Origin of the sequence: Gemmata algarum (assembly GCF_034097035.1) — a bacterium.
GTDB classification, from domain to species: domain Bacteria; phylum Planctomycetota; class Planctomycetia; order Gemmatales; family Gemmataceae; genus Gemmata; species Gemmata algarum.
On sequence record NZ_JAXBLV010000144.1, the window covers coordinates 1 to 57,101 of the forward strand.

Annotated in this window: 47 protein-coding genes and 2 tRNA genes (1 of these 49 running past the window's edge); 17 read left to right on the forward strand and 32 right to left on the reverse strand. The window is 68.0% G+C overall.

All coding sequences use genetic code 11. The features are described from left to right. Positions 1-233 precede the first annotated feature (233 nt). Positions 234-2,309, forward strand: a complete 2,076-nt coding sequence (locus R5W23_RS11795) for a WD40 repeat domain-containing protein (protein WP_320686492.1) — start codon at positions 234-236, stop codon at positions 2,307-2,309. 243 nt (positions 2,310-2,552) lie between these two features. Here the strand turns inward: R5W23_RS11795 and R5W23_RS11800 are convergent, their stop codons facing one another. The 3 genes from R5W23_RS11800 to R5W23_RS11810 are packed head-to-tail and all read right to left on the reverse strand — an operon-like array spanning position 2,553 to position 5,340. After that, on the reverse strand, positions 2,553-3,200 hold the full coding sequence (locus R5W23_RS11800; protein ID WP_320686493.1) for a hypothetical protein: 648 nt from the start codon (positions 3,198-3,200) through the stop codon (positions 2,553-2,555). A 15-nt stretch (positions 3,201-3,215) separates the two neighbouring features. Next, complete coding sequence (locus R5W23_RS11805; protein ID WP_320686494.1) at positions 3,216-3,959, reverse strand: DUF4058 family protein; 744 nt, start codon at positions 3,957-3,959, stop codon at positions 3,216-3,218. Positions 3,960-3,990: 31 nt separating this feature from the next. Further along, positions 3,991-5,340 carry a cystathionine beta-synthase gene (locus R5W23_RS11810; protein ID WP_010039770.1) on the reverse strand — a complete coding sequence of 450 codons (1,350 nt, stop codon included), beginning with the start codon at positions 5,338-5,340 and terminating at the stop codon, positions 3,991-3,993. 261 nt (positions 5,341-5,601) lie between these two features. On the opposite strand from R5W23_RS11810, the gene R5W23_RS11815 reads away from it, so the two are divergent. After that, positions 5,602-6,588, forward strand: coding sequence for a DNA integrity scanning protein DisA nucleotide-binding domain protein (locus R5W23_RS11815; protein WP_320686495.1), 987 nt, complete (start codon positions 5,602-5,604; stop codon positions 6,586-6,588). A 333-nt stretch (positions 6,589-6,921) separates the two neighbouring features. Here R5W23_RS11815 and R5W23_RS11820 read toward each other — a convergent pair whose 3' ends face one another. The 4 genes from R5W23_RS11820 to rpsU all read right to left on the reverse strand — a co-directional run bounded on the left by R5W23_RS11820 (position 6,922) and on the right by rpsU (position 9,459). Further along, positions 6,922-7,365, reverse strand: coding sequence for a universal stress protein (locus R5W23_RS11820; protein WP_261185858.1), 444 nt, complete (start codon positions 7,363-7,365; stop codon positions 6,922-6,924). Positions 7,366-7,415: 50 nt separating this feature from the next. Continuing rightward, positions 7,416-7,874, reverse strand: a complete 459-nt coding sequence (locus tag R5W23_RS11825) for a hypothetical protein (protein WP_320686496.1) — start codon at positions 7,872-7,874, stop codon at positions 7,416-7,418. Between the two features lie 229 nt (positions 7,875-8,103). Then, on the reverse strand, positions 8,104-8,589 hold the full coding sequence (locus R5W23_RS11830; RefSeq protein ID WP_320686497.1) for a hypothetical protein: 486 nt from the start codon (positions 8,587-8,589) through the stop codon (positions 8,104-8,106). 660 nt (positions 8,590-9,249) lie between these two features. Next, positions 9,250-9,459 carry a 30S ribosomal protein S21 gene (rpsU, locus tag R5W23_RS11835; RefSeq protein ID WP_320686498.1) on the reverse strand — a complete coding sequence of 70 codons (210 nt, stop codon included), beginning with the start codon at positions 9,457-9,459 and terminating at the stop codon, positions 9,250-9,252. A gap of 224 nt (positions 9,460-9,683) precedes the next feature. Between rpsU and R5W23_RS11840 the strand changes: the two genes are divergently transcribed. Then, positions 9,684-10,787, forward strand: a complete 1,104-nt coding sequence (locus tag R5W23_RS11840) for a peptidylprolyl isomerase (RefSeq protein ID WP_261185862.1) — start codon at positions 9,684-9,686, stop codon at positions 10,785-10,787. 308 nt (positions 10,788-11,095) lie between these two features. Here the strand turns inward: R5W23_RS11840 and R5W23_RS11845 are convergent, their stop codons facing one another. The 4 genes from R5W23_RS11845 to R5W23_RS11860 all read right to left on the reverse strand — a co-directional run bounded on the left by R5W23_RS11845 (position 11,096) and on the right by R5W23_RS11860 (position 14,544). Continuing rightward, positions 11,096-11,515, reverse strand: coding sequence for a hypothetical protein (locus R5W23_RS11845; RefSeq protein WP_320686499.1), 420 nt, complete (start codon positions 11,513-11,515; stop codon positions 11,096-11,098). Positions 11,516-11,518: 3 nt separating this feature from the next. Continuing rightward, positions 11,519-12,508, reverse strand: a complete 990-nt coding sequence (locus tag R5W23_RS11850) for an endonuclease/exonuclease/phosphatase family protein (RefSeq protein ID WP_320686500.1) — start codon at positions 12,506-12,508, stop codon at positions 11,519-11,521. Positions 12,509-12,547: 39 nt separating this feature from the next. Next, a complete protein-coding gene (locus R5W23_RS11855) occupies positions 12,548-13,612 on the reverse strand; it encodes an RluA family pseudouridine synthase (protein WP_320686501.1) in 1,065 nt (354 codons plus the stop codon). Positions 13,613-13,707: 95 nt separating this feature from the next. After that, positions 13,708-14,544 (reverse strand): hypothetical protein, encoded by an 837-nt coding sequence (locus tag R5W23_RS11860; protein ID WP_320686502.1) that lies wholly within the window; start codon positions 14,542-14,544, stop codon positions 13,708-13,710. A gap of 180 nt (positions 14,545-14,724) precedes the next feature. Between R5W23_RS11860 and ftsY the strand changes: the two genes are divergently transcribed. Further along, the gene (gene ftsY, locus R5W23_RS11865) at positions 14,725-15,639 is read left to right on the forward strand and encodes a signal recognition particle-docking protein FtsY (RefSeq protein ID WP_261185867.1); all 915 of its coding nucleotides are present in this window, start codon (positions 14,725-14,727) and stop codon (positions 15,637-15,639) included. A 140-nt stretch (positions 15,640-15,779) separates the two neighbouring features. Here ftsY and R5W23_RS11870 read toward each other — a convergent pair. The 4 genes from R5W23_RS11870 to R5W23_RS11885 form a co-directional block, all read right to left on the reverse strand. Continuing rightward, a tRNA-Glu gene (locus R5W23_RS11870) sits at positions 15,780-15,853 on the reverse strand. Positions 15,854-15,857: 4 nt separating this feature from the next. Continuing rightward, positions 15,858-15,929: transfer RNA gene (locus R5W23_RS11875), tRNA-Gln, on the reverse strand. A gap of 12 nt (positions 15,930-15,941) precedes the next feature. Further along, positions 15,942-17,276, reverse strand: a complete 1,335-nt coding sequence (locus tag R5W23_RS11880; protein ID WP_320686503.1) for a hypothetical protein — start codon at positions 17,274-17,276, stop codon at positions 15,942-15,944. Between the two features lie 1,134 nt (positions 17,277-18,410). After that, positions 18,411-19,697: a glycerate kinase type-2 family protein gene (locus R5W23_RS11885; RefSeq protein WP_320686504.1), complete on the reverse strand. Its 1,287-nt coding sequence runs from the start codon at positions 19,695-19,697 to the stop codon at positions 18,411-18,413. 67 nt (positions 19,698-19,764) lie between these two features. Here R5W23_RS11885 and R5W23_RS11890 point away from each other — a divergent pair, with 67 nt between their 5' ends. Together R5W23_RS11890 and R5W23_RS11895 are read left to right on the forward strand one after the other, a co-directional pair. Further along, a complete protein-coding gene (locus R5W23_RS11890) occupies positions 19,765-20,388 on the forward strand; it encodes a PHP domain-containing protein (protein ID WP_261185870.1) in 624 nt (207 codons plus the stop codon). After that, entirely contained in the window at positions 20,372-20,926 is a 555-nt protein-coding gene (locus R5W23_RS11895; protein ID WP_320686505.1) for a sugar O-acetyltransferase, read from the forward strand. Before R5W23_RS11890 ends, R5W23_RS11895 begins: the two co-directional genes overlap by 17 nt. Positions 20,927-20,978: 52 nt before the next feature. Here R5W23_RS11895 and R5W23_RS11900 read toward each other — a convergent pair whose 3' ends face one another. The 7 genes from R5W23_RS11900 to R5W23_RS11930 all read right to left on the reverse strand — a co-directional run bounded on the left by R5W23_RS11900 (position 20,979) and on the right by R5W23_RS11930 (position 32,151). Next, positions 20,979-21,296: a hypothetical protein gene (locus R5W23_RS11900; RefSeq protein ID WP_320686506.1), complete on the reverse strand. Its 318-nt coding sequence runs from the start codon at positions 21,294-21,296 to the stop codon at positions 20,979-20,981. Then, positions 21,293-21,484: a hypothetical protein gene (locus R5W23_RS11905; RefSeq protein WP_320686507.1), complete on the reverse strand. Its 192-nt coding sequence runs from the start codon at positions 21,482-21,484 to the stop codon at positions 21,293-21,295. The genes R5W23_RS11900 and R5W23_RS11905 overlap by 4 nt, the downstream gene beginning before the upstream one ends. 320 nt (positions 21,485-21,804) lie before the next feature. Continuing rightward, on the reverse strand, positions 21,805-23,193 hold the full coding sequence (locus R5W23_RS11910) for a DUF1501 domain-containing protein (RefSeq protein WP_010039840.1): 1,389 nt from the start codon (positions 23,191-23,193) through the stop codon (positions 21,805-21,807). Between the two features lie 139 nt (positions 23,194-23,332). Continuing rightward, positions 23,333-26,035, reverse strand: a complete 2,703-nt coding sequence (locus tag R5W23_RS11915; RefSeq protein ID WP_320686509.1) for a PSD1 and planctomycete cytochrome C domain-containing protein — start codon at positions 26,033-26,035, stop codon at positions 23,333-23,335. A gap of 457 nt (positions 26,036-26,492) precedes the next feature. Next, the gene (locus tag R5W23_RS11920) at positions 26,493-26,960 is read right to left on the reverse strand and encodes a RidA family protein (RefSeq protein ID WP_261185876.1); all 468 of its coding nucleotides are present in this window, start codon (positions 26,958-26,960) and stop codon (positions 26,493-26,495) included. Between the two features lie 86 nt (positions 26,961-27,046). Beyond that, the gene (gene glgX / locus R5W23_RS11925; protein WP_261185877.1) at positions 27,047-29,281 is read right to left on the reverse strand and encodes a glycogen debranching protein GlgX; all 2,235 of its coding nucleotides are present in this window, start codon (positions 29,279-29,281) and stop codon (positions 27,047-27,049) included. 227 nt (positions 29,282-29,508) lie between these two features. After that, a complete protein-coding gene (locus R5W23_RS11930; protein ID WP_320686510.1) occupies positions 29,509-32,151 on the reverse strand; it encodes a serine/threonine-protein kinase in 2,643 nt (880 codons plus the stop codon). A gap of 349 nt (positions 32,152-32,500) precedes the next feature. On the opposite strand from R5W23_RS11930, the gene R5W23_RS11935 reads away from it, so the two are divergent. From R5W23_RS11935 to glgA, 7 genes are all read left to right on the forward strand, one after another. Further along, a complete protein-coding gene (locus R5W23_RS11935) occupies positions 32,501-34,471 on the forward strand; it encodes a protein kinase domain-containing protein (protein WP_320686511.1) in 1,971 nt (656 codons plus the stop codon). A 156-nt stretch (positions 34,472-34,627) separates the two neighbouring features. Then, a complete protein-coding gene (locus tag R5W23_RS11940) occupies positions 34,628-35,056 on the forward strand; it encodes a response regulator (RefSeq protein ID WP_320686512.1) in 429 nt (142 codons plus the stop codon). A gap of 768 nt (positions 35,057-35,824) precedes the next feature. After that, on the forward strand, positions 35,825-37,990 hold the full coding sequence (locus tag R5W23_RS11945; RefSeq protein WP_320686513.1) for a prolyl oligopeptidase family serine peptidase: 2,166 nt from the start codon (positions 35,825-35,827) through the stop codon (positions 37,988-37,990). A gap of 82 nt (positions 37,991-38,072) precedes the next feature. After that, positions 38,073-38,777: a hypothetical protein gene (locus R5W23_RS11950; RefSeq protein ID WP_320686514.1), complete on the forward strand. Its 705-nt coding sequence runs from the start codon at positions 38,073-38,075 to the stop codon at positions 38,775-38,777. Between the two features lie 26 nt (positions 38,778-38,803). Further along, positions 38,804-39,394 (forward strand): Uma2 family endonuclease, encoded by a 591-nt coding sequence (locus R5W23_RS11955; RefSeq protein WP_320686515.1) that lies wholly within the window; start codon positions 38,804-38,806, stop codon positions 39,392-39,394. Positions 39,395-39,473: 79 nt separating this feature from the next. Further along, positions 39,474-40,166 (forward strand): ribose-5-phosphate isomerase RpiA, encoded by a 693-nt coding sequence (gene rpiA / locus R5W23_RS11960; RefSeq protein ID WP_320686516.1) that lies wholly within the window; start codon positions 39,474-39,476, stop codon positions 40,164-40,166. Positions 40,167-40,399: 233 nt separating this feature from the next. Further along, positions 40,400-41,905 carry a glycogen synthase GlgA gene (glgA, locus tag R5W23_RS11965; RefSeq protein ID WP_320686517.1) on the forward strand — a complete coding sequence of 502 codons (1,506 nt, stop codon included), beginning with the start codon at positions 40,400-40,402 and terminating at the stop codon, positions 41,903-41,905. Between the two features lie 134 nt (positions 41,906-42,039). On the opposite strand, the gene serA is transcribed toward glgA, so the two are convergent. From serA to R5W23_RS11985, 4 genes are all read right to left on the reverse strand, one after another. Continuing rightward, positions 42,040-43,659: a phosphoglycerate dehydrogenase gene (gene serA, locus R5W23_RS11970; RefSeq protein ID WP_320686518.1), complete on the reverse strand. Its 1,620-nt coding sequence runs from the start codon at positions 43,657-43,659 to the stop codon at positions 42,040-42,042. A gap of 282 nt (positions 43,660-43,941) precedes the next feature. After that, entirely contained in the window at positions 43,942-44,466 is a 525-nt protein-coding gene (locus tag R5W23_RS11975; protein ID WP_320686519.1) for a DUF4190 domain-containing protein, read from the reverse strand. Between the two features lie 132 nt (positions 44,467-44,598). Then, entirely contained in the window at positions 44,599-45,198 is a 600-nt protein-coding gene (locus R5W23_RS11980) for an MJ0042-type zinc finger domain-containing protein (RefSeq protein ID WP_320686520.1), read from the reverse strand. Positions 45,199-45,350: 152 nt separating this feature from the next. Continuing rightward, positions 45,351-46,331, reverse strand: a complete 981-nt coding sequence (locus R5W23_RS11985; protein ID WP_261190535.1) for a ribose-phosphate diphosphokinase — start codon at positions 46,329-46,331, stop codon at positions 45,351-45,353. Positions 46,332-46,505: 174 nt separating this feature from the next. Between R5W23_RS11985 and dprA the strand changes: the two genes are divergently transcribed. From dprA to R5W23_RS12000, 3 genes are read left to right on the forward strand one after another with little or no spacing between them, the layout of a single operon-like run. Then, positions 46,506-47,696, forward strand: coding sequence for a DNA-processing protein DprA (dprA, locus tag R5W23_RS11990; protein WP_320686521.1), 1,191 nt, complete (start codon positions 46,506-46,508; stop codon positions 47,694-47,696). A 22-nt stretch (positions 47,697-47,718) separates the two neighbouring features. Continuing rightward, on the forward strand, positions 47,719-47,943 hold the full coding sequence (locus R5W23_RS11995; protein ID WP_320686522.1) for a hypothetical protein: 225 nt from the start codon (positions 47,719-47,721) through the stop codon (positions 47,941-47,943). Continuing rightward, positions 47,910-49,493 (forward strand): DUF6798 domain-containing protein, encoded by a 1,584-nt coding sequence (locus tag R5W23_RS12000; RefSeq protein WP_320686523.1) that lies wholly within the window; start codon positions 47,910-47,912, stop codon positions 49,491-49,493. Before R5W23_RS11995 ends, R5W23_RS12000 begins: the two co-directional genes overlap by 34 nt. A gap of 21 nt (positions 49,494-49,514) precedes the next feature. On the opposite strand, the gene R5W23_RS12005 is transcribed toward R5W23_RS12000, so the two are convergent. From R5W23_RS12005 to R5W23_RS12015, 3 genes are all read right to left on the reverse strand, one after another. Continuing rightward, positions 49,515-49,646, reverse strand: a complete 132-nt coding sequence (locus R5W23_RS12005) for a hypothetical protein (protein ID WP_261184962.1) — start codon at positions 49,644-49,646, stop codon at positions 49,515-49,517. A gap of 108 nt (positions 49,647-49,754) precedes the next feature. Beyond that, positions 49,755-50,447 (reverse strand): Uma2 family endonuclease, encoded by a 693-nt coding sequence (locus R5W23_RS12010; RefSeq protein WP_320686524.1) that lies wholly within the window; start codon positions 50,445-50,447, stop codon positions 49,755-49,757. Positions 50,448-50,602: 155 nt separating this feature from the next. Then, the gene (locus R5W23_RS12015) at positions 50,603-53,131 is read right to left on the reverse strand and encodes an ATP-dependent Clp protease ATP-binding subunit (protein WP_261184965.1); all 2,529 of its coding nucleotides are present in this window, start codon (positions 53,129-53,131) and stop codon (positions 50,603-50,605) included. Positions 53,132-53,515: 384 nt separating this feature from the next. Here R5W23_RS12015 and R5W23_RS12020 point away from each other — a divergent pair, with 384 nt between their 5' ends. Beyond that, positions 53,516-55,330: an outer membrane protein assembly factor BamB family protein gene (locus tag R5W23_RS12020; protein WP_320686525.1), complete on the forward strand. Its 1,815-nt coding sequence runs from the start codon at positions 53,516-53,518 to the stop codon at positions 55,328-55,330. A gap of 139 nt (positions 55,331-55,469) precedes the next feature. On the opposite strand, the gene R5W23_RS12025 is transcribed toward R5W23_RS12020, so the two are convergent. The 3 genes from R5W23_RS12025 to R5W23_RS12035 all read right to left on the reverse strand — a co-directional run. Further along, positions 55,470-55,634, reverse strand: a complete 165-nt coding sequence (locus R5W23_RS12025; protein WP_320686526.1) for a hypothetical protein — start codon at positions 55,632-55,634, stop codon at positions 55,470-55,472. Between the two features lie 31 nt (positions 55,635-55,665). Then, positions 55,666-56,733 carry a hypothetical protein gene (locus tag R5W23_RS12030; RefSeq protein ID WP_320686527.1) on the reverse strand — a complete coding sequence of 356 codons (1,068 nt, stop codon included), beginning with the start codon at positions 56,731-56,733 and terminating at the stop codon, positions 55,666-55,668. Between the two features lie 154 nt (positions 56,734-56,887). After that, positions 56,888-57,101 carry the 3' portion of a hypothetical protein gene (locus R5W23_RS12035; protein WP_261184970.1) on the reverse strand. Its footprint extends 17 nt past the window's final position, so 214 of the gene's 231 nt are visible here — the last part of the coding sequence; the start codon falls outside the window, past its right edge — the gene reads right to left on this strand; the stop codon is at positions 56,888-56,890.

Consider the following 57,101-nt stretch of genomic DNA (forward strand, 5'->3'; position numbering starts at 1 on the left):
TCGGAGGCCCCCTCTGCGGCGGCAGTTGTCGAAGTGAGCCACGGTTCGAGTTTGGCGGGAGCAGGATCGGTAGAGAAGCAGACGCCGATCGAACACTTCGCCGGCCCCTGCGATCTCAAGACCGTCACCTGGGCTTCTCGACCGAGTTATGGGGATGTCGGACTCATTGGTAGGCGGTTACAATCCGGTCCGGGGCTCAGGTGAAAAGCGCAAACACGGCCGAGATATCGTTGATGCCCGATACACACTTTCCGCTCGGTGTCGTCGCTCGGCTGGGCACCTCGGATTTTCGGCTCCCCACGCGGTACGCCACCGTCTTCCTGATGCCACCGGACTGCCGCACGTACATTGCGTCCGACGCCGGCGCCCGGGTGTACCGCGAGTACGATCTCGGCAACGGTCGGGCCGGCCGAACGATCCTCGGACCCGAACTCTACGGCCCCGTCTCCCGGCCGTCCGCCGATGGGACCCGGATCGCCGTCGCCGCAACCGATGGCATTCGTGTCGTCGATCTGACCGACGGGCGGGTGGTGTTCGCCCTGCCGCCCGGCCCGGAAGTGGTCCGGTTCGCGCTCGCCCCGGCCGGCGACCGGCTCGCCGTCGTGGTCCGTAACCCGGACACCGAGCAGCGGGAAGCCGATGGCGATATGGAGGATGTGTACGTCCGCTCGGTCGTCGTCCACGACATCGGACCGGCGCCCGGGTGCCGGGAACTGTTTCCGCTCGTCAACTACGGCGTGACGGCCCTCTTCTCGCAGGACGGCTGCCGCGTCGCGGTGTCGGGCGAATGGCGGGAAGAGCATGACGACCAGCCGCCGCCGTTCGACGGGCCGCCCCCCGTCCAGGTGTGGGACTTGACGACCGGGGCCGAGGTGGCCCGTATTCGCCCGCCGGACGAACCCATTTCCGTATACCCGGCCGCCGCGGCGGGGGAGTGGCTCCTCCTCTGCTCGGCGAACACCGCCCTCCCGGTCGGGCTGTATGACTTCGCGACCGGCCAACTGATTCGGGCGTACCGGATCGACGACCCGCCCGGTTACCAGAAGGGCAAGTACGACTTATCCCCCGACGGCCGGGTGCTCGCCGGCCACGCCTGGCACGGCCCGGTCGTGCGGCGGGACGCACGGACCGGGGCGGTGATCGATATCACCCCGTGCCCGTTCCCGACGTCTGACCGGTCCTACACGGGCGACCTCGCGGTTCTGGCTGACGGGACGGTCACGGCCCTCCGGGTCGACAACCAAGCCGTACAGGCTTGGACGGCTCCGGAGGGCCGACCGCTCACGCGGGTCGTTGGCGGGATCGCACCGATCACCGCGATCGGGTTCGCGGACCACGGGCGGGAGGTCCGTACTGCCGGCCGTGGCGAGGCCGTCGTCCGCCGGTGGGACGCCCGGACGGGAGAACGGCTCGGCGAGACGGACCTGCCCGAGGCGGTCGCCCGTTGTTGCTTGGGGCGGATCTGGTTCGGTCTGGCGGACCGTCTGGTCGCCCAGTCCCGGTACGGGTCGGTTGCCTTCCACCTCGCCACCCGGGAGGCCCGGTTGACCCCGGCGGTTTACGAAGAGGCGACCCTCGGCGAGTCGCTGTCTGCGGACGGGTGGCGGGTCAGTCTCCCGACCCACTACCGGAACGAAACCGACGTGGGGGTCCGCGTCGAACACGTCATTGACGGGGGGGCATGGGAGATTTACCGCTTCGATAGTCATTCCGCGGCGGCGGCCTACGACCGGGGGCGCGTCCTGCTGGCGCATAACGATCGCCCGGGGGCGCGGCGGACAATGGTCTGTCTCCGCGTCGGTCCCGGGCGGGCGGAGGTAATTTGGTCACGAACCCTACCGGTCGGGCCGGAGCACCGGAAATCGTACCGGTCTGGGGTCGATCACGCCCGGGTGAACTTCTCCGTAGCCGATCCGGCAATCGTGTGGGCCTCGGACGGGTCAACGGTCCTGGTGATCCCGGGACCCGAGCGCGTTCCGTTCCTCATCGACCCGGCCAGCGGGGAGACGATTGCCGCGTGGGTAACGGCGGTCGGCTGGCCCCATGCTGCCCACCCGTCACGACCGGTCTTGGCGACCACGACGGCCGACGGCGACGGGCTGATTCTAGCCGACTGGCGGACGGGAGTTCAGATCGCGGTGCTTATGGAGCGGTGCTACCCACACGCTCTGGCGTGGTCACCCGATGGCAGCCGGTTGGTCGCGTCCGGGGCGGATGGAATGGCGTGGGTGTTCGACCTGGAGGCGATCATGACACCCACCTCAACCGACCTCGGGACCGGCCCCAACGCGCCTTCTCGATTTAGTTAATATCATAATCTCGCGATAGTTTTTTCTTAGCAATTTGGTACGGCGAACCCGCGCACTGGTGCCAGGATGCGGATGATGCTTGCGGGGCGATCGTGCCATATGCCGAATTCACTAGCGCCGGCCGCTTGACGGACGGCGACTGGAAAACGCTTCTGGATTCGCCACGAAAGCCGGCGGTCCCGGCGTGGGCTCAGCCGGTCGTTCCGCCCGAACGCGGGACCGGCGACCGGTAGCGCGTCGATGTCAGGCGGGGGTGGCCCCTCGGGCGGCGTCGGCGTAGGTGGATTCGAGGTCGAGCGTCAGGTTCGCCCCCCCGCGCACGGCCACCGGCACCGTGGGCAGCGCCGCGCCCGCCGGGACGTTGTGGTGCCACAGGCCGAACAGCTCGGCGCCGTTGTGAACCATCGGGTGAACCGCGAGCACCGGCGCGTCGGTCCCGCGCGGCCGCTTCGTGATCGGGTACACCCCGGTGAGACTGTGCAGGTGCGTGGCCCAACTCGCCGCCCCCGGGAGCGCGTCCACGATCACGACCCCGGCCCCGGCGGACATGAGCCCGGCGGCCCGGACCGCGAACGCCAGCGCCGAATCGGAATCGGCCTTATTGTCCGGGGTCACGAGCAGCACGGCCGCCGCGACCTGGCGCCCGTCCCGCCCCACGACGCTGACCCCGACGCGGTCGCTGAACCGGGCCGGGGCCATGTTCATGGGCATCGTTTCGGGCACCGGGCCGGGCAGTTGGACCGCCGCGGCCGCTTGCGCCCGCGTCGCGGCGGCGGGCTCGGCGACGAACGGGCCGCCCGCGAGCTGGGCGTTCAGGGCGGCGGCGACGGCCGTGGCCCAGCCGGTCAGGAACTCAACCGGGTCGCGCCCGTCGGTGTTCAGGAGTGGCATGTGTCCTCGTGTGGGTTATTCCGGGATGCGGAGCCGGGCGCAGGCCTCCGCGTAAGTGGCTTCAAGTTCGAGCTTGACGCAGCCGTAGCTCTTGAGCGCGAGCGGCACCGCGGGCAGCGGCTCGCCGACCTTGAGCGGCCAGGGCCAGAGGTCGATTAGGTCCTTTTTCTTTCGACTCACCGGGCGGTAAGCGGTGACGTACGTCCACGGGTCGTCGGGCATCAGGAATTTGTCGTCGTGCTTGGCGATGCGAACGAGTTCGTTGTGCAAGTTCCAGTGCCGCGATGTCACAATGTCAATGACGACGAGGCCGACGCCCCTTCCGAGGTAGCTGAGGCACTTGGCGGCGAACTGCTCGCGCTCGCTCTCTTCCTTCTTGTTCGAAGGGCTGACCAACTCGACCACCGCGAGCAGGTTGTAGTTGGCGTTCGCGTCCCGCACTTCGACCTTGACCTCGACCGGAAACGACGCCGGCATACTCAACTTGGTAGCGGGCGGGGCGTACGTTTCGGCCATCACCGCGACCGCGGTTCCTATGCCTGATGCGCTCTCGGCGTCGCCGGAGCCGTTTTCGTCCGAACGTTCGTATTCTGCAACGTCGGCGGACATCGCTAGCCCCAGGTGCATCGGGGCGTCCGCGACGAACTGCTTTGGCAACCGACGGTTCAGGTCGGCTGCAATCGCGCCGGCCCATTGCCCGTGAAACGATTCCCAGGGGCGTCGTCCGAGCGGGCCGTGAAAGTGATCGAACAGCGGCATCGCGTGCCCTCCTCGGCGTGCATTGTACCGCTCACTTGCCGCGCCGGTCGCCCCAGTAGTGGATCAGGTCGATGCGGGTGACGATGTCGAGGACCGCGTCGTCCTGGGTCGCCAGCACCCCGGTGTAGCCCGCCAGGAGCAGCCGGTACGCCTCGTCCAGGTGGGTGCGCACGTCCAGCGTCGGCAGCGGACGGGCCATCAGGTCGCCGATGAGCACCTGGCGCGGGTCCTTGCCGTCGTGCAGGATCCGGGCCAGCGACACCTCCTGCACGCTCCCCACCGGCTTCCCCGCGTCCATCACGGGCAGTTGCGAGATCCCGGTCGCCTCCAGCAGCAGGATGGCGTCCTGCGCGGTCGCGGTCGGGGCGATGAACACCAGCTTCCGCTCCCCGCGCTTCTTGATGAGGTCGCCGACCGAGTGCGCGGGGGCTTCCGTGAAGGCGAGGTTGTTCGCCTTCAGCCACCCGTCGTCGAAGAACTTGCTCAGGTAGTTGCGCCCGGTGTCGCAGCCCACCGCGACCACCAGGTGCCCCGGCCCCAGCCGCCGCGCGTACCGCAGGGCCGCCGCCACGTTGGTCCCGGTGCTGCCGCCCAGCAGCATCCCCTCGCGGCGGGCCAGCTCGCGGGCCACGTGGAACGACTCCGCGTCCCCCACCCGCACCCAGTCGTCCACGTATTTGCTCGAGAACGTCTTGGGCACGAAGTCCTCGCCGATCCCCTCCACCTTCCACGGCTTCGGCGAGTCGCCCGACAGCACCGACCCCTCCGGGTCCGCCCCAACGATCTTCACGTTCGGGTTCATCTGCTTCAGGTATTTGCCCACCCCGCTCACGGTGCCGCCGGTGCCGACCCCGCACACGAACACCGTCACCTTCCCCTTCGTCTGCTCCCAGATCTCGGGGCCGGTGGTGCGGTAGTGCGCGTCGGGGTTGGCGGCGTTGGTGAACTGGTTCGGGCGCCACGCCCCGGGGATCTCGCGGGCCAGCCGGTCCGCCACCCCGTTGTAGCTCTCCGGGGAGTCCGGCGCGACGGCGGTGGGGGTGATCACCACCTCCGCGCCGTAGGCCTTGAGCAGCAGGACCTTCTCAGTGCTCATCTTGTCGGGCAGCACGAAGATGCACCGGTACCCCTTCACCGCCGCGACCATCGCCAGCCCGACCCCGGTGTTGCCCGCGGTGGCCTCGATGATGGTGCCGCCGGGGCGGAGCAGGCCGCGCTGCTCCGCCTCGTCGATCATGGCCAGCGCCACCCGGTCCTTCACGCTCCCGCCCGGGTTGGCGAACTCGACCTTCACCGCGACCTTCGCCTGAAGGCCCTCGGTGAGCCGGTTGAGTTGCACCAGCGGCGTCCGGCCGACGGTGTCGAGGATGGATTCGAGCATGGGTTGGGACTCCGGACCGGGGACGTTCCGAACACCTCAATTGTCGAGCGCGGCCCCGCGGGGAGACAAGCCCGCGGAACTCGTTCTTTTTCGCGGTTCCGCAGTTGGCGTGTCGCGCGCGCGTGTCGTACAGTGGGCGAGACGAGACGAAGTCCGTAGTTCCACCGTTTCGAGTTCCGGGGCACGCGGTCGCCCGGCCGGCGCTCGACCCGGAGCTTGAAACGGCCGCACCCGCTCCGCTTCCGCCGACCGTTGTTCATTATGAGCCTGCCCAGTCAAAGCGTCGCGCTGCTCCAGGCGGCCCGCGACCTCGTGAAGAGCTTGCCCGCCGACGCGGTGCTGCTGCTCACCGAAACGTCCCTCGACTGGGGCGAGGTGCGGCGCATGCTCGCCGGGTGCCGGCTGTTCGTCGCGGCCGAGAACCCGGCCCTCACCCGGTCGCTCCGCGACGACCCGGACTGGACCGTCATCGACCTCGACCCCGAGCCGCTCCCCACACAGGAGCGGATGAACACCGCGCTGCTCAAGGCGGTCTCGGACGAGCTGCTCCCGCCGGGGTCGCACGTGGTGGCGATCTACAACGGGATCGCGACCCTCGACGACGCCCCGGAGCCGGTGGACAGCCTGAGCGTGATCCACCTGGGCGAGCACCTGGAGCGGATGACCTCGCAGGACCTGCGCATCCTGGGGGACGCGGCCCCGCTCGACGTGCTCCGCGCCGTGGTCGATCTGGCCACCGAGATCGGCCGCGAGGGCCGCGAGGGGCAGCCCATCGGCACCATTCTGGTGGTGGGCGACACGCGCAAGGTGTTGAGCCTGTCGCACTTCCAGAACTTCAACCCGTTCCGCGGGTACTCGCGGGCCGAGCGCGACGTGCGCAAGAAGGACGTGCGCGAGCAGATCAAGGAGATCGCCAAACTGGACGGCGCGCTCCTCATCGGCCGGGACGGGATCGCGGAAGCCGCCTGCCTGCACCTGGGGGCGCACGGGGCCAACATGCGGAAGGGGTTCGGCAGCCGCCACACCGCCGCCGCGGGCATCAGCAAGCAGACCAGCGCGGTGGCGTTCGCGGTGAGCCAGTCGAGCGGGAGCGTGCGGGTGTTCAAGGGCGGGGAGGAGGTGCTGCACATCGAGCCGCTGGCCCGGCCGCACGTGTGGCAACCGTTCCGGCTCGAGACCCAGGAGATCGAAGACAAAGATAAAGACGAAGACGAAATAATCGACGAGAACGGCGACGAGGTGTCGTAGCGCGAACGTGCCGCCGCGCGGAGAAGCCGAAGAGATTTTGACAGGATTCCAAACGAGTCGGTCCTCCTCCGGCGAATCCTGTCCATCCTGTCAAAACTTGTCTTCGTAAATAAGCGGCTCGCATGAGCCGAAGCTCGGCCACGACCATCCGCCTATTGCATTCGCAATTCTTGTTCACGGCCCGGCCGTTGGTATCTGTTTTAGTTTTTGCCTTTGTGGCACAGACACTCCTGTCTGTGTGGCGTGAGAAGGCCGCACAGACAGGAATGTCTGTGCCACAAGAAACAGACACAACCAGTTGGATCGCATATAAGGCGGTTTGAGCCGCACGAATCACGTCGGGACGGGTTGAGTCGGTATACGCATCGTCAGCACCGGGCACCCGGCCTTGCGCATCACGCTTTCCGCCACGCTCCCGACCAGCAGCCGCGTCAGCCCGCTGGTGCCGTGAGTCGCCATCACGACCATGTCGGCTTTCGTGTCCGTCGCCAGCTTCAAGATCTGCTCCGCCGGGTCGCCCTTGAGGAGCCGATAGTACGCATGAACGCCGGGGCTGGTGGGGTGCATCCGGGCGAGCTGGTCGCACGCCTCACCCGGCTCCTCCGTGGGGAACGGGACGACCGCCCCGTTCGGGGCGAACACGTGCCCCGGCGCGATCACGTGCGCGACGATCAGCGTCGCCCGGTAGTCGCGGGCCAGTGCGCAGGCCAGGTCGAACGCCGACCGCGCCGCGTCCGAGAAGTCGGTCGGGTAAAGGATGGTGCGGATCGGGAGCACGGCGGGTTCCTCTTGAAGTGATGCGCGGGGATGGCGAACCGGGCGCCGTTTTATCGCACCGCGACCGCCGGTGCCGGCACCGGTCGGGAGCTGATGCGCTCCTCGCGCAGGTGCTGGTGACACCGCACGCAGGTGAGCGTGAGATCGACGTAGGCGAGCGCCGCGGCGTCGATGTTCTTGTCCTTCGCGGCCTTCTTGAGGTTCTCGGACCGGCGGATGAACTCGTTGGTGTGCATCAGGTACTTTTCGGTCTCGTTGATCTTCCAGGTCACGTCTTTGGCGCACTCCATCAGCCCGTCGGCGCCGCTGCCGATTTTGGCGAAGTCGTTCATCGCCAGCCCCTCCAGCACCCGCTGCGAGTGGGTCAGCTTGCGCTGCATCACGGTGGGCTTCTTCGGTTCGGCTTTCTCTTTCGGCTGCGGTTGCTCGACCGCCCGTCCGGCCCCGACCAGCACGACAACGGTCGCGACGACGGCGGTCCACAACGCGGCTCGAACGAACGGCTTCATCGGCTTCTCCCGGTCGGGGTACGGCACCGTCTCCCGGGGAAATCCGGGCCGCGGTGCGGCAGTGCGAGCGGAAAAGCAACTCAGGGGCCGGGGGCACAGAAACGTGTGACAACGTGGCAAAGTGCTTGTTTTCCGGCCCGATCGTGTGAGACGTGGTCGTTCCCCTCTGGCCCGCGGTGTGCGATTACGGCACACCGCGGGCCAGAGGGGACAGTACCGCACACCGCGCTCAGGCGGCGTCCCCTTTTACGGCAGGTGCGGCGGCCCGCTCGCACCACGCGATCACGGCGTCCAGTTCGCGGACCGTGGCGTCGCGGTCCGTGACGGGCTCGCGCGCGACGGGGGCGGTACCCGTGCGGGCGGCGATCCGGTCCGCGAGGCGGTGAACTTTCATCAGCACGAACGCCGACCCGGGGCCTTCCGAGCGCCGGAACACGGCCCGGAGGGCGCGGCACCAGATGACGAGGCGCTCGGGGACGTTTTGAGTCGGTTCCGGGAAGCGCGAGTCGTTGTGAGCGGCACTGTAATCGCGCAACGCCGCGCGGAACGCCTCAAACGCCTTTTGGCGCGCCTGGAGGTCGGCGGCAGAGGTGGCGGTCTTGGCCGGGTCGTCGCGGTGGTTCTCCCACCGGGCCTGGAGGTCGAGCACGCGGGCGAGTGCGGTCGCCTGTTCGGTACTCATTTTCTCAGCGGCGCTTTCGCTCAACTGCGGCATGGTCGCTTTCGCGGGTTGAGTAACGGAGGGGACTTGTACCCCTCTCATCGGTTCGGACGGTTCCGGGGGTCCATAGCGAAGAGTGGAAAGTGAGGGAAGCCGGGTTGGCCGCTCCGCACATCCGTCCCGTGCCGCGCTCGGCAAGAAGGTGCGCAACCCCGGTCGGACTCACCCGCGACCCGGTAATCGTTACAACGCCGCCCGGACGTGCTCCGGGCGAAACACGCGCGAAACGCCTGGAATTGCAGCAGTTGATGGCACGGAACGGGTGAAGTGGCGGGCGTTGGCACACCGTCTGCTTTAACACCATTCGTCGAAAACCAAGTCGGGCCAAGTCCCCCTGGCCCGCTCCACATACCTCACGACCCATCCCCAACCCTATCAACGAGAGCCGGCGGCTTCGGTCGCCGGCTCCTTCTTTTTACCGTGTTCTGTGCGGGCGCGTGGCAAGTGTGCGTGAGGCACGCTTTAGGGCAGCCCCGACACGCAGGGGTGAGCAACTGGTCCGCTCCGCGAGAGGCACAGGCAGTTTGAAAACGGAATTGAACGAGTCCGCGAAGTGATCCGGAACGCTCGCCGACGTAAACAAATCGGGCCGGCTCGCCTCAGCTTTTGCGAGGCAAACCGGCCTTCTGATTTGATTCGTTCGGGCGAGGGCGCTCAGTAAGAGCGTTCCTTCTTGACGGTCGGCTTGCCCATCGCGGCGCGCTTGATGGCGTTGCGGCGTTTGGCTTCCTTACGGTTCCGCGCCTCGCACGGCTTCTCGTAGTACTCATGGGCACGCAGCTCACGCTTCAGCCCGCTGCGTTCGACCAGCTTTTTGAACCGCCGGAGAGCCGCCCCGATCGGCTCCCGGTCGTGAACACGCATGCGCAATCCCATTCAGCCTCCCGATTGTGGTGACAGAAGAGGATGATAGGAGCACGCGGGCGAAGACGCCACCCATTTTCCCTTTTTTCGCGCCGCGGCCCTTGCGCTTCAACCTTGACAGCCCGTCGGACGACTGCTATTCGCCGCGACTCTGAAGCCGAGGAGACCCGGGCCGCCCGGTTCGGGGGAGTGACGGGCGCCCGATTCGCTGGAGGAAGTCCGAGATGCGCAAATCGATTCGCGGGGTCGCGGCCCTGGTTCTGGGCTCGGCCCTGACGGCGACGGCGGTGGCCCAACCGCCCCAACCGCCCGCGGGCGCGCCGCCGGCGGTGCCGACCGCGCCGGTCGGGGCGCCGGGCGCCGCAATGCCGGGCCTCGCGCCGTCGGTCACGCCCACGCCGAAGCCGCCGGAGGTGCGCCCCACCGGCACGGCCGCGGTGGTCAACGGCAAGCCCATCCCCGAGGTCGCGGTGTACCGCGCGCTGCGCCAGTTCCCGGACCAGCACCGGGACATGGCCCGCAAAGAGATCATGGCCCACCTGATCGAGAACGCGCTGATCGACGAGTACCTCACGGCGCTCAAGACCACCGTCGACGAGAAGGACGTGGAGAAGCTCATCGCGGACCTGAAGAAGGAGCTGGCCGAGGCCAAGAAGGACTACGCGAAAGAGCTCGACGCGATGATGCTCACCGAGGCCGAGTTCCGGAGCGAGGTGACGGCCCAGATGAAGTGGGAGAAGTTCGTCCAGCAACAGGGCACCGACGCCGCCCTGAAGCAGCTGTTCGACGGCAGCCCGGACGTGTTCGACGGCACGATGGTGCGCGCCCGCCACATCCTCATGACCCCGGGCAACGACGAGGCGAAGCGGAAGGACGCGGACCAGAAGCTCCGCGGGATCAAGCAGGTGGTGGAGCAGGAGGCCGCGAAGGCGGTGGCCGCGCTGCCCGCCACCGCGGACGCGGTCGCCAAGGAGCAGGCCCGGGTGAGCAAGACGGACGAGCTGTTCGCGGCGTACGCGAAGGAGTACAGCACCTGCCCGTCGAAGAAGGACGGCGGCGACCTGAACTTCTTCCCCCGCGCCGGGGCGATGGTGGAGCCGTTCGCGAAGGCCGCGTTCGCGCTCAAGCCGTACCAGATGAGCGACGTGGTCGCCACCGAGTTCGGCTACCACCTGATCCTCGTCACCCAGCGCCGCCAGGGCACCCCGAAGAAGTTCGAGGACAAGGGCGTGAAGGAAGACGTCCAGATGCTGTACGCGATGCGGCTCCGCGAGTCGGTGATCGCGATGATGAAGCCGAAGGCGCAGATCACCATCACCCCGAAGTGACCCGGCACCGGATTCCGTGCGTTCGAGGCGCCCGCGGACCCGGTCCACGGGCGCTTCTTTTGCGCGCGGCCCTCACCGCAATACAGGTTTCAAGCGCCCGGGCACCGGATCGGGTACGAGCACTTCACCGCGGCACAGTTAAAGATCATTCCGGGAGCGGTGTAACGTCGGCGTTTGCGTTCTTCGACCTCAGGCAGGCGCTCTGCGTTCGCATTCGTGCTGGTGGCGCTAATTCGCGGCAACGGCCCGAACGAGCGAACCGCGAAGCCCGCGGAAGTCGAGAAGAAGTGGGCCGCCTGGCATGAGACCTACGCTCCCGCGTTCGGATGCCGAAGAAGGAACGAAAGATACCCCACGAGGGGCGAATCGGGATTGGAGGCCAGTTGCTGGAAAAAAGCCGCGAGTTCTTCCTTGGAAGAGAACTGTGCGGTGACGCGATCCTCCGTCCAGTTGGCGTACTGAGTGATTGGAAAGCCCTTCTTCGGTACCCCAAAGCACGCCACCGTGCGCCCCTGGGGGGCACCGTTCCGCGTTACGTCGAGGTTGTACCGCGTTTCGGTCTCATCACCCGCCATGACCTTGAGGCGGACGGTCGCCTGACTTTTCGTCACGGCCTCAGCCGCCTTGGCTATTTCAACCGCAGACGTGTGTAAGGCGTTGCTTGCTTCGTTAACGTCTTCCTCCGTCTCTTGTAGCGAAGCCCGCAGCAACTCTTCCAGTGTGGGCATGGGTTAACTCGCAGGGAAAATGATTCGTCCTGTAATGGGCAGATGGTCGGAGAGGCCACTTGCAACACCGGACAGCCACGTGAAGGCTTCTGGCTTCCCACCCGCCTCGATGCACCCGGGCAAGGGCACGATCTCGAGTGACGACTCTTCTAAATACGGCGGACTGCTACCAAGTAGGCCGCCGGTTACCAGCAACTGATCGTAAGTGTGCCAAGCCCGGTCACCCGCATTGTAATACGTCCCGGCCCACTGTTGCGAGGCCGCCTCGTCGTGCGCGTGTCGCTCGCCGAGTAACCGCCAACTCGCGTTGTAGAATCGGACCCGTCGCACTTCGCGGTCCGACGGGTGCGCCCGCTGTCGGGACCGATCCCGGTCGCGAGAAGCGTTCAACCGGTCGCGGAACACGGTCGCGAACGGTTCGATGTTTAGGTCTCCGAGCACCACGACGTGCGGAATTGTCGCTGTTTGCGTCGGGTCGTTGAGAAAATCGTAGGCGTGAGCCGAAACCGTTTCCGCGAGGCGTTCGCGATACGTTTCGCTGTTGTCACCGAAGGCCGTCCAGTGGCAAAAGATGAATCGCACGCAATGCTTCGCGCGGGTGCAATCGAGAAGAGGCATTCCGCGGGTCGTGCGCGGCACTCCGTCCGCAAACAGTGGCCACTGCTGCTGAAATAGCGCGCCGGTCCGGTGAAACACGGCGATCTGAAACTGCGCCCCTGGGGCCGCGTCCGGGAATATCAGTTCATAGCCAGAAAGCAGCCGCGATTGCAATTCCTCGGCCGCGGCCGCCGTGATTTCGCCGAGGCCCAAGACATCAGGTGCTTGGGTCGCAACGAGGTGCTGAAGCGCGGCATCGACCCGGGCGCATTTCGCCGCATAAGCGGCCGGTTCACGCGGCCAACGGGGCTCACTTGCATGCGCGACATCGTAGTGCGCGAAATTGTTGACGTTCCACCAGGCGAACCGGATCGCAGGCAGCACATTGGGCGACATCGCTCGCGCCGGGTTGGAGCAACGGGGCGGGGTCCGCGTTTAACGTATCGCCCGGTGCTGGCGCAAGGCGTCGAGGGTGCGGCGCATGTCCGGCGGGAGCGGCGCCTCGGCCTCGATCCACTGCCCGGTGCGCGGGTGCTGGAACCGCAGCCGGAACGCGTGCAGCGCCTGCCGGCCCAGCAGCACCTCGTCCCCGGCCGCGGGCGTGCCGGGGGCGATCTCGGACAGCTTCACCTGGGCGCGCCCGCCGTAGATCTTGTCCGCCAGCACCGCGCACCCCACGTGCAGCAGGTGGACGCGGATCTGGTGCGTGCGGCCCGTCCGCGGCTGCACCTTCACCAGCGTGAACCCGCGGAACCGCTCCAGCACCTCGTAGTAGCTCAGCGCGTGCTTCGCGTCCGGGTCCGTGGAGACGATCATCTTCAGCCGGTCGTAGGGGTGCATCTTCAGCGCCCCCTCGATGTAGTCCGAGTCGCGCTCCAGCTCCCCCGCGGCGATCGCCACGTACTCCTTGAACACCTTCCGCGACTCGAACTGCATCGCCAGGTCGCGGTGCGTCAGGTCGTCCTTCGCCACCAGGATGACGCCGCTCGTGTCCTTGTCGAGCCGGTGGACGATGCCCGCCCGCAGGTGCCCGGCCCCGGTGCTCAGGTGCTCGCGGAAGTGCCACTGGAGCGCGTTCACCAGCGTGCCGGACCAGTTCCCCTTGGCCGGGTGGACCACCATGTCCGCGGGCTTGTTCACCAGCGCCAGCCACTCGTCCTGGTACAGGATGTCGAGCGGGATGTCCTCGGGCACCGGGATCTCGTGCGTCGGCTCCGGCATCGTGACGTGCAGCCGGTCGTTCTTGCGCACCTTGTAGCTGGGCTTCAGCACCGGGCGGCCGTTGAGCAGCACCCCGCCCCCCTCGATGGCCTTCTGCACCACCGAGCGGCTCCAGTCGGCCCCGAGGTGGAGCTGCACGTACTGGTCGAGGCGCATCCCCTCGGACTTGACCATCACGAGCAGGTCGAGCGGCTCGCGGAACCGCACGCTGGGCGTGACCGGGGCGGGCTCGGCGCCCGGGGCGATGAGGTCGTCTTCCAGCTCTTCGGGCTCGGACATGGTGCCCCCGGGAACGGATGAGCCCCCCTGATTCTCAGCTCGGCAGGAATCAGGGAGGCTCGCGTTCCGTGTTCGGTTCGGGTTGTCGGCGACGGTCACGGCCCGCCGGGGAGCCCCGGGAGGCCGGCGCCGAACGGGTTGTCGATCGGCGACTTGGGGGCGAGCCCCGGGTCGATCGGCTTGGGCATGGCGTACGCGCGGTCTTGCAGGTCGATCACCTGCCGCGGGTTGCTCCGCAGCGACTCGGCGAGCTTCTTCGCGTCCTTGCTCCACTCCGTGTCGGGAACGGCTTCGGCCAGCTTGTCGAGGTACTCGGCCGCCTTGGCCGGGTCCCCGCGGTACTGGTCCGGGGCGCCGTCCTTCGGCATCCCGACTAGTGCGGCCTCGCCCTTCGCGGCGCCGCGGAGGCAGACCGCCTTCATGATCGGGTCGTCCTTGTACGCGTCGGCGAGCTTCAGGAACGAGTCGCGGGCCTTCTCGACGTTGTCGATCGCCTCTTTGCGGCGGGCGGGGTCGGTCAGGCTGAACCGCTCGATGCCCTCCGGCCCGAGGAGCGCGCGGGCCGTTTCGACTTCCGCGAGCCGGGCCTGCACCGTGTCCGGGTTCTTCTTGGCGAACTCCTCGAGCGACGACACCGACGCCGACCCGCTCAGCCCGTCGAACTCGGTCCACCGCCCGGACTCAACTTTGAAGTTGCTCCGGGTGATGTAAATGGTGGTGCCGACGACCGCCGCCACGACGAGCGTGACGGCCATCGCCCGGTAGCTGATCAGTTCGCCCTTGGTGAACTGCTCCCAGCCGGTGCTCAGGGCGGTCGCCAGCGCGTTCGGTTCGGCCTTCGGTTCCGGGGGCGCCGCCGGCGCGGTCGGGGCCGTGGTTGGAGCCGTCGGGGCGGTGGCTGCGGTCGTGGGTGGCGTCGGTTCCGTGCTCATTTAGCGCTCTCGGCACACCAGTGAAGACATCGCGGCCGGCACAAACGGATCATCCGGCAGATTGAGTTGATGATATGGCCCCCCTCAGAAGGGGTCAACGGAAGTGCGGGGCGGGCGACGCAGGACCCGAACGCCGTCCAATACAATGAGTTGGAACACGCACCTTAACGAGGGCGGCGCATGCTGGGGCGGTTTTTCAAAGGCATCAAGGCGGGGCTGACCAAGACGAAGAGCGTCTTCGGCGGCGTGTTCGACCTGCTCCGCGGCAAGGGGCGGGTCGATGAGGCGTTCCTTGAGGAGCTTGAAAAGCGTCTGTACCTCGCTGACGTGGGCACCCAGGCCACGCTGCTGATCGTGGACCGGGTCCGGCAGGGGTTCCGCGACAAGGAAATCACCGGCGAAATCGAAGCGTTCGTGAAGGCGCAGCTCCGCGAGCTGCTCACCGACCCGTCCCCGGGGCTGAACTACCAGGCGTCCGGCCCGACGGTCGTCATGATCGCCGGCGTGAACGGCTCGGGCAAAACCACGTCCATCGCGAAGCTGGCGAACCGGCTCCAGGCGGACGGCAAGAAGGTGCTGCTGGCCGCGTGCGACACGTTCCGCGCCGCCGCCGTCGAGCAGCTCACGGTGTGGGCGGGGCGGCTGGGCTGCGACATCGTGAAGCAGGGGCAGAACGCCGACCCCTCGGCGGTGGCGCATGACGCCTGCGAGAAGGCCAAGGCCCGCGGGTTCGACGTGCTCATCGTGGACACCGCCGGGCGGCTCCACACGCAGACGCACCTCATGAAGGAGCTGGAAAAGATCCACCGGATCGTGACCCGGCAGATCCCCGGCGCCCCGCACGAGGTGCTCATGGTGCTGGACGCCACGACGGGCCAGAACGCGCTGGTCCAGGCCGAGCAGTTCTCGAAATCCGTCAAGTGTACTGGCATCATCCTGTCGAAGCTCGACGGGACGGCGAAAGGTGGGGCGGTGTTCGCGATCAAGCAGAAGCTCGGCCTGCCGGTCAAGTTCGTCGGCCTCGGCGAGAAGATCGAGGACATGGAGCCGTTCGACCCGGACGCCTTCGTGACCGCGCTGTTCGAGAAAGAATAGGGAGGGCGTTACACCCGCCTGCTGACGCAGGCGGGTGTAACGCCCCAGACACACCAGGACTTGTAACAGATCGCTTGGCTGTGCTTGGTCGAACCGCCCGCCTTCTGATGGCGGGTGACGCAACAGGTCGCAGATTGAAACGTTCGGGGGCAGGGCTCGAACCTGCGTCCAACCGGATGAGAGCCGGTCGCTCTACCACTGAGCTACCCCAAACGTAAACCTGGGGACAGGGCTCGAACCTGTGTCCAGCCGGTCCAGAGCCGGCCGCTCTATCACTGAGCTACCCCAGGCGGACCGGCGCCTCACGACGCCGGCAGCTTCAACGTCTTGCCGGAAAACACCCCGACCTTCCTCAACAGCGCGGCCAGCCCCGGGTGGCCGACCGCAACGCCGTGAACGAGTTCCGGCGTCGGCCGGAACGCTTCGACCGCGCGGCCCGGCCGGGGCGCCGTCCACCCCTTCGCGACCGGATCGACGCCGCACCGCACGCACACCGCTTCGACCTCGGCGCGGGTGCAACTCGCGGTGCCGCCGAGCACCTCCCACGGCGCCGGGAGCGCCGCCCAGACCGCCGTGTCCGGTTCCAACCCGCCGCCGCTCGCCCGGTGCCAGTACGCCACGTCCGCTGCCATCAGCCGGAGGACCTTACCCGGGCACAGCCGATCGAGGAGGGCGTCCATGTCCAGCGCGTGAAGCACCGCGATCCAGCTCTCGCGGGCCTTGTTCCACGCCCCGGCGATGGCGTTCCAGGTGGTCGAGTCGTCGCCCCGCTTCACGATCATCGTGGCGCGGTCGAACCGCGACTTCTCCCACACGCTCCGCAGCAGTTCCGCGATCCCGGCGAGCAGGTCGAACCAGACCGCCAGGAACCGGCCCTTCTGCTCGTCGGTCAGCCGGTCGAGCACCTCGCGGACCGGGTGAACGTGGGCCACCGCCCACCAGTGCGCGGTGGGGCTGCGCCGGCACCGGGCGAACAGCATGTCGGCGATTTCGTCATACGGGCGCGCCTGCGCGCCGTTGGTGAACACGCTCCGCAGGTTCGCCCGGGCCGTCAGGTACGCGATGAAGCACGCCGAGTCGCGGTCGGCGACGAAATCGGCCTTCGCGATCCGCGACGCCAGCCGCGACTTGGCGACCAGCGTGTACTCGCGCTTGCGGATCTCGCGTTCCAGCGTGACCAGCTTGGCCTCCATCCGCCCCAGCAGCCGGAACCGCTTGTTGTACTGCCGCTTCGACAGCTCCCCGAGCCCGACGGCGGTGCGGTCCGCGCGGTTCAGCCGGTGCTGCTTGAAGTCGCTCGCGCCGGGCGCCTTCGCGATCGCGCCCGATGCGGCGGCGATGTACGGCGCGAGCGCGGCCGGTTCGTCGCACTCGGCGTCCGCCGGCGCGGCGAGCGCCGGGAACAGGTCGCGCGCGGTCCGGACCTGGCTCGCCAGCCCGACCGGCTGTTGGAACTCGGTTGACATGGAGCTGTACGCCCACCCGCCGCGGGCGTGGGCGCCGCGGGCGGCGCGGTCGAGGATCGTGCTCTCGGCAGAGGACAGCGCCGCCCCCAGTTCCTGGCGCACCAGTTCGGCCGCGTCCTCGGGACGCAGCCGCCGTGCGAGAGAGGAGTATAAGTCGTCGATGGTCGCCATCATGCCTCCGGCCCGTCGGGCCTCGTCAGCTACTCACGCTGAGAGACACGCGGGCGTGAGATGGGTTCGCCGTTGGGGCAATCGCGGGCGTTCCGCGGGCAGATTGCTGGTCACCGACTGGTGTGTTGACGGACGCACGGTATGCGAAATGTGCCGACGTTAGCACCCCTTGCGGAGGGATGCCGGTGGCGGGTGTGAGCGCCAGCGGATGCGGCGTAGGACCGCCGAGTCGCGGCTCGAGGTGCCCGCAGCACGATATTTGCGCTGATAATCTGCTAGATAACAGGTGTTTGTGTGAGAATCGCCCTACCCGCAAGTGCAGCGTCGTCGGCTCCGTTGGTCCGGAGCATCGTAGACCGCTTCGGGACCGCCGTAACCCCCGTTACAGCGCGGGGCGAATCCGATGGAGTCGTGCCTTTCCTGGAGCGCGGGCCTCTGGCCCGCTGGTACGCGCGGGGAGTGTGCCCCGAGTTCCCGCGAATCCGAATCGAACCGCCGAGGTCAAGCGGGCCAGAGGCCCGCGCTCCGGCGCCGGAGTCGTGCCTTTCCCGGAGCGCGGGCCTCTGGCCCAATGGCACTCACTTTGTGTCGGGTGGTCGATACCAACGGCGGCACCTTGGAAAAGGCGCAGCAGATTGCGAACAACGAATCCGGGTCACCCGTTTGATCTTCCTGGAAGTCGATGCATCCGCCAAAATTGAGAAAGCGATCGGCGAACGGATGAACCGTTTGGGACAAGAAAAACGCAGCCGGATTGAGAAAGCGATCGGCGGGAAGTGATGAACCGTTTGGGACGAGAAAAACGCAGCCGGCCGGTCGCGGTTCGCCGGGTGGAGCGGATCACCCGCAGCCTCCCCGTTCGACCACAACCGGCCGGCTCATTGGGGAACGCGGTTCCGGCCGCGTCCCACCTGCCTCTCCTGTTCCAGCCCCGTTTCATCTCTTCGGCGGTGCCGGTTGAGAACGGAAGTACCTAAAGCACGCGCCGTGCCAATCGCGTTTTTGCACGTTTTGCGACTGAATGCGCGGCGATGCCAATTCTACGTTCTCAGTCAATAGGCAAAAACTGCCATTCCGCATGAATTCGGCGTGTAGCTTTTACACAGCACCGACCGCGGACTGCAAAAACTGCACTCATCTCACCAGCACGATCCGCACGTCCATGACATTCGTTCCAGTCAACCCGCTTTTGATGAGCCCGCCCGCCCGCTCGAAAAAGTGATACGCATCGTGGCGGCGGAGAAACTCGTCCGCAGCCACTTCTTGCGCGAGCGTTGCGCCGTCGGCAACGGCTCCGGCGGCATCGGTCGGACCGTCCTCGCCGTCGGTACCGGCACTCAAGACGGTCACGCCGGCCATCTCGGCTTTGAGTTTCGCCCCCAGGGCCAGAACGAACTCCTGGTTGCGCCCCCCCTTCCCCGTTGCCCCGCCGAGGGCGACCGTCGTTTCGCCGCCGAGCAGAACGCAGGCGGGCGGCCCGAGGGGTTCGGCGTCGCGCCGGATACTGCGCACCACCCCCGCGACCGCCGTCGCCACTTCGCGCGTCTCCCCCTCGACGAAGGCGCCCAGGTCGAGCACGCGGTAGCCGAGCGCGGCGGCCCGGTGGCGCGCGGCGTCGAGCGCGATCCGGTTGCTCCCGAGCACGCGGTTCTCGACGTTCGGTGGCGCCTGCTTGGGCGTCTCAGGGGTGAGCCCGCCGCGCCCCGCTTCGAGGTAGTGCAGCACGCTCGCCGGGGTCGCGTCGCGTAACCCGTACCGTGTCAGCACGTCGAGCGCGTCGGCGAACGTGGTCGGGTCCGGAGCGGTCGGCCCGGACCCGATCACGTCGAGCGGGTCACCGACCACGTCGGAAATGATGAGCGACACCAGCCGCGCGCCGCGGAACGCCTGCGCGAGTCGCCCCCCCTTCACCCGCGACAGGTGCTTGCGGACGCAGTTCATTTCGTCGATCGTCGCCCCGGACCGGTGGAGCAGCTTCGTCACCGCGAGCTTGTCCGTCAGCGAAACGCCCTCGACCGGAGCAGGAAGGAGCGCCGACCCGCCGCCCGAAAGCAAGCACACCGCGACATCATCGGGACCGGCGCCGGCCAGCAGCCGGAGCATCTCCTCCGCGCCGGCCACGCCCTCCGCGGTCGGTTCATTCACGCCCTGGGGGCGCCCGGGGTGCAACCGGACGCGCCGCAGCGGCGCGGTCAGCCCCGCGGGCACGTTCACCAGCCCTTCAACCCGGTCCAGCCGGTCGGCGAGAGCGGCTTCGAGCCCCGCGGCCATGCCCGGCCCGGCTTTGCCGGCCCCCACGACCAGAACGCGCGGCGCGGCGCGGATCGTCGGATCGGACTCCACCGCCGCGCGGACCAGCGGTTCCGGTCGGACCGCATCGACGGCCGCCCGCCAGATTTCAAGTGCGTGTTCGCGTGACACCGCTTCTCCTCCTGCCGCCCGTGCGCCGGTGCTGGTACAATAGCGGCATTCCTCAAAAGGAACCGCGATGAAGTTCGATCTGCACATGCACACTGCCCGCCACTCGCCCGACGCCGACTCCGATCCCTTTGATCTGGTGGAATCCGCGCTCAAGGCCGGGCTCGACGGCATCGTCATCACCGAACACGATTTCCTTTGGACGGAACCCGAACTGGAGGAGCTCCGTGCCGCGGCCCCCGGGCTGGTGATCCTGGCCGGGATCGAGGTCACCGGGCGCGGCGGCGACATGCTGTGCTACGGCGTCACGGACCCGTACGCGCTGCCGAGAGGGATCGGGTGGCCGGAGCTGTGCAAGGAGGTTCACCGGCAGGGCGGCGCGTGCGTCGCCGCGCACCCGAACCGGTGGAACCAGCCGTTCGAGCAGATCGTCGCCGAGCAGAACCCCGAGCTGGACGGCATCGAGGTGATGTCGAACAACATGGACGCGGGGCTCCGCGCGAAGGCAAGCAAGTTGCTGGTCAAGTTCCCTCACTACGCCCAGCTCGGCAACAGCGACTCCCACCAGCCGGAAACGGTCGGGTGCTGCTACACCGACTTCGACGCCACGATCCGCACGAACGCCGATCTGGTGGCCGCGATCAAGGGCCGCAAGGGACTCGCCCGGGTGAACGACTATGCGCACCGAACGTGAGAAGATGCTGGCGGGCGAGTTGTACGACCCGCTCGACCAGGAGCTGACCGCCGCGCGGACGCGCGCCCGCGACCTGCTCTGGAACCTGAACGCGACCCGCGAGTCGGACGCGGCCGTTCGCGCGAGCATCTTGAAGAAGCTGTTCGGCTCGACGGGCGCGGGCGTGTGGCTCCAGCCGCCCTTTTTCTGCGACTACGGAGCCAACATCCACCTCGGCGAGCGGGTGTACTTCAACTTCAACTGCGTGCTGCTCGACGTGTGCGAGATCCGGGTCGGGGACCGCACGCTGTTCGGCCCGGCGGTGCAGATCTACGCGGCCACGCACCCGCTCGACGCCGAGCTGCGCAAGACCCGCGAACTCGGGAAGCCGGTGCGGATCGGCTCGGACGTGTGGGTCGGCGGCGGCGCGATCATCACCCCCGGCGTAACGATCGGCGACCGCACGGTGATCGGCGCCGGAAGTGTAGTCACCAAGGACGTTCCGGCCGGCGTACTTGCGGTGGGCAACCCGTGCCGGGTGGTGCGGAACCTGTGTTAAAGCTGCCCTGGACAGCTTCGAGTGGTCCGAGACATTGAGATTCGCCCAACATTCACTCTTCGACCCGCTTCGGCAGTAGCACTGGAGGGACGGCCACTAGGACTAATCGCCGCTCTTCCAACACCCCGTAGCGCATCGCCAGTGGGGGTACCGCCCCGAGCCGCACCTGCCCGGCTTCCGCCAGTAGATCGACCAACGGTTCTCCGAACTGCGGATAGACGCGCAGCCGGTGGTCGAACTCACGCAGAGCTACCACGAACGCCCCGCCGTCGCCACGAGTTCGGGCCGCGGCGGCGAGCTCGACGAGCCGCTGCCGCACCGGCGCCGAGTACAACACGCGGTACGGAGTCGGCCCGTTTACCCCGCTCACGACCCACGGGCCGCGGTTTCGACCGCGGCAACGAACGATTCCAACGGCTCCCCTCCGGTCGCCTCGATCTCGCGAACCCCTGCGAGGAACTCGCTGGCATCAAACGTCTGTCTGGCCCATGCCAGAAGTTCGGGCGGAATCGGTACGGGCGCAGGGGCATCGGCGGGAATAGGAGTCTCGGCAGACATCTGTGATCTGCTCCTCGACGGAGACGCAGCGGGCGAACCGTACAAATTAGCTTATGGGGGCGTTGTCGGCCCTGTCAAGTCGTCGGCACAGCCTGACATCCGTTGCGGACCCGCGTTCAGTCACGGCAAGTCAAATTCGAAGCCGTTAGCCCCACGACAATGTGGCTGCTGCCCACCGTCAGCGGCACACAATCGCCTTTTTTATCCCGTTCGCGAGCAACACAGTTGTCCTCGTGTGAGATTCACCATTCTCATCGCACAACCCAGTGGCTGCGTATATGAATGGGGAGCCAGCACAGGCCATCGCAGTCATCAACGCCTCACGCCAGCACGTCCTTCACCACCTTGCCGTGAACGTCGGTGAGCCGGAAGTCGCGGCCGGCGTAGCGGTAGGTGAACTTCTCGTGGTCGAACCCGAGCAGGTGCAGCATCGTCGCGTGCAGGTCGTGGACGTGGACCGGCTTCTCCACCGCCTTGAACCCGAACTCGTCCGTCGCCCCGACCGCCTGACCGCCCTTCACCCCGCCGCCCGCGAGCCACACCGAGAAGCCCCAGTGGTTGTGGTCGCGGCCGTTGATCTTGCCCGCGTTCGAGCCCGGCGTCGGCAGCTCCACCACCGGCGTGCGGCCGAACTCGCCGCCCCACAGGATCAGCGTTTCCTCGAACAGCCCGAGCCGCTTGAGGTCGGCGATCAGCGCGGCGATGGCCCGGTCCACCTGCCCCGCCAGGCGCCGGTGCTCTTTCTCCAGGTCGTCGTGGCTGTCCCACGGCTGGACCGGGCCGTGGCTCACCTGCACGAACCGCACGCCGCGCTCGATGAGCCGCCGCGCCATGAGCAGGCTCCGCGCCTGCTCGCTGTTGCCGTAGGCCTCGAGCGTCTGCTTCGACTCTTTGGTGATGTCGAACGCGTCGCTGGCCTCCACCTGCATCCGCGACGCCAGCTCGAACGACTGGATGCGGGCCTCCAGTTGCGGGTCGTTGGGCCGCGCGCCCTGGTGCATCCGGTTCAGCTTCGCGAGCAGGTCCAGTTGCTTCCGCTGGTCGGCCTTCGCGACGGCCTTGTTCTTCACGAACTCGACCAGCTTCTCGACGTCCGTGTGCCGGGAATCGACGTAGGTGCCCTGGAACACGCCGGGGAGGAACCCCGACTGCCAGTTCTGGTTCTCCTGGAGCGGGTAGCCGCCCGGGCACATGGCGACGAACCCGGGCAGGTTCTGGTTCTCGGTGCCCAGCCCGTAGGTCACCCACGACCCCATGCTGGGGCGGATCTGCCGCGGCTCGCCGCAGTTCATCAGCAGGAACGACGGCTCGTGGTTGGGCACGTCCGCGTGCATCGAGCGGATCACGCAGATGTCGTCCGCGTGCTGCGCGGTGTGGGCGAACAGCTCGCTCACCTCCAGCCCGCTCTTGCCGTACTTCTTGAACTTGAACGGCGACGGGAACGCGGCCCCGGTCCGCCGCTCGGTGCGGAGGTTGGTGGCGGGCAGCGACTTGCCCGCGTACTTGTCCAGCGCCGGCTTCGGGTCGAACGTGTCGACCTGGCTCGGCCCGCCGTTGGCGAAGATGTGGATGACCCGCTTCGCCTTCGCCGCGAAGTGCGGCTTCTTCGGCGCCAGCGGGTTCAGCTCGTCGGCCGCGAGGAGCCCCGCGTTGCCCATGAGCTGCGTGAGCCCGAGCAGGCCCATGCCGACCCCGGACCGGGTCAGCATCTCGCGGCGGGACAAGGCAGCATTCGGAATTCGGAGCGCGGGATTCAAGCCCATGATAGATCACCGGTTGTGGAGGCGTTGCGGTACCACGGCGGCGGCCTTTCGTTCCGCACTCCGAATTCCGCGTTCCGCGTTTGAATCAATCCACGAACGCGAACTCGTTGCTGAGCAGCAGCACCTGCGCGAGCTGCGGCCACGCGCCGAACGCGCTCTTGGGGTCGTCGCCGGCCACGAAGCGGGTCGCGAGGGCCAACTCGTCCGCCGTCGGGTTGCGGCTCAGGGCGAGCCGGTACAGCGCCGTCACCTTCGCGGCGGCGGTCTTGGCGGCGGCCACTTCTTTCCGCGCCGCGAGCGATTTCGCCTGTTCCTGCACGAACGGGCTGTTCATCAGGAACAGCGCCTGCTGCGGAACAGTGGTCTGGAACCGCTGCGGGCTGTGCGTGTCCGGGTTCGCCACGTCGAACACCTTGAACGTGCCCGGCAGGCTGGTGCGGTCGATCAGCCCGTACACCGTGCGCCGCGCGGAGAACGGCGCCTTGAACAGGTCCACCGGCTTGCCGCCCTCGGTCAGGTCGAGCCGCCCGGAGGCGGAGAGGAGGGAATCCCGCAGCGCCTCGAAGTCGAGCCGGCGGCGGTTCTGGTGCGCGAGCAGCCGGTTTTCGGGGTCGAGCTTGTACATCTCGGGCGTGACGGCGCTCGACTGCTGGTAGGTGGCCGACAGCATGATCGCGCGGTGCAGCCGCTTGACGCTCCAGCCCTCGCGCACGAACGTGCTCGCGAGGTAATCGAGCAGCTCCGGGTGCGACGGCGGGTCGGACCGGACCCCGAAGTCCGACGGCGTGCGCAGCAGCCCGTGCCCGAAGTGCCCCAGCCATACGCGGTTCACCATCACGCGCGCCGTGAGCGGGTTCTCGGGGCTGGTGATCGCCCGCGCCAGTTCGAGCCGGCCGCTCCCCTGGGTGAAGGGCTTGCGGTTCGGGGTGACGATCTCCGGGGCCTGACGGGGCACCTGCGGCCCGCGGTTGCCCGGGTTGCCGCGCAGGAACACCACCGGCTGCGTGGGCTGCGCGTTGTCGGCCAGCACGTGCGCCCGCGGCGGGGCGTGCGGGCTCGCCGCCTTGAACGTATCGACCTTCTTGCGGATCGCGGCGATGGCGTCGCGGTCGGCGCGGTTCTGAATCTTCTCGGCGTCGGCCAGGGCGATGTCCGTCGGCCCGCCCTTCGCCAGGGCCCTGGCGACCTCGGCCTGCTCCTTCGACGGCGTCCCGGCCGGCGGGGCCGCGCACAGCGCCTTGGCGAACACGTCCACCGCCGCCTTCAGCGTTTTGGGCTTGGCGTCGGTCAGCGCCTTCGCGACGAGCGGGTTCGTGCTCTGCGGCAGGGCCGCGAGCGCCTTGGCCTCGAAGTCCTTCTCGGGCACCGCCGCGAGCGCCTGGAGCGGCACGAACACCGCCGACTTCGCCTTCACCTCGGCCGCGACGAACTCGCGCCAGCGGTCGTAAACGAGCCGGGTGAGGTCGCGCTGCCGCAACAGGTTCTGCACCTCCTCGCCGCGCGCGTCGCGGGTGTCGAGGACGGCGAGGAGGTACTCGGCCACCGCCGCCGGCTCGCGGAGCTTGGCGACCGTCGCCGCGTGCCGCTTGTCGCGTTCGGCGACGATCGCGGCCTCGCGGGTCTCAACCTCCTTCTCGAACGCGATCACCTCGGGCGTCCGCGGCATGTCCCCGATCAGGGGCAGCTCCGCGGGCTCGTTGGTGCTCGCGAACACGCCGTACAGCGAGTAGTAGTCCTTCGCCGGGATCGGGTCGTACTTGTGGTCGTGGCACCGCGCGCAGGTGACCGTGAGGCCCATGAAGCCCCGGGTCACCACGTCGATGCGGTCGTCGATGATGTCCTGCTGGTTGTTGAGGAACCGCCGCCCGAGGGTGAGGAACCCGAGCGCGGCCAGCGGGCGCTTGTCCGCGCCGAGCGGCAGCAGGTCGGCGGCGAGCTGCTCGGTCACGAACCGGTCGTAGGGCTTGTCCTCGTTGAACGAGCGGACGACGTAGTCGCGGTACGTGTACGAGAACGGGAACGCCCGCTCGCGCGTCAGGTCGTACCCCTTCGAGTCCGCGTACCGGGCCACGTCGAGCCAGTACCGGCCCCAGCGCTCGCCGTAGCGGGGCGACGCGAGCAACTTATCAACCAGCCGCGCCCAGGCGTCGGGCGCGGCGTCCTTCACGAACGCCTCGACTTCCTCGGCCGTCGGCGGCAGACCGGTCAGGTCGAAGTACGCGCGGCGGACCAGCGCCCGCCTGTCGGCGCGGGGCGCGAGCGCCAGCCCCTTTTCGGCCAGTTTGGCCCCGACGAAGGCGTCGATCTCGTTCCGGCTCTCGCCCTTCGGGTTCGGCGCCGCGGGCACCAGCGGCGCCCGCACCGGCTGGAACGCCCAATGCTTCTTCGGATCGACCGCCGGCCCCTGCGCCGTTTCGGCCGGGAGGGCCGCGCCGCTCTTGACCCACTCGACGAGAACCGCGACCGCCTCCGCCGGGAGCGGGCTCTTCGGCGGCATGGCGAGTTCGTTCTCGCGCTTCACCGACTTGATGAGCCGGCTCTTCGCCGGGTCGCCGGGGACGACCACGGGGCCGTCGTCGGCGCCCGCCTTGATGCCGGTCGAAGTGTCGAGGCGCAGCCCGGCGCTCTGCTTCTTCGGCCCGTGGCACGAGTAGCAGTGGTCGGCCAGAACCGGCCGAACCTTCGCCTCGAAGTACTCGAGCTGGGCCGCGGTCGGTTTGGCAGGGTCGGCGGCTCGGGCGGAAACGACGACGCACGAAGCAGCGCACAGCGCGAGGAACCAGCGCATCCGTTTGGCCTCGGATTCGTCTGCGGGGTGGGAAACCGGCGGCGGGTCTGACTAACTATACCAGTTTACCCCGGGACTCCCTGCCAAGCGACCCGAAATCTGCCCCGAACGTGGGGAACCGCTCGTCCGTCAGCGGCCGGAGCGGTCGGAATTGTCGCGCGCGGTTGCGACCGGCGAAAGGAGCCCAGAATTTTCTGACAGGATCGACAGGATAAACAGGATTCCAGATCAATCTGTCTTCGTCCTGTTTATCCTTTCGATTGGGAGTGTGGTCCGCTCACTCCGTGAGCGGTCGGCCCGCGCGTCCGATTCGCGGCCCGGGCTTGCAGACCCCGTCGTTGCGCCACGCGCATCCGATACCCGGAGCGACCGCTCACGGAGTGAGCGGACCACACTGAAAGGCATGCGGATGGGTCTGCTACACCAACCGGAAACTGCTGGAGTCGGACCGAAGTCCTCAGCCTTCGATCTCGAAGATGCACTCGATCTCGACCGCCATGCCGCCGGGCAGCGAGTTGTGACCGACCGCGCTGCGGGCGCCGACGCCGGCGTCCTCGCCGAACACGTCCTTCATCAGCTCCGAGAACCCGTTAATCACCTTCGGCTGATCGACGAACTCGGCGGTGCAGTTCACCATCCCGAACGCCTTGACGAGCCGCTTCACCTTGTCGAGCGAGCCGAGGTGGTCCTTGAGGGTGGACAGGATCGCGAGCCCGGTCTGGCGGGCCGCCTCCTTGCCCTGCTCCAGCGTGAGCGTGTCGCCGACCCGGCCGAGGATGAGCGTTTTGTCTTCCTTCAGCGGCCCGTGCCCGCTCACGTACAGCAGGTTCCCCACCTTCACCGCGGGCTTGTACACCGCGACCGGCTTCGGCGCCGGGGGGAGCGTGAGGTGCAGTTCCTGAACGCGCTTCTCGGGGCTGGACATCGGCAGAGCTCCTGGGTGAACGGGTTGGCGTTGTGATAACCGCCGCGGGGGCGTCAGGCAAGAAAGCGGGCGCGAAGACGGCGGCCTCACCCCTCCGAAATCAGCACCAGCGCGCTGAACGGCGCCAGTGTGTACGCGCTCCCGTCCGCGACCGGCGGCCCCTTCTCCGTTTCAATGATGTCCTCGGGCGCGGGCCGCGCGGTGTCGACCAGCCGGCGCCAGCGGCGCCGCGTCGGGGCCGGGGGGATGCGGAACGCGAGCGGCTCGCTCCAGGCGTTCAGCGCGACGTAGAAGTCGTTGTCGATGTGGTAGTCGCGGTCGTGCTCGCGCCCCGTGAACCGGCCGTCGAGCGCGAACGCGAGCGTGCGCGCCGTGCCGCCCCAGTCCGGCTGGTACGGCTCGGTCCCGTGCCAGTGGATGTCCGCCAGGAGCGGGGTGCCGCCGGCCCCCGCGGGGCGGGTGGCGCGTGCGAACTCCCCCGCCTCGCCGGGGGACAAGCCGGCGTCGCCCGGGCGCACCGGGCCGCCCGGCGGGAACGCCTCCGCGCCCGCCAGCCCCGCGGGCTCGCCGCGCAGGAGCTCGCCCACGAAGAACCGCCGCCGCCGCAACACGGGGTGCCGCTTGCGCAGGTGGATCAGCTCGCGCACGAACCGCAGGAAGTCCTTGTTCTCCTCCGCGAGGCCCCAGTCGACCCAGGAGATTTCATTGTCCTGGCACCACGCGTTGTTGTTCCCCTGCTGGGTGCGCAGGAACTCGTCGCCCGCGAGGAGCATCGGCACGCCCTGGCTCAGCATCAGGGTCGTCATCATGTTCCGCGCCTGGCGCCGGCGCAGCGCGAGGACCTCGGGGTCGTCGGTCGGCCCCTCGGCGCCGCAGTTCCACGAGCTGTTGTGGCTCTCGCCGTCGCGGTTCCCCTCGCCGTTCGCGTGGTTGTGCTTCTCGTTGTAGCTCACGAGGTCGTTCAGCGTGAACCCGTCGTGGGCGGTGACGAAGTTCACCGAGTGCCGCGGCAGCCGCCCGCTCCACTGGTACAGGTCCGCGCTCCCGCACACGCGCTCGGCCATCGCCGGCGCCAGCCCGTAGTCGCCCTTCCAGAACCGGCGCACGTCGTCCCGGTACTTGCCGTTCCACTCGCTCCACCGGCGCCCGAACGGGAACCGCCCCACCTGGTACAGCCCGCCGGCGTCCCACGGCTCGGCGATCAGCTTGGTGTCCGCGAGCACCCCGTCCTCCGTGATGCTCTCGATCACCGGCGGCTCCACCATCACGTTCCCGCTCCGGTCCCGCCCCAGGATGGAGGCCAGGTCGAACCGGAACCCGTCCACGTGCATGTCCGCGGCCCAGTACCGCAGGCACGTCATGATGAGGTCGCGCACCACCGGGTGGTTGCAGTTCACCGTGTTGCCGCACCCCGAGTAGTTCAGGTACCGGCCCTGCGGGTCGAGCAGGTAGTACAGCTCGTTGTCGAGCCCGCGGAACGAGTAGGTGCGGCCCTGGTCGTTGCCCTCGCCGGTGTGGTTGAACACCACGTCCAGGATCACCTCGATGCCGGCCGCGTGCATGGCCTTCACCATGTCGCGGAACTCGTGCGTCTGGCCGAACCGGTTCGCGGTGGCCGCGAACGCGGCCTTCGGGGCGGCCAGCGCGACCGGGTTGTAGCCCCAGAAGTTGACCAGCTTCTCGCCGGTGTCGGGGTTGAAGAACGGGCAGTCGCACTCGTCCCACTCGAACACGGGCATGAGCTCGACCGCGGTGACCCCGAGCCACTTCAGGTACGGGATCTTCTCCACCAAGCCCTTGAACGTCCCCGGGAACTGCACGCCGCTCGACGGGTGGCACGTGAACCCGCGCACGTGGACCTCGTAGATGATCGAGTCCTCGTACTCGATCAGCGGCGGCACGTCCTCCTCCCAGTTGTACCGCGTGCCGCGGCGGAACAGGCTGCGGCGCGAGGTGCGCTGCGGGTCCGTTTCGCACGTCCCGGCCCACACGGCGCCCTCGGACAGCATCGCGCAGGCCGGGTCGAGCAGGAGCCGGTTCGGGTCGAACCGGGTCCGCGGGCCGCGCGGGCCGTCTACCCTCCACCCGTAGCAGAACGCCTCCGGCAGGTCGTGGACGCGGATGTGCCAGTGGTCCCCGGTGCGGTTCAGGCGCGCGTCCAGCGGCAGCTCCGCCAGCGGGGCGCTGCCGCCCTCGGCCGGGAGGATCACCAGCGTCACCCGCTGCCCGTGCCGGCACAGCAGGGCGAAGTTCGCGCCGTCGGGGGTGAGCGTCGGGCCGAGCGGCAGCGGGCGCCCGCGGCTGGTGCGGAACGGCATCATTCGGCGGACCTCGGACAGGGTGGGCGCGACGGGGTTACCGGTACGGCTCTCCGTGCGTGAGGCAAGAACCCGTAACCCTACAACAGCCCCCGCGCGAAAGCGAATCGCGTTCCGGCTTCAAACCGAGCGCGGGGACGAACGGGCGGGGCGCCCGGCTGTGGGGCCGGGCGGGCGCGAGCGAGACGCGCCGGCCTCAAACGCCGCTCGGGCGTTCCGTCGCGCGGCGGCTACTTGGTGGTTGAGAACGCCAGCCCCAGCCCGCTGGGCTTGGCGCCGTTCTTGCGGCCGATGATCCCCGTCACCGGGGTGCCGTCGCCGCCGAGCAGCGGGTGGCTGCCCCCGCCCGGCCCGCCGAGCCGCGCGCTCGCGTAGGCGTCGGCCGGGTCGAGCCCCCCGCCCCTCACCTTCATGAACGTCACGGTGACGGAGTCGAGCCCCAGCCCGGCCTTCACGTCGAGCGCCCCGACCGCGTAGTCCGGCTTGGCGAGCACCCGCACCCCGCGGGCCGTTTCCCGGCCGTGGAGCTGGCCGAGCGTTTCCCGGCCCGCGGTCCGGAAGATCGGCCGGACCCCGTCGATCACGTCGTAGGTCGTGAACGTGCCGTACCACACGTCGAGCCCCACGAGCAGGCCGCCCGGCGGGGCCTCGTCTCGGAACAGCGGGTCGCTGGCGTTGCCGACGATCGTTTCCTTGGCCGGCGGCCGGGGCGGAACGGAGCCGCCCGCCTCCGGGTTCCACCCCTCTTGGCCCTTGAAGAGCAGCCCGAGGGCGGTGGCGTTCGGGCCGGCGATCTTGCCGACCACCCCCACCGCCGGCCGGCCGTCGCTGACGACCCGGATCGCGCCGCCCGGCGGATCGGACCCGCCCCACCCGCCCTCGTAGCTGTCGCCGGTGTCGAGGCTCCCGTCCGGCTTGACCCGCATGTACGTCAGCGAGAACCCGTTGCACCACGGCCCGGCCTTGCCGGTGATCCCGCCGACGGCGTACCCGTCCCGCGCCTTCATGACCACCGCGCCGGACAGGTCGGCGCCGAACTGCGTGCCGAGCGCGTCCCGCCCGTTCACCCGGTAGATCGGGCGGACCGCCCGCACGATGTCGGTCGGGCCGTACTTCTCGAACCGGGCCACCAGACCGATCAGGACCGCGCCCGGCGGCCCGACCGTCTTGAACTTCGGGTCGTGCGGGATCGAACCGAGGATCGTCGGCTCCGGGCCGCGCGGGACGATCGCGGGCGGCACCGGAACAGGCACGCTGCTCGGTTTTGCGCCCGGGGCGGCGGGCGCGACCGGGCCGCCGAGGCCCGGCCAAATGTTGTGGGGAATCGCGCTGCCGTTGGCGGTCTCGGGCGGTCCCGGGGGCGTCACGCTCGACTTCCCGTTGGCCACGACCAGCGCCACGCCCGCGACGAGGGCGATCAGGGCCGCGGTGCCCACGCCGATGAGGATGGGGGCGGCCCCGATCGACCCCTTGGGCTCCCGTTCTTGCAACGGGCGGGGGCGCCGTTCCGCCCCGCGCTCGTGGTCCGCCCATTGCAGGCGCTTGCGGCGCGGGCGGCCGGAGCTTTCGGGCTCGAAACCGTCCTCGTTGTCGTCCTCCCGCGGCCGTTTCCGCCGCCGCCGGTCGGGGCCTTCGGCCTCGCCCTTCCGCCCGCGCGCGGCCGGCCGCTCGTCCCAGACGATGCCGGACGAAAGGACCGTGTGCAGGGGGCCGGGCTCGGTCGGCCGGTCCTGCTCCCGCACCCCCTCGGGCGCCGCGGGCGCGACGACGACGAGCGGCATCGAGCGGAGCCCGCCGGCCCCGCCCGGTTCGGCGTCGCCCGGCGCGGCCCGGGGCGCCCACGGGTCGGCGGGATCGATCAGCAGCCCGGGAGCGCCGGCCGAAACGGCCTCGAAAAGGTTCGCGGACTGTTCCGCGATCTCGTGCAGGCGGTTGGCGACGGCCGCGGCGGTCTGCGGGCGCCCGGCCGGATCTTTGGTGAGGAGCTGGTGGATCAGCTCCGCCAGCGGCTTCGGGACGTTGGGGTTGAGGGCACGGACCGGTTTCGGCTCCGCGGTGGTCAGGGCCGTGAGTACGGCCCCCACGCCTACCCCCGGAAACGGGAGCTGTCCCGTGACGAGCGAGTAGAGGACCGCCCCCAGCGAGAAGAGGTCGGCCCGGTGGTCCACCTTCTCGCCCAGCGCTTGCTCCGGCGCCATGAACGCCGGGGTGCCGAGCACCGCGCCGCTTTTGGTGAGTTCCGTGTCCGCGTCGGCCGCCCAGGCCAGGCCGAAGTCGAGCAGCTTCACCCGGCCGCGGGGCGCCTCCAGCCACAGGTTCGCCGGCTTGACGTCGCGGTGTACGATCCCGAGCTTGTGCGCCGCGGCCAGACCGAGGGCCGCCTCCCAGGCGACCCGCACGGCGTGGCGCAGCGACGGGCTGCCCTTTTTCTGAACGAAGGCGTCCAGCGGGTACCCCTGGAGCAGTTGCATCGCGATGTACGCGATGCCGTCCCGCTCGTCCGCCTCGAACACGGTGACCACGTGGTCGTGGCTGATCCGGGCGGCGGCCTTCGCCTCGCGGAGGAACCGCTCTTTCGCCTCGCCGTCGGCGGCGAACGCGGGGAGCATCACCTTGAGCGCCAACGGCCGGTCCAGGCGCGTGTCCACGGCCAGGTAGACCGCGCCCATGCCGCCCCGCCCCAGCTCGCGGACGATGCGGTAGTGGCCGAGCGTTCCGACCTCGCCGGCCGCCGCCGGCGGGCGGAAGGCGGGCGCGGCGGCGCCGCCGCACGGGACCGGCCCGGCCGCCCCGCTCAGATGATCCGGGCTGGAGACCAGCAGGCTCCCCAGCCGCGGGTCGACGATCAGCGACGGCTCGTTCGGGTCGGGCATGAGCGGCTCCCTGGATAGGGATTGAATTTACACGCACGGCGGGCGTTACGAAAGGCCCGGCCGGCGCGGTTCGCGCCGCGGTTCACGCCGGAGCCAACCGTTCTCACAGCGGGCGAAAACGGCTCGCGGTTTCGCGCGGCGCCCGCGGCCGGTGAGCGGCCGCGCGCCCGGAACCGTTCTGAGCCCGCGCGAATCCGTTCGGCCGCGCCCGAACTCGGGGCCGGCGCGAGGCGCCCGGGGCCGCGCCGGGCCGCCGCGCGCTTGACCGGCCCGCGTTCGTGACGCACGCTTCGGTGCTATCCTTCCTTCCGCAGCGTAGTCGCGGGCGCAACCTCACAAGGATGGTCCGGTGTCGGCCACTATTTCCACGCCTCCGCTCCACCCGCTACCGCCGCGCCACCGCGCCGGCCGGAACGAGGTGCTCGCCGCCATCCTCGACCCGACCCGGCTGCCCACCGCGCCGGCGGTCGCGCTCCAGGTGGTGAACGCGGCCTCCAAAGCGGACTGCGAGCCGTCCGAGATCGTCGCCCTCCTGGCCCTCGATTCGGCCCTGTGCGGGAAGCTCCTGCGGGCCGTGAACTCGTGCATCTACGGGCTGAAGCAGCCGATCGCGTCGGTCGCCCGCGCGGTCCACGTGCTCGGCCTGAACACCGTGCGGTCGCTGGCGCTCGGGCTGTCGCTGCCCGCCGTGAAGGTGGGCCGCGGGGCCGACCAGATGACCCGCGACTACTGGATGTCGTCGGTCGGCGGGGCCATCATCGCGCGCGAGCTGGCCGTCCTCACCCGCCGGTCGAGCCCGGACGACGACCTGGTCGCGGGCCTGCTCCGCGACCTCGGCGAGTTGCTCCTGCGGCAGATGTTCCCGGACGCCTGGGTGCGGCACGTCGCGTACTACGGCGACGCGCTGGTCGAGGACCCGTGCGGGGCCGAGATCGCCTCGTTCGGCATCGACCACGCCGACGTGACCGCCGAGATCCTCCAGCAGTGGAAGCTCCCGGCCGACATCGTGGAGCCGATCCGCTACCACCACCAGCCCGAGCTGGCGACCGCCGCGTCGAAGGTCCAGCAGAACCGCGCCGAACTGCTCCGGTTCGCCAACTACATGGTCCAGCTCGACCGGGTGGCCCAGAACCCGGACCTGCTGGCGCGGGTGATGGTGACCGCCAAGGAGCGGTTCCACCTGCCCCGCACCGCCCTGGTCGCGTTCCTCCAGAGCGTGGCCCCCAAGATCGAGGCGTTCGCCTCGGTGCTGAACCAGGACATCGGCCAGTGCCCGGACTACGCGACCGTGCTCGCGGCCGGCGCGCAAGAGCTGGTGAACCTGACGGTCGAGACCAGCCGCACCCGGATGGGCGGGCCGGGCGCGTCCCAGCGCACCCCGGCGCCCCCGGCGAGCCGGTCCACGGCCCGGACCCAGCCCCTGCCGGACGACTCGACGGCCCCGCCCACCCACTGCGACGTGAAGGGGCTCCCCGACTTCCGGCCCGAGTTCGCCAAGCAGCTGCCCGAGTGCGGGTGCCGGCTCGGCGGGTACGAGCTCCGCAGCCTGCTCGGGCGCGGGGCGATGGGGGTGGTGTTCAAGGCGTTCGAGCCGAGCCTGCACCGGTACGTGGCGGTCAAGGTGCTGGCCCCGGAGCTGACCGCCAGCGCCAGCGCCCGCGCCCGGTTCGCCCGCGAGGCCCGGGTCGCGGCCTCGATCCAGCACGAGAACGCGGTCGGCATCTACGCGGTGCGCGAGGCGGCCGGGGTCACCTACCTGGCGATGGAGTACGTGCGGGGCAGCTGCCTCGAGGCGCGGGTCGAGCAGCACGGCCCGCTGCCCGTGCTGCTGGCGGTGAACGTGGCCCGGCAGGTCGCGTCCGGGCTGGCGGCGGCCCACGCCAAGGGCGTCATCCACCGCGACATCAAGCCCGCCAACATCCTGCTGGAGGACGAGACCGGGCGCGCCAAGATCACCGACTTCGGCCTCGCCCGGATCGCCGACGACGCCAAGATGACCGCCGACGGCGCGCTGATCGGCACCCCGTTCTTCATGGCCCCGGAAACGATCCAGGGGGAGGAGGCGGATTACCGGTCCGATCTGTTCGGGCTGGGCGGGGTCATGTATCACATGGTGACCGGGAAGGTGCCGTTCCCCGGCCAGACGGTGGCGGCGGTGTTCAACGCCGTGTGCGCCAACGAGCCGCTCCCGCCCAGCAAGGTGCGGGCCGCCGTGCCGGACTGGTTCGAGGAGGTGATCCTGCGGCTGTTGCGCAAGGACCCGGCGGCCCGGTACCCCGACGCCGCGAGCGTGGCCGCGATACTCGGCGAGTACTGCTAGCGCCGCCCCGCTGGTCCGCCCCGCGCGGGGCGGGCGCGGAACGATCGTGCGAAAATCGTGTTGCTGAACAATGCCGCTCTCTCATACGATATTTATCGAGCCGCACGTCTCGACTCGTAACCCCCGGGCGCCCGGCGCGCAACACGGTTCGGGTGCATGATGTCGCACGAAACCCTCTACCGGTCGGCCCAACCGCCCCCCGCGCACCGGCGCGCGATCCTCGTCGCCGAGGACGACGACGCCGTCCGCGAGTTCGTCCGCATCGTGCTCGAGCAGGCCAACTTTCGGGTCAGCACGGCCCCGAACGGCCGCGCCGCCGGGGACCTGTTCGACGCCGACCCGCTGGCGTTCGACATGCTGCTGACGGACGTGGTGATGCCGCTGGCGACCGGCGTCGAGCTGGCCGCCCGGGTGCGCGCCGCCCGGCCCGAGCTGCCGGTGCTGTTCATGTCCGCGTTCCCGGGCAGCCCCGGGCTGGCACCGTGCCCCCTGCCGCCCGGCACCGTCCTGCTCGAAAAACCGTTTTCGTTGGTCCAGTTGATCGAGCGCGTCCGCGCCACCCTGACGACCGACGAGGCCGCCTGACGCGGCCCCGGCCGCGACGGGCCGGAACCGACCGGCGCGGCCGGGTCACGAGGCGAATCGATCCGCAACGGCCCCAGCGCTGAGCAAACAGCCGATCACACGTGGCAAGCCACACGCGCAAATCCAGACAAGTCCACCAACCGCCACATCCCCACTATTCAGAGAACCGCGCCCCTTCGGCAGGCGTTCTTGCGATTCGGCCGTTGCGCCCAACCTTCCGCTGACATCAGCCGGATAGCGCGTCTGGATGTCGGCGAACGGAGATTGCGGTTCGGCGCCGCCTGGGCCGAACCGGCCGCGTGCGCCCGTGTGACGAGTGAGAGCAGTGGGGGGCAATGTGAACGATGGGTCCGTACCGCACTGGCTCCACCGATGGGGCACCGAATGGACATTCGCTACCGACGGACTGGCGTTTCGCGGGCTCACTGCTACCCCGAAAATCGCCCGTGACGAGCCCCCGAGCGGGCTCGATCGAGGCCCGGCATCATCCCGGAAAAGAGGTGCAACATGATGACCAATAACGCCTTGCATCCAGATCGCCTCGCCGAGCGGTTTCCGCTCGGGAGCGGAAACCGAACTCGTATGGCCCATTACAACACTGTGCGGACTTCCGGAAGTGCCCCGCGATACCCAAAAGACGCGCCGCGTACCCCGCTGGCCGCGGCACGGGGGAGGCGATTTCCCCGTACCGGCCTTGGCCGCACCGCCGGCATATAATTGCGGGCTCAGACGCCTCTCCTTTCCCGACGCCGTTCCGGAGCAACATCTATGCGTCTTCCGCGCTGGGCGATGACCGCGACCGTGGCCGGTCTCGCCGCGGTTCTGACGATTCCGACACACGCCGAGGAGCCGAAGAAGTTGACGTACCCCGAAACGAAAAAGGGCACCGTGGTCGATGAGTACCACGGAACGAAGGTCGCGGACCCGTACCGCTGGCTCGAAGACGACGTGCGCGAGTCGAAGGACGTGGCCGCGTGGGTCGAGGCCGAGAACAAGGTGACCGCCGCGTTCCTGGAGAGCATCCCGGAGCGCGAGGCGATCAAGAAGCGGATCACCGAGATCTACAACTACGAGAAGATCAGCGCCCCGTTCAAGGTCGGCGGCCGGTACTTCTTCTTCAAGAACGACGGGCTCCAGAACCAGAACGTGCTGTTCGTTCAGGACGCGCTCGACGCCGAGGCCAAGCTCCTCATCGACCCGAACGCCTGGACCAAGGACGGCACCCTCGCGCTGTCGGGACTGGAGGTCAGCGACGACGCCAAGCTGATCGCCTACGGCACCGCGCAGTCCGGTAGCGACTGGAACACCTGGAAGGTGTTCGACGTGGCGACCGGCAAGACGCTACCCGACGAGCTGAAGTGGGTGAAGTTCAGCAGCACCTCGTGGACGAAGGACGGCAAGGGGTTCTACTACAGCCGGTTCCCCGAGCCGCAGGCGGGCGCCGCGTTCCAGAACCTGAACGTGGACCAGAAGCTGTACTACCACGCGCTCGGCACGCCGCAGAGCGCGGACAAGCTCGTTTACGAGCGCAAGGACAACCCCAAGTGGACCGTCGGCGGCGGGGTGAGCGAGGACGGCAAGTACCTCATCATCTCGATCGGCGACGGGACCACCAGCCGCAAGGCCCGGATCGCGTACCAGTCCCTCGAAGCCGCCGACGGCAAGATCGTGGAGCTGATCGACCACCACGAGAACAAATTCGACTTCCTGGGTAACAACGGCGGGGTGTTCTACTTCAAGACCGACTACCAGGCGCCGAAGTACCAGATCGTCGCGATCGACACGAAGAACCCGGACAAGAAGAACTGGAAGACGGTGATCGCCGAGGCCAAAGAGCCGCTCGACAGCGCCGACCTGGTCGGCAACCGGTTCATCTGTAGCTACCTGAAGGACGCGAAGACGCTGGTGAAGGTCCACGAGGTGGACGGCAAGTTCGTCCGCGAGGTGGACCTGCCCGGGATCGGCACCGCGGGCGGGTTCGGCGGCAAGCGCGAGGACAAGGAGACCTTCTACACGTTCAGCAGCTTCGCCACCCCGCCGAGCGTGTACCACTACGACATCGCGACCGGCGCGAGCAAGCTGATCCGCCAGGCGAAGGTGAAGTTCGACCCGACGCAGTACGAGGTGAAGCAGGTCTTCTACGCGAGCAAGGACGGCACGAAGGTGCCGATGTTCATCGCGCACAAGAAGGGCGTCAAGCTCGACGGCACCAACCCGACGCTGCTGTACGGGTACGGCGGGTTCAACATCTCGCTGACCCCGGGGTTCTCGGTGTCGCGGCTCCAGTGGATGGAGATGGGCGGGGTGTTCGCGGTGGCGAACCTGCGCGGCGGCGGCGAGTACGGGGACGAGTGGCACCGGGCCGGCACGAAGCTCCAGAAGCAGAACGTGTTCGACGACTTCATCGCGGCGGGCGAGTACCTCGTTAACGAGAAATACACCTCCCCCAAGAAGCTCGCGATCCAGGGCGGGAGCAACGGCGGGCTGCTCGTGGGCGCGTGCCTGACGCAGCGCCCGGACCTCTTCGGCGCGGGCCTGCCGGCCGTGGGCGTGATGGACATGCTCCGGTTCCAGAAGTTCACCGCCGGGCGGTTCTGGGTGGACGACTACGGCTCGTCGGACAACAGCGCGGAGTTCAACGAGTTGTACAAGTTCAGCCCGTACCACGTGCTGCTGAAGAACGGCCCGAAGGCGTACCCGGCGACGCTGGTGACCACCGCCGACACCGACGACCGCGTGGTGCCGGGGCACAGCTTCAAGTTCGCGGCGGCGCTCCAGGCGAACAACTCGGGGCCGAACCCGACGCTGATCCGCATCGAGACGAAGGCGGGCCACGGGGCCGGCAAGCCGACGACGAAGATCATTGAGGAAGTGGCCGACCAGTGGGCGTTCCTGGTGAAGACGCTCGACTTCAAGCCGACGATCGAGAAGTGAGAACGCGAGGGTGAGTGACGCCGCGGCCGGGAACCACCTCGGCCGCGGGTGTTTGATGTGCTCTCGTGCCGTAGGGAATGCGATGACAGAGAGCGAATGGTTGACCAGCAGTGACCCGGGCGAACTCACTATTTACGTGTATGACTTGAAAGCCCACCCTCGGAAGCTTCGGCTACTGTCATGCGGCTACTGCTATCGCATCTGGCACTTGTTGGCCTTCCCCGGGAGCCGCGAACTGCTGGAACTCGTCGACCGATTCGCTGACGAACTTGTCGAGCCAGAACCACTCGCGGCGGCCCGCGCCGAGCACGTCGCGTTGCTCAGCGACGCCCGGCGAGATATGGAAGGTGCCGACCGGTACGCGGCCGAAGCCGTCGCAATCACCGCCTTAAGGAAAATCGAAACCAGCGCGGACGGCACGGAAGTCCCTTGGTTGGTTTCAAATTACGCCGCACATGCCGCAAAGAAGGCCGAGGCTCCAGACGATGGTGATCTTGCCTCCACGATTGAGTTGCGTGAATACCGTGCGATGTGCGATCTCATCCGCGACATCTTCGGGAATCCGTTCCGCCCCGTAACCTTCGCGCCCGAGTGGCGCACGGCTACCGCGACTGCCCTCGCTCACCAGATGTACGACGCGCGCGACTTCGGCGCCATGCCGATCCTCGCCGACGCGCTTCAGGACGCGGGCTGCGACTCCGACGACATCCTGAGCCACTGCCGCAACCCAGAGCAAGTTCACGTGCGCGGGTGTTGGGTCGTTGACCTCGTACTCGGCAAGCACTAGCGGTACACTCGCGTCGGAGGTGCAGCATGTCCACCGCAACGTTGCCGGCCGCGCCGCGGCGCACGCCCCCGCACCGCTGGACCGTTCCCGAGTTCCACCGGCTCTGCTCGCTCGGCATGTTCGCGGGCCGGCGGCCGGTTCTGCTGAACGGGGTCATTCTGGAGCAGGGGCCGATGGACTCACCACACGGCAACGGTGTCGAGCGCACCGACACGGTCGTCCGTGCGGCGTTCGGCGCCGGCTGGCGGTTCCGTGTGCAACTCCCGCTCGTGCTGAGTTTGCACACCGACCCGATGCCCGATATCGCCGTGGTCGCCGGCGCGCTCGCGGGCAACCCGGGGCACCCGACGACGGCCGCACTCGTGATCGAAGTCGCGGACACCACGTTCGACACCGACACGACCGAAAAGGCCGAACTGTACGCTACCGCCGGCATCGCGGATTACTGGGTGCTCGATGTCGACAACCGCGAGTTGCACGTCTTTCGCGCCCCGCGCCCCAGCGCCTCTCTCGGTGTAACGGCCTACTACACGCATAGCGTCCTGAAGCCGGGCGACACGGTTTCGCCGCTCGCGGTGCCCGGTGTCGCCGTGAGGGTCGCGGACCTGCTGCCGTAGGCATTCGTCGACGCACAACGGCCGCACGCCCCATGCGCGTCTAGACTGACACCCTCAACCACGCCGTCAGGAACACCCCATGTCCGCCAGCGCCCCCGACACCGACGCCATCGCCGCGAAGGCGGTCGAACTCGTTCAGCCCGACACCGTAGTCGGTCTGGGTACGGGGCGCGCCGCGACCGCGTTCATTCAGGCGCTCGGGGCCAAAGTGCAGGCCGGGCTGCGCATCCGCGGGCTGCCCACCTCGGAAGTCTCCGCCGAACTCGCCACCAAACTGGGCATCCCCCTCGTGACCTTTGATGACGTGCCGTACATTGACGTGTGCGTGGACGGCGCCGACGAAGTCGACCCCAACGGCGACCTCATCAAGGGCTACGGCGGCGCCCTCGTGCGCGAGAAGGTCGTTGCGGCCTACGCGCGCACGTTCGTTGTGCTCGCGGGCGGCGAAAAGGTCGTCAAGGTGCTCGGCGAGCGCGGCAAGCTCCCCGTCGAAGTCGTGACGTTCGCACTGACCCCGTGCCGCAAGCGTCTCGAAGCGCTGGGCTTCCCGTCCGCGCTCCGGATGAAAGACGGGAAACCGTTCGTCACCGATAACGGGAACTACATCCTCGACTGCCGCACCACCGCCATCACGGCCCCCGCCGACACGGACGCGCAGATCCTCGCGATCCCCGGCGTCGTCGGGACGGGCATCTTCGCGAAGATGGCCCACACCATCATGATTCAGGGCACCGATGGGAGCGTTGAAGTGCGTGCCGGTAGCGCGAAATAACTTCGCGTGCCAACCGCGAGAGGTTTGACGGAATCGACCGACTGAGCGGGAGCAGAGAGACAAGAAAGCCCGCCCAGCCTTCCCGTTCTGCTCATCCTGTCGATTCCGTCAAAAATCGGCCCCTGGCCAGTGCCGCCGCGACAGATTGCGGCCATTCTTCTTTGTTCCACAGCCCCCCGCAACCGATCCTATAGTTTCTAGGGTCGCGAATTGGCGCCGGCGGGAGAATCACTGTGGCCGGGTTGCGGGTACTGGTAGCGGCGAGCGAAGTGGTCGGGTTCGCGAAGACCGGCGGGTTGGCCGATGTCGCCGGCGCGTTGCCCGCGGCACTCGCGCGCCGCGGGAACACCGCTTCTGTCGTGATGCCGTTCTACAACGCAGTGAAGCGCTCCGGGCACCCGATCGAGCGCACCGGGATCGTGCTCCCCGTGCCGATGGGGGACCGGGTGCTCGCGTGCCGCGTGTACCGCTCGTTCCTCCCGAACACCTCCGTGCCGGTCTTCCTGATCGAGCACGCGCCCTACTTCGAGCGCGACGACCCGAAGACCGGGCGCGGGCTGTACCAGGAGCAGGGCTGGGGCGGGAAGCAGGATTACGGCGACAACGGTGTGCGGTTCGTGTTCTTCTGCCGCGCCGTCATGGAGTTGGTGCCGCACATCGGGTTCGCCCCCGACGTGATCCACGCAAACGACTGGCAAACCGGCCTCATTCCGGCGTACCTCGCGGAGACGTACCGCAACAACCCGGGCTACCAGCGCATCCGCTCGACGTTCACGGTCCACAACATCGCGTACCAGGGGTCGTACCCGCGCGAGCTGATGAACTACACCGGCCTGCCGGGGTGGCTCTACAACCCGAACCAGCTCGAGCACTACGGCTTCAACTTCCTCAAGTCCGGGATCGTGTTCGCGGACGCGGTTAACACGGTCAGCCCCACCTACGCCCGCGAGATCCAGACGGGCGAGTTCGGTTACGGCCTGGAAGGGCTGCTCACGAACCTCCACTGGAAGCTGTCCGGGATCGTGAACGGGTGCGACTACGAGCACTGGAACCCGGCCCACGACAAGCACATCGCGGCGCGGTACACGCCCGAGAACGTGTTCGAGAACAAGCCGCTGTGTAAAGCCGACCTCCAGCGCCGGTTCAACCTGCCCGAGGAGCCGACCACGCCCGTTCTGGGGATGGTCGCGCGGCTCGTCGGGCAAAAGGGCATCGACATCACGCTCAGCGCCGCGCAAGGGTTTCTGGACCTCGGCTGCCAGATCGTCGTGCTCGGTGACGGCGATCAGATCTACCACGACCAGCTCCAGGCCCTGCGCGACAAGAACCCGAACCGGGTGGGGATCTACTTGGGGTTCAACGAAACGCTGGCACACGTGGTTGAGGCCGGGAGCGACCTGTTCCTGATGCCGAGCCGGTACGAGCCGTGCGGGCTGAACCAGATGTACAGCCTGAAGTACGGCACCCCGCCGGTGGTGCGGGCGACCGGCGGCCTCGCTGACACGGTTGTGAACGCTACAGAAGAGAACCTCGCCGACCAGCGGGCGACCGGCTTCAGCTTTAACGAGTACACCGCCCACGCACTATACGAGACGGTGCGTTGGGCGTTGGTCCTGTACCGCCAGCGGCCCGACGACTTCCGCCAAGTCGTTCGGACTGCGATGGTACAGGACTGGAGCTGGGACCGCAGCGCCGAGGCTTACGAGCGCCTGTACCGCAAAATCTCCGGAATCGGCTAACGCCCGCCGTGCGAGAAGCGAAAGCCCTTCGTTCTAGCTTTCGGCCAGAACGAAGGGCTTGCTAGCGTGAGTTTCGCGAACGCCAATTCAACGGGCACAGATCGCCCGCCGTTGCGCACATCCGCGCACCGATCTTAACCGAGCCACGCAGGAAGTTCGCCCGCGGCCGGCAGTTTCACCACCGTCACCGAACTGATTTGCGGGTGCGCTTTGACCTCCGCAACCGCCTCGTCTGACGGCCAGTTGTCGAGGTTCAGAATGCCGATCGCTTCGCCGCCCGGCGAGGTGCGGCCGACCGTCATCTGCGCGATGTTCACCTTGTGCTTGCCGAAGATGGTGCCCACGAACCCGATCAGCCCCGGCACGTCGTGGTGCCGGAACACCAGCAGCACGCCGTCGAGGTACCCCTCCATCCGGAACGGCCCGAGTTGCACGAGCCGAACGTACTGGTCACCGAAGAGAGTGCCCGACGCGACCGTCGTACCCGCCTCGGTCTCGACCTCGGTGTGCAGGAGCGCGGCGAAGTCCCCCTTCTTCGGGCTCGACGATTCCGCGATCTCGATCCCGCGGTCGCGGGCGAGCACGTCGGCGTTCACGAGGTTCACCCCCTCGCTGAGCCGGTACTCGAGCATACCGGCGGTGAACGCCGCGGTCAGGAGCTTGGTCTTTTGCCCCGCGAGTTCGCCGCGGTACGTGAGCGACGCCTTACGGATCGCCCCTTGGGCGACCTGGGCCTGAAGCAGCCCGAGCCGCCGAGCGAGGTCAACATAGGGGCGCACCTCCGCGAGTTCGGCGGGGTTGACCGCCGCCATGTTAACCGCGTTCGCCACCTGGCCGCTCAGGAGGAAGTCCTTGATGAGCTGCGCCGCTTCGACCGCGACGTTCTCCTGCGCCTCGAGCGTGGAGGCCCCCAGGTGGGGGGTGATGACGATGTTCGGTGCTTTCGCGAGCGGGTTGTCCGCGGCGATCGGCTCCACGCTGAACACGTCCACGCCGGCCCCGGCGATGGTGCCGGCGGCCAGGGCGTCGGCCAGCGCCTTCTCGTCGATGATGCCGCCGCGGGCGACGTTCAGCACGCGGGCGGTCTTCTTCATCAGCCCCAACTCGCGGGCACCGACCATGCTCTTGGTTTCGGCGCCGCCGGGAACGTGCAGCGTGAGGTAATCGACCCTGGGCAGCAGCTCGTCCAGGCTCGCCGCCGACTCGTACCCGAGTTCGGCCACCTTGGCGGCGGTCACGAACTGGTCGAGCGCGATCACCTTCATGTCGAGGCCCTTCGCGCGCCGCGCCACCTCGCGGCCGATGCGTCCGAGCCCGACCACACCGAGCACCTTGCCCGCGACCTCGGTGCCCACAAACTTGTTGCGGTCCCAGCCGCCGGCTTTCATCGTCGCGTCCGCGGCCGGGATGCGCCGCGAGAGGGCGAGCAAGAGGGCGATGGTGTGCTCCGCGGCGGACACCGTGTTGCCGCCGGGCGTGTTCATCACCACGACGCCCTTGCGGGTGGCCGCGGCCACGTCGATGTTGTCCACGCCGACGCCGGCGCGAGCCACCGCGCGCATCTTGCCCGGGTTGTCGAAGTACTCGGCGCTGAGCTTCGGCTGCGAGCGACAGATGACCGCGTCGGCGGCCTGAATGGCGGCCTTCAGTTCATCCCCCTTTAAGCCGGGGCGGTTGTCCACTTCGATCCCGGCGGCCTGAAGCAGTTCGACCCCGGACGACTCCAGCTTGTCGGCGATGAGTACGCGCGCCATTGCTGTTCCAAAACTGAGTATGGAGATTCTTTCCGTTAAGTTACGGGTTTGTGCGCCTCCGGCAGGGTGGTTACCACATTCCGCAGGCAAGTGGATGTCACGATTCACGAAGTGAGCCACTTCTATCGCTACACGCAGAGAAGGCGAAGTGGTGTTTAGGAACGGGCACTTGACCGCGATTCGAGATCCGAGATGCCTGTGTAAGCCCTGGCCGAACAGTCCCCGGCGCGGGCGCCGGGGTGCGGCGCTGCGCCGTGTGAGCCATGATCCAACGAACAGCGTTTAACGAAACTTGTTCTGGTTCAGGTTCATAGCGACACCCGCCGCAGCGTTGATGATCGCGAGTATGAGGCCAATGATCCCGAGTACCAACCCGGCAACGGCCATCCCCTTGTTCTCGGCCTTTTTCATCCCCAAGGAGCCCGTTGTGATCGCACCAATCGAGGTCGCGATGCCGACCAGCGGGCAACAGCACAGGGGGAGCGATAAAATGCCGAGCACAAGAGCTGTTACCGCCTGCCCGTTCCCACCTTGGGAGCGGCGGCGGGGGCGATAATCGTCGTCGTCGTCATCGTCATCATAGTCCCGGCGGCGGCGGCGGGGGCGGTCGTCGTCGTCATCCCGGGAGCTGCGTGATCGAGAGGTGGCTCCCCGGATCTGACCGCCGGAGGTCGAGCCCCCAGACTTCTTGGTCGTCGCCACGAACACTTGGAGGCAGTTCCCACACTCGACCTCCTCGCCCTCGTAAGCGGCGTCGACCTCGAGTTGGGTGTTGCACGTCGGGCACGTTACGCGAATGTCAGGCATTGGTACTCGCGGGTGTGTGGACTGATTCGCCGCTCGCTGGGCACGCAGTTTGAAGGACCGACCTGTCGCCGTCTGGTGCGGACTCGGCCGCCCGAAAAGGAGCGCCGCCGGGGCGTCGGCCGCGGGCGGCGTTCAGTCGTCATGCCGCCCGCGGCCGGCTCCGCCGGAAGCCAGGCCGATGATCCCCAACACCAGATTAACGACATCCAGATTAACAATCTGAATGATCTGCATTATCAAAAGCGCCTTCGGCCGATCGACGAACCTCTTATTGAACATGGACGTGCCATTAACAATGGCCAGTATCCCCCAGACCACTGCGAACCAGAGGCCCGGCCAAGCGCAACACAGGAACGTGGTAGACAGGGCCGCCATGAAGCTCATGAGAAGAGCCCAGATGCCCCCGCCCAACAGCATTCCGGCGACCGGCTGGCTCGGGATCTGATCACCCCGCCGGGGGCGATAGTCGTCGTCATCGTCGTCGTCGTCGTCACCCCGGCGGCGCCGCCGGCTCGGGCGGTCGTCATCCTCCTCGTCAGCACGGTCCCGTGGGGGACCGGACCGCGAGGCGGATTCTCGGGTCTTGCGCCCGGGCGCCGGGGAACGGTCCTTTTTCGTTGTCGCCACGAACACCTGGAGGCAGTTCCCGCACTCGACCTCCGTGCCCTCGTGTACGGCATCGACCTCGAGCTGGGTGCCGCACGTCGGGCACGTTACGCGAATGTTGGGCATTAGTACTCGCGATTTGAGTGACGGTAACGCTTCGCCAGTGTATCGTTTTCGTCCCGTCCCCGCAGGGCGCGGCCGAAGCGGTGGCGGCAGAATCCGGGCACCGGCGGGGCGGCAGTGACGGGCCGCACGGCGCCCCGGGCACAACCGTATCGCTATTTCCGGCCCGGCAGATCGTCTTTGAACAGTTCGCTCACGGACTCGTTGCCGTGAATCCGCCCGATCGCGTTGGCAATCAGGTTCGCGACCGAAATCACCTTCATGTTCGGAAGTTGCTTCTCCGGCGGCAGCGGGACGCTGTCCGTGATAACGATCTGGTCGATCGCGGCGCCCTTCAGTCGCCCGATGGCTGGACCGCACAACACCCCGTGCGTGGCACACACGAACACGTGCTTGGCGCCGTGCTCGCGGGCCACCTGGACCGCCCCGCTGATGGTCCCGGCGGTCGAAATCATGTCGTCGTACAGCACCACCGACTTGCCCTCGAGCGGCGCGCCGATCAGGTGCCCGTGTTTGATCTCGGTCGCGCTGCTGCGGCGCTTGTCGGCAACCGCGATCAAGCCCCCGACGTTCCTCTGGAAATCGAGCGCCTTTTTGATGCTCCCTTCGTCCGGGCTCAGGACCACCAGGTCGCTCTGGTCGATGTTGAGCGAGCGAACGTACTTGGCGATCTCCTTGACGGCGTACAGGTGGTCCACCGGGATGTCGAAGAACCCCTGGATCTGCGCGGCGTGCAGGTCCAGCGCCAGAACGCGGTCGGCGCCGGCCTTGGTGATGAGGTTCGCGACGAGCTTCGCGGAAATGGGGACGCGGCCCTTGTCCTTGCGGTCCTGGCGGGCGTACCCGTAATACGGCAGCACGGTGGTGATCCGCGCCGGGCTGGCCCGCTTGAACGCGTCCAGGATGATGAGCAGTTCCATCAGGTGGTCGTTCACCGGGGTGCAGGTGGGCTGCACGATGAACACGTCCCGGCCGCGCACGTCCTCCTCGATCCGGACGCTGGTCTCCTTATCAGGGAAGTCCCCGATAGTGAGGTTGCCGAGCGGCACCGCGAGCGCCTTCGCGATACCCTCGGCCAGCGGCCGGTTGGCCCGCCCGCTGAAGATCTTGAGCTTGGTGTTAACCGTTCCGAGCACGGACGTCTCCTGAGCGCCCCCGGCATGGAGCGGGAACGCGACACAGGGGGAACCGCATTATGTATCACTATTTATTAGGCCGCCAGCGCGGGCGCGAAAAACGGTTGTGTCGGGAATAACGGCCGTCGGGTATCGTGAAAACCCCAACAGCCCCGCCCCCACGAGCCCGCCCTCATGTCGGACGTGAACGACCACCTCGCGCTGGCGCTCGTGCCGGGACTCGGTCCGAAACTGACAGCCGCCTTGCTCGAGCGGTTCGGCACGGCCGCCGCGGCCCTCCAGGCCACCGCCGCGGAACTCGTGCAAATCCCTCACATCGGCGAAAAGCTCGCGACCGCCCTTGCGGCGGCGCTGCGCGCCGTCAACATCGGTCCGGAACTCGCCCTGCTGGAGCGGCACGGGGTGCGTCCGGTCGTGCTCGGCTCGCCCGAGTACCCCGCCCCCCTCGCCGCGGTCCCGGCGCCGCCCCCGCTGTTGTACGCCCGGGGGGCGTGGACCGCCGCGGACGCGAACGCGGTCGGCATCGTGGGCGCGCGCTCCTGCACCGCTTACGGAAAGAAGCTCGCGGAGCAAATCGCACGCGACCTCGTTCGGGCCGGCTTCACAGTCGTATCGGGCCTGGCCCGCGGGATCGACGGCGCCGCGCACCGCGCGGCGCTGGCGGCGGGCGGTCGCACGATCGCGGTCCTCGCGGGCGGCCTCGCCTCCGTCTACCCGCCGGAGCACGCGGACCTTGCGGATGAGGTCGCGGGGAGCGGGTGCCTGATAACCGAAACCCCGATGGCCGTGGCGCCACAACCCGGCATGTTCCCGGCGCGGAACCGGATCATCAGCGGGCTGAGTCGAGGAATCGTGGTGATCGAGGCGAACGCGAAGAGCGGCGCGCTGATCACCGCGACGCACGCCGCCGAGCAGGGCCGCGAGACGTTCGCCGTGCCCGGGAACGTGGACAGCGCGGCCAGCGCCGGCTGCCTGGAACTCTTGCGCAAAGGCGCCCGGCTCGTGCGCAACGCCGACGACATCATCGAAGACCTGAAGGGCATTGCGGCGGCCGACTACTCTGCGCGCGCGGTAAGCGTGGGGCGTGAGGCCCACGAAACGCGGGCGCGGAGCCCTCAGCAACCCCCACCTCAGGCAGGCGCAGGAAGCGGTCAGGACTCGCGTGAGGGCGCCTACCGCCCGTCGGCACCGACCCTCGACGCGGCCCAGCAGCGCGTGTTCGACGCGCTGGCCGACAAGCGACACGCCGACGAACTGGCGCGCGAGCTGGGGGTGGCGGTCGGCGAACTGGCGCGCGTGCTGATGCAACTGGAGCTGAAGAAGGTGGTCCGCCGGTTACCCGGCAACTTCTACGAGCGGCGGTGAAGCAGGAAAAGGAAGGAACACCATGCTCGCAACCCTGTTTGCGACTCTCTTTGCAGCAGTCCCCGCTCACGCGGACGGGACTTTGCTGCACAGGTTCGAGAGCCTGCCCGCTGACGCGGCGGTTCACGTGGTCTCGATTTCCGAGCCACGCTTCTGCGGGATCGAAGAGGACGAGATCACCGACTGGCGGGACAAGGTTCGTAAAAAGACCGCATGTCCGAACCGACCCTCGGCCCACGCCTGTTGACGGTGGAAGCGGTGCTGCTCGCGCTGGCGTTTGCGGTCGCGCATACGCAGTCTCCGCTGTACTACTCAAATCAGAACCAGTACCTCCTGCACGCCGCCGCGCTTGCGGAGCACGGGCACCTGGCGGGCGACTGGCTCGCGAACACGGCGGACCCCACGCCGCTCTTTTCGCGGCTCGTGTCGGGTGCGTTTGCGACACAGCCGTGGCTCATCCAGCCGGTGTATTTCGCACTGCTCATGAGCTACTTTCTTGTCGTGCGGTGGCTCGTCGTTATGCTCCCGTGGTTCCCGGACACCTGGCTCGCACGGGTGGGCTTCGCGGTCCTTTTCACCGCCGCGCACGCCGGGATTCTGAGGTGGCTCTCGGTCCAGGCCGTGGGAACCGATTACCCCTGGTACCTCCAGTCGGGCCTTGCGGCGCAGTACCTCCTGGGGCCGGGCCTCCAACCGTCGGCGTTCGGGGTGCTGCTGGTCTGGGCGTTGGCACTGTTCGCACACGGTCAACCGCGGCTCGCGTGCGCGGTGGCTGCTGCCGCGTGCTGGTTCCACTCGACATATCTTCTCCCCTCGGGACTTCTGGTCGCGGGGTTCGTGGGGGCGCTGGCGCCCACGCGGGCACGAATCGCGGTGCAGGCCGGCGCCGGGGCACTGGCGGTCGTCGCACCGGTGCTCCTGTTCACCTTCAGACAATTCGACCCACTCGATTCGGCGTCCAAAGAGGCGCTAAGCACCCTCGCGAACGTGCGCATCCCGCACCACTGCGTGCCGGCGCGGTGGTTCGACCTCGTTGCCGGGCTCCAGCTCGCCTGGATCGCGTTCGGGCTGGTGCTCGCGCGCCGGGTTCCGTTCGCCCGGGCGCTGGCGATCGCGGCGTTGGGTGGCGTGCTCCTGACCGGCGTGCAGCTCGTGACCCGAAGCGACGCGCTGGCGCTCGCGTTCCCCTGGCGGATCTCGGTGCTGCTCGTCCCGATCGCGACCGCGGTCGTGTGCTCGAAGGCAGCGTCCCGCCTCTCGGAAACGCGGCGGACGCAACGGGTCGTGTTGGCCCTGCTGGGGGCACTGGTCGCGGGGGGCGGCGCGGTCGCCGCGCTCGGACTGGGCTACCGCACGGTCGACGAGAGCGGCGTGTACGAGTTCGTTCGCCGAACGGCCAAGCCCGAAGACGTGTACCTCATCCCGACCGCCTTCCCGAAGGTCGGGAGCGGGCGCGGGGCGGTGTCCAACACGTTCGCCCCTCCCCCTCGCGCGAAGGAAGGGACGAACCAAATCCCGGTCGATTTGCAACGGTTCCGGCTCGCGACCGGGGCCTGCGTGTACGTCGATTTCAAGTCGGTGCCCTATGCGGCCCCCGAAGTGCAAGAGTGGCACAACCGGATGACGTTCGCGGCCGACTTTTATTCGCGTACCCAGCACAACCTCTCGTCGGATGAGGTCGCGCTGCGGGCGCGGGGCATCACGCACGTCGTGGCACCGCGGTCGCGGCCGTTCGAGGCCCACTACCTCGACGAGGTGTACGCCGACGACATTTACATCGTGTACGAGGTGCGGTGAGCGTTCGGGCGCGCCGGGCGTCTACTGCGTCTCACGTCGCTCGTACCACTTGAGCAGCAGTTCGAGTGCGGCGGCTTCGGCCCGACACCGGGCCGCCAGGGTGAAGTCCGGGGCCGCGATGAACACCTCATTCTGCTCGTTCAGGTGACGCACGCGGTCGCGGGTGTTCGGTGCCCACGTAGTTGTGGTTCAGGAGCTGCGCGTCCTCATACGCATCACCTTCCGCGCCCGGTCCGTGAACCGCTCGTACATGACGTGCCCTCACACCGCATCGGGATCGACGCCCAGTTCCCGTAGCCGCGCCGCAAGCCGCTCGGCCTTCTGGCGTGCGGCCTCGGCGCGCCGCTCGGCATTCCTCGCCCGTTCCGCGGTCTCGCGTTCCCGTTCGCCGAGTTCAACGAACGACAGGAACGGGCGCCCGTCCGGGTGAAGCACCCTGATCCGTCCGCCAACAACCTCGAACCGGATGCCCAGCAGCGGGCTGACGAACCCGTTCATGTCGGGCACTTCGCGGAACGTGTCCCCGTCGCGCAGGACGCCCTCGGCGGTGTGGTCGTCGGGGTCGATGGTGTAGTACTCTTCGACCCCGTACTTGCGGTAGAACGCCCGTTTGCGGTTCATTTCGCCCGCCCGGTTCCCCGGCGACAGCACCTCGAACACCACCTGCGGGAAGACGCCCCCCTCGTCCCACACGCGGTAACTGCCGCGGTGCCCTTTCGGGCGCCCGAACGCGACGTACACGTCCGGCGCCTGACGTGTCGTGTTGTCGCCCTCGACCGGGTAGATCAGGTGATCGCCCGCGACGAACACGTCGTCGCGATCACGAAACAACAGGTCAATGTTCCCCTTCAGCGTCACGATCCACTCGAACTGGAGCGTGTTTTCGGCGATGGGCTGACCGTCCGAATCGGGGTATTCGACCGCCGCCGGTGGCGTTGTTGTGATTGCTGACATGACTTACCAATAACAGACGCGAACGACCCGCCGCAAGCACCGGGGCCGGGAATCGCTCGTCGCGGGCGGCGCCACCCTCGCAGCAAACCTCTTGAAATGCAGCAGGCCCGGCGTCTCACGACGCCGGGCCTGCTGCGACTACTTTCAAACGGCGGTCACGACTGGGCCGCGGCCACCGGCGCCGCGGCGCCGGTCTCGAAGCCCAGCTTCTTCTCGCCGTTCTCCTCGACGATCTTCACCGTCAGCACGTCGGTCCCGTGGAAGGTGCCCTTCAGCAGCTCCTCGGCCAGCATGTCTTCGAGGTACTGCTCGATCGCGCGGCGCAGCGGGCGGGCGCCGTACTCGGTGCTGGACCCCTTCTCGATCAGGTAGTCCTTGGCCTCTTCGGTGACGCTCAGCGTGATGCCCTTCTCGGACAGCCGCTTCGCAACCTTCGACAGCTCCATGTTCACGATCTGCTTCAGGTCCTCGTTGGTCAGCTTGCGGAACACGATGATGTCGTCCAGCCGGTTCAGGAACTCCGGCTTGAACTCCTTCTCCATGCGCCCCTTCAGCTTCTTCTGCATCTCCAGGTAGCTCACCTCGGTGTCGCGCTGGAGGTGCTTCGTGAACCCGGACCCCATCACGTTCTGGTCGATGATGACCTCGGCCCCGATGTTCGTGGTCAGGATCAGGATGGTGTTCTTGAAGTCCACCACCCGGCCCACGTTGTCGGTCAGGCGCCCCTCCTCCATGATCTGGAGCAGCATGTTCCACACGTCCGGGTGCGCCTTCTCGATCTCGTCGAGCAGCACCACCGAGTACGGCTTGCGGCGGATCTTCTCGGTGAGCTGGCCGCCCTCCTCGTACCCGATGTAGCCCGGGGGCGCGCCCACCAGCCGGGACACGTTGTGCTTCTCCATGTACTCGGACATGTCGAGCTGCACGAGGTTCTCCTCGCCGCCGAACATGAACTTCGCGAGCTGCTTCGCGAGCAGCGTCTTGCCGACGCCGGTCGGGCCGGCGAAGATGAAGCTGCCGATCGGGCGCTTCGGGTCCTTCATGCCAGAGCGGCTCTTCCGCACCGCCTTCGCGATGGCGTGGATCGCCTCGTTCTGGCTGATGACGTTGTTGTGCAGCTCGGCCTCCATGTTCAGCAGCCGGCGGGTCTCGTCCTCACCCACCTTACGGAGCGGCACGCCGGTCATCTTCGACACGACCTCGGCGATGACCTCCTCGTCCACGACGCCGTCGGTCTCCTTGGCCTTCTCGCGCCACTGCTTGTGCTGGGTCTCCTTCTCCTTGCGCAGTTTCTCGGACTGGTCGCGCAGGCTGGCGGCCCGCTCGAAGTCCTGGTCCATGACCGCGGCTTCTTTCTCCTGGTTCAGCTTCTCGATCTTCTCGTCCAGCTCCTTGAGGTCCGGCGGCCGGGTCATGCCCTTCAGGCGGACGCGGGCGCCGGCCTCGTCGATCACGTCGATGGCCTTGTCCGGCAGGCAGTGCCCGGTGATGTACCGCTCGCTCAGCTCGACCGCGTGCTTCAGCGCGCCGTCGGTGATCTGCACCCGGTGGTGCGCCTCGTACCGGTCGCGGAGCCCCTTGAGGATCTCGACCGTTTCCGCCATCGACGGCGGGTTGACGATGATGGCCTGGAACCGCCGCGCGAGGGCCGCGTCCTTCTCGATGTACTTGCGGTACTCGTCGAGGGTGGTGGCCCCGATGCACTGGATCTCGCCGCGGGCCAGCGCCGGCTTCAGCACGTTGCTGGCGTCGATGGCGCCTTCGGCCCCGCCGGCGCCGACGAGCGTGTGCAGCTCGTCGATGAACAGCATCGTGTTCTTCGCCCGCCGCACCTCGTTCATCACCGCCTTGATGCGCTCCTCGAACTGGCCGCGGTACTTCGTGCCCGCCACCATCATCGCGAGGTCGAGCACCACGATCCGCTTGTCGCGGAGCAGCTCGGGCACGTTCTGGTCCACGACCAGTTGCGCGAGCCCTTCCACGATGGCGGTCTTGCCGACCCCGGCCTCGCCCAGGAGAACGGGGTTGTTCTTCTGGCGGCGGCTCAGGATCTGGATCACCCGCTCGATCTCGGCCTGCCGGCCGATGACGGGGTCGAGCTTGCCCTGGCGGGCGAGTTCGGTCAGGTCGCGGCCGAAGCTGTCGAGCGCCGGCGTCTTGGACTTGTTGCGGCCGGCGCGCTCCGACGAGCCACGATCGCCGCCCTCGCGCCCGCTGCTGCCTTCGGATTCGTTCGGCATGTTATGGCCCAACAGGTTCAGAACTTCTTCGCGGACGTCTTCGAGCTTGAGGCCCAGGTTCATCAGGACCTGGGCCGCGACGCCCTCCTGCTCTCGTAAGAGGCCCAGGAGGAGGTGTTCGGTTCCGACGTAGTTGTGGTTCAGGTTCCGGGCCTCTTCGATCGAGTACTCGATCACCTTCTTGGCCCGGGGGGTGTGCGGCAGCCGCCCCATCACCACCTGCTCGCCGCCCGGCCCGTGCTGGACGATCTTCTCGACCTCCAGCCGGATCTTGCGCAGGTCGATGTCCAGGTTCTTGAGCACGTTGGCCGCGACCCCGGAGCCCTCTTTGACGAGGCCGAGCAGGATGTGCTCGGTCCCGATGTACTCGTGGTTGAAGCGCTGCGCCTCCTGGTTGGCGAGCTGCATCACTTTCCGGGCACGATCCGTGAATCGTTCGTACATCGACGCCGTCTCCCGCGACTGGGGATGAATCTGTGCTACGGCCGTCCCGCGGCGGCTCCACCCCATCATATGCCGTCCGTGTCGCGGCACCAACCGGGGCCAGGCGTTAGACGTCCGCGGTTCCGGTGAGGGTCGGGCGGGTGGAAGGAGAGCGTCCCGCGGCGGCCGGACGGCCCCGGTGTGAGCCGGGCGGATGGGTGGCAATCTGCGGAATTCTAGGCCGGCGCGCGCGGCGAATCAAGGCAGGCACGAAAGTCTTACCGACCCGCCGTCCCGGCGCCCCGCCCGCCGGCGCGGGCGCGCCCGGCCCCCGAAATATGCTTTCCCGCGCCGGGACCGTTCGCGTAAATTACAAGGGCGCCTGATCCTTCGGAGACCGCCTCAATGCGCCGTTACGGGATGCCGTTCGCCGCCGCGCTGCTGCTCGCCACGCCGCCGCTCGTTCCGATCGCCGGGCAGGACGCACCGGTGCTCCCGGTCAAGCGCCTCCCCGCGCGGCCCGGCGCGGGTCCGACCACGCCCGCCGGCGCGCAGCTCAGCGACGACGCGGCGCTGAAGGCCGCGGGCCTCACCGCGACCGACGCCGACGCGCTGCTCGCCTACCTCAAGGCCCGCACGCTTTCGGACGACGACCAGAGCAAAATCGGCGAGGTGATCGCCCGCTTCGGCACCGACGAGTTCGAGGCGCGCGTCCGGGCCACGGACGAGGTGGAGAAGTTCGGCTCCGCGGCCATCGGTCCGCTCAAGGCCGCCGTGCAGAGCCCCGACCCGGAGGTCGCGTACCGCGCCCGGCTCGCGCTCAAGCGGATGGAAAAGGTGCCCCACTCGGCGGTGGCCTCGGCCGCGGTCCGCACGCTGGCCAAGCTCAAGCCGAAGGCCGCCGCGGAGGTGATGCTGGGGTTCCTCCCGATGGCGGACACGGACGAAGTGGCGGAGGACATCCGCGCCGCCCTGATCGCGCTGGCGGTCACCGGCGCCGGCGCGCCCGAGCCGGCCCTGCTCAAGGCGCTCGACGACAAGCTCGTGGTGCGGCGGTCCGCCGCCTACGTCGCCCTGACCGAGGGCGGCCCCGCCGCCGAACGCATCCGCATCAAGGAGGCGTTCCCGCTGGTGAAGGCCGCCGTGCGCAAGGAGCCCGACACCGACGCCAAGTTCCGCGGGCTCTGGGCGCTGCTGCTCACCACCCGCGAAAAGGAGTTCGTCCCGGACCTGATCGGCCTGATCCCCCAACTGTCCCGCGGCCGCATCTGGCAGTTGGAGGAGTTCCTGCTGCTCGCCGCCGGGGACACCCGGCCGGACGCCAAGTTCGGCAAGTCCCAGGAGTCGCTGGCGAAGGCCCGGGACGCGTGGGCCGGGTGGTGGAAGCAGCGGGCCGGCGCGTTCGACCTGGCGGGGTTCGAGTTCAACCCGCGCATCACCGGGTTCACGGACGTGATCGAGTACGACGGCAGCTTCGGGCGCTACCGGGTGGTCACGCTCGGCCCGGACGAAAAGGAGAAGGCCCGCCTGGGCGCGATGGGCGTGAACCAGCTCAGCTTCCCGACCGACGTGAAGAAGCTGCCGAACGGCAACTACCTGATCGCGGAACTGAACATGAACCGCGTGACGGAGCGCGACTCCACGAGCCGCATCGTGAAGACCACCAACATCACCCAACCGCTCGCCGTCGAGCCGCTGCCCGACGGCGGGGTGGTGTACGTGTGCCGCAACCAGATCCTCGTGCGCGACAAGGACGGCAAGCAGGTGTGGCAGTTCACCCGCGGCCAGCACGACATCATGGGCGGGTGCCGGCTGCCGAACGGCGACATCGCGTTCGTGACGATGTGGACCGGCGCGAACAACCAGACGAACCTGTTCCGCCTCGCCGGTAAAGACGGCAAAGAGGTGGGCAAGCCGCTGTCACTGGCCCGGGCCCAGCAGCAGCAGGGCATGAACCCGGCCGGCGACGACCGGGTTCTGGTGTGCGAGTACAACCGCGTGGCCGAGTACGACCTGAAGACCGGCAAAGAGGTGTGGAAGTACGACCTGAACAACGCCACGTGCGCGCAGCGGCTGCCGAACGGCCACACGCTCATCACCTACCTGGCCACATTGCAGGGGCAGCCCGGGAAGGTGATCGAGGTGGACACGAGCGGCGACATCGTGTGGGACTACTCGCCGAAGGACAACATGCGCCCGTCCCGCGCGCTCCGGCGGTAAGCATTGCACCCGCGAGACCAACGGGCCGTGCGTTCGACACCGGCCCCGATCTCACACTCAAGGCCGGGTTCACCGGAAACGCTCGACGCCCCGGTCGCAGAAGGCCGGGGCGTCGAGCGTTTCCAACAGGAGGACATGCTTACTTCGTGCCCACGGTCCGCTGCCGCCGCTTCAGCCGCTGCATCTCCAAAATCTGTCTGAGCTTGGCCTCGTCCTTCCGCGCCTCGTGGAGAACCACTCGCAATCGTTCCGTCGTAAGAGCCACCGCCTGCTCTTTGTTTTGTTCCGGTTTGGGTTCGCTCATCGCAGCCTCCCTTTTGCCGCGGGTCGACGGGTTAACCCGTCAACCCACGAATAGCATACTCGAGGTTGATCCGCGCCGCAAACTCGCGGAGGAGCAGTTCAAGCATTTCTCGGTCATTTTCTTGGAAAAAATTGACCGCGTCCGTGTCCACGAGAAGAGCAGCGAGAGCCGGGTTGAAGCCGTCTGGGCAAAAGCCTTCCAGCGGGTGCGCGATCATCGACCGCAGGTAACTTGGCTGTCGCTCGTGGAAATAAAAGCCGGGCTCACTTGCACAGTCCGGCACGATGAGGGTTCGGCCTTCACGCACACACCGGACGGCGTGAGCGGGATCGGTACCGTTATCGATGCGATAGCGGTCGGCGTATTGGGTGTAGGAGGAAAACGGGTTGTGGCTGCGGGACACCAAGTCGAAGGCGGCAAGCGGCACCAACCGGCCATCCCGCTCGGCAAAAAGCCCGACCCGGAAGTTCTGGTTGTGCCGACTACTGTCCTCATGAATGGCGTGCATTCGGAACAGTAACGCGAGGCATTCGAAAAGAAACTGAATCTGGCCTTCGGGGTCGAGTCCGGCCCGCGCGTGCTGAACCGAGGGCCGTGCCCCCGCGGTCTGCTGCACCACCCGTCGTATCCGTTGCCGCTTATCGTTGGTGAGGTTGCGCAACTGCGCCAGTAACCAACCGAGGCGTATTCCTTGATATTCTGCCTCATCGCGGTCCTGGCGCAAGTCGCAGATTTCTGTTTGGTAATCGGCTGCGATCTTCTCTTTTGCCAGTTTGGCCTTATGGTCGCCGAGGGCGCCAACGAGTTCCCAAAACAAGTAACCGAGCCCGGCAATAACGACGGTCGAAACCCACGGTTGCTCCCAAGCCGCCGCTCCGGGGGTCGGTAGGGCGAACTTGGAAACGACCGCCGAGAGCGCCGCAACCGCTCGGAAACTGGCGACCGCACATTTGGCCCAGTACTCACGATACCGCTTGCTGAGCCATGACCACCTGAACAGCACAAGGCCAAGGGCCGCGGCGCCCGGAACGGCCGCGACCAAACTACCGTAATAGGCGATCCCTTCGAGGTGATCGACCAGAAACTGTCGGGCGATCATCGGGTGATCCTCGTGCCGGAGGCTCAGCACACCGAATCGGGCGGATACCGGTCGAGATAGCTCGCCCAAACGAGATACCCCGCCCCAAAATGAAGTTCGAGGGCGTAGCGCCGCGAACGCCACGACCGCTCCCCGCAGAACCGAACACGGCACCTCACGGCTTCGGGCCGAAGTCCGGCGGGGGGAGCTTGTCGTCGTCCTTGGTTTTGGGCAGTCCGCCGTCCCCGCCCGGCTGCACCGACGGCCCCGGGTTCGGCGCCCCGTCCGCCCGCACCTTGCTCGGGAAGCAGTTGTCGAGGAACCCCGCCACCGGGGCGTTGCTGCAACCGGGCGCGCACGCGACCAGCGCCACCGCGACCACGCCCCGT

What these genes read in the sequence shown, in the direction of transcription:
- R5W23_RS11830 (WP_320686497.1), bottom strand. Translation starts at nt 8,589, where the DNA reads ATGCCGCAGTTGAGCGAAAGCGCCGCTGAGAAAATGAGTACCGAACAG.
- rpiA (WP_320686516.1), top strand. Translation starts at nt 39,474, where the DNA reads ATGTCCGCCAGCGCCCCCGACACCGACGCCATCGCCGCGAAGGCGGTC.
- rpsU (WP_320686498.1), bottom strand. Translation starts at nt 9,459, where the DNA reads ATGCGTGTTCACGACCGGGAGCCGATCGGGGCGGCTCTCCGGCGGTTC.
- R5W23_RS11810 (WP_010039770.1), bottom strand. Translation starts at nt 5,340, where the DNA reads ATGCTCGAATCCATCCTCGACACCGTCGGCCGGACGCCGCTGGTGCAA.
- serA (WP_320686518.1), bottom strand. Translation starts at nt 43,659, where the DNA reads ATGGCGCGCGTACTCATCGCCGACAAGCTGGAGTCGTCCGGGGTCGAA.
- R5W23_RS11895 (WP_320686505.1), top strand. Translation starts at nt 20,372, where the DNA reads ATGCGCACCGAACGTGAGAAGATGCTGGCGGGCGAGTTGTACGACCCG.
- R5W23_RS11940 (WP_320686512.1), top strand. Translation starts at nt 34,628, where the DNA reads ATGATGTCGCACGAAACCCTCTACCGGTCGGCCCAACCGCCCCCCGCG.
- R5W23_RS11905 (WP_320686507.1), bottom strand. Translation starts at nt 21,484, where the DNA reads ATGTCTGCCGAGACTCCTATTCCCGCCGATGCCCCTGCGCCCGTACCG.
- R5W23_RS11890 (WP_261185870.1), top strand. Translation starts at nt 19,765, where the DNA reads ATGAAGTTCGATCTGCACATGCACACTGCCCGCCACTCGCCCGACGCC.
- R5W23_RS11920 (WP_261185876.1), bottom strand. Translation starts at nt 26,960, where the DNA reads ATGTCCAGCCCCGAGAAGCGCGTTCAGGAACTGCACCTCACGCTCCCC.
- dprA (WP_320686521.1), top strand. Translation starts at nt 46,506, where the DNA reads ATGTCGGACGTGAACGACCACCTCGCGCTGGCGCTCGTGCCGGGACTC.
- R5W23_RS11825 (WP_320686496.1), bottom strand. Translation starts at nt 7,874, where the DNA reads ATGAAGCCGTTCGTTCGAGCCGCGTTGTGGACCGCCGTCGTCGCGACC.
- R5W23_RS12010 (WP_320686524.1), bottom strand. Translation starts at nt 50,447, where the DNA reads ATGTCAGCAATCACAACAACGCCACCGGCGGCGGTCGAATACCCCGAT.
- ftsY (WP_261185867.1), top strand. Translation starts at nt 14,725, where the DNA reads ATGCTGGGGCGGTTTTTCAAAGGCATCAAGGCGGGGCTGACCAAGACG.
- R5W23_RS12025 (WP_320686526.1), bottom strand. Translation starts at nt 55,634, where the DNA reads ATGAGCGAACCCAAACCGGAACAAAACAAAGAGCAGGCGGTGGCTCTT.
- R5W23_RS11955 (WP_320686515.1), top strand. Translation starts at nt 38,804, where the DNA reads ATGTCCACCGCAACGTTGCCGGCCGCGCCGCGGCGCACGCCCCCGCAC.
- R5W23_RS11950 (WP_320686514.1), top strand. Translation starts at nt 38,073, where the DNA reads ATGACAGAGAGCGAATGGTTGACCAGCAGTGACCCGGGCGAACTCACT.
- R5W23_RS11880 (WP_320686503.1), bottom strand. Translation starts at nt 17,276, where the DNA reads ATGGCGACCATCGACGACTTATACTCCTCTCTCGCACGGCGGCTGCGT.
- R5W23_RS11805 (WP_320686494.1), bottom strand. Translation starts at nt 3,959, where the DNA reads ATGCCGCTGTTCGATCACTTTCACGGCCCGCTCGGACGACGCCCCTGG.
- R5W23_RS11915 (WP_320686509.1), bottom strand. Translation starts at nt 26,035, where the DNA reads ATGCGCTGGTTCCTCGCGCTGTGCGCTGCTTCGTGCGTCGTCGTTTCC.
- R5W23_RS12020 (WP_320686525.1), top strand. Translation starts at nt 53,516, where the DNA reads ATGCGCCGTTACGGGATGCCGTTCGCCGCCGCGCTGCTGCTCGCCACG.
- R5W23_RS11975 (WP_320686519.1), bottom strand. Translation starts at nt 44,466, where the DNA reads ATGCCTGACATTCGCGTAACGTGCCCGACGTGCAACACCCAACTCGAG.
- R5W23_RS12000 (WP_320686523.1), top strand. Translation starts at nt 47,910, where the DNA reads ATGTCCGAACCGACCCTCGGCCCACGCCTGTTGACGGTGGAAGCGGTG.
- R5W23_RS11910 (WP_010039840.1), bottom strand. Translation starts at nt 23,193, where the DNA reads ATGCTGACCCGGTCCGGGGTCGGCATGGGCCTGCTCGGGCTCACGCAG.
- R5W23_RS12015 (WP_261184965.1), bottom strand. Translation starts at nt 53,131, where the DNA reads ATGTACGAACGATTCACGGATCGTGCCCGGAAAGTGATGCAGCTCGCC.
- R5W23_RS11930 (WP_320686510.1), bottom strand. Translation starts at nt 32,151, where the DNA reads ATGCCCGACCCGAACGAGCCGTCGCTGATCGTCGACCCGCGGCTGGGG.
- R5W23_RS11995 (WP_320686522.1), top strand. Translation starts at nt 47,719, where the DNA reads ATGCTCGCAACCCTGTTTGCGACTCTCTTTGCAGCAGTCCCCGCTCAC.
- R5W23_RS11945 (WP_320686513.1), top strand. Translation starts at nt 35,825, where the DNA reads ATGCGTCTTCCGCGCTGGGCGATGACCGCGACCGTGGCCGGTCTCGCC.
- R5W23_RS12030 (WP_320686527.1), bottom strand. Translation starts at nt 56,733, where the DNA reads ATGATCGCCCGACAGTTTCTGGTCGATCACCTCGAAGGGATCGCCTAT.
- R5W23_RS11980 (WP_320686520.1), bottom strand. Translation starts at nt 45,198, where the DNA reads ATGCCCAACATTCGCGTAACGTGCCCGACGTGCGGCACCCAGCTCGAG.
- R5W23_RS11840 (WP_261185862.1), top strand. Translation starts at nt 9,684, where the DNA reads ATGCGCAAATCGATTCGCGGGGTCGCGGCCCTGGTTCTGGGCTCGGCC.
- R5W23_RS11795 (WP_320686492.1), top strand. Translation starts at nt 234, where the DNA reads ATGCCCGATACACACTTTCCGCTCGGTGTCGTCGCTCGGCTGGGCACC.
- R5W23_RS11850 (WP_320686500.1), bottom strand. Translation starts at nt 12,508, where the DNA reads ATGTCGCCCAATGTGCTGCCTGCGATCCGGTTCGCCTGGTGGAACGTC.
- R5W23_RS11815 (WP_320686495.1), top strand. Translation starts at nt 5,602, where the DNA reads ATGAGCCTGCCCAGTCAAAGCGTCGCGCTGCTCCAGGCGGCCCGCGAC.
- R5W23_RS11800 (WP_320686493.1), bottom strand. Translation starts at nt 3,200, where the DNA reads ATGCCACTCCTGAACACCGACGGGCGCGACCCGGTTGAGTTCCTGACC.
- R5W23_RS11845 (WP_320686499.1), bottom strand. Translation starts at nt 11,515, where the DNA reads ATGCCCACACTGGAAGAGTTGCTGCGGGCTTCGCTACAAGAGACGGAG.
- glgX (WP_261185877.1), bottom strand. Translation starts at nt 29,281, where the DNA reads ATGATGCCGTTCCGCACCAGCCGCGGGCGCCCGCTGCCGCTCGGCCCG.
- R5W23_RS11855 (WP_320686501.1), bottom strand. Translation starts at nt 13,612, where the DNA reads ATGTCCGAGCCCGAAGAGCTGGAAGACGACCTCATCGCCCCGGGCGCC.
- R5W23_RS11860 (WP_320686502.1), bottom strand. Translation starts at nt 14,544, where the DNA reads ATGAGCACGGAACCGACGCCACCCACGACCGCAGCCACCGCCCCGACG.